General features: G+C 59.4%; 57 protein-coding genes, 1 tRNA gene and 1 pseudogene (1 of these 59 cut by a window edge). 35 read left to right on the top strand and 24 right to left on the bottom strand.

Annotated features, from left to right (window positions below):
• From AC2FNS_RS15150 to rpmH, 15 genes and pseudogenes are all read right to left on the bottom strand, one after another.
• A protein-coding gene (locus AC2FNS_RS15150) for a ferredoxin (protein ID WP_496797043.1) crosses the window boundary here: on the bottom strand, window positions 1–639 show its 5' portion. The gene continues 27 nt to the left of window position 1, outside the view; only the first 639 of its 666 coding nucleotides appear in the window; it begins with the start codon at window positions 637–639; its stop codon lies beyond the left edge, outside the window.
• Window positions 636–1,430 carry a sterol desaturase family protein gene (locus AC2FNS_RS15145; RefSeq protein ID WP_496679165.1) on the bottom strand — a complete coding sequence of 265 codons (795 nt, stop codon included), beginning with the start codon at window positions 1,428–1,430 and terminating at the stop codon, window positions 636–638. The genes AC2FNS_RS15150 and AC2FNS_RS15145 overlap by 4 nt, the downstream gene beginning before the upstream one ends.
• Before the next feature lie 57 nt (window positions 1,431–1,487).
• Entirely contained in the window at window positions 1,488–2,351 is an 864-nt protein-coding gene (argB, locus tag AC2FNS_RS15140) for an acetylglutamate kinase (RefSeq protein ID WP_496686689.1), read from the bottom strand.
• Window positions 2,352–2,506: 155 nt separating this feature from the next.
• Window positions 2,507–3,909, bottom strand: a pseudogene (locus tag AC2FNS_RS15135) (PepSY-associated TM helix domain-containing protein).
• A gap of 66 nt (window positions 3,910–3,975) precedes the next feature.
• Window positions 3,976–4,125 carry a hypothetical protein gene (locus AC2FNS_RS15130; RefSeq protein WP_496712279.1) on the bottom strand — a complete coding sequence of 50 codons (150 nt, stop codon included), beginning with the start codon at window positions 4,123–4,125 and terminating at the stop codon, window positions 3,976–3,978.
• Window positions 4,122–4,337 (bottom strand): hypothetical protein, encoded by a 216-nt coding sequence (locus AC2FNS_RS15125; RefSeq protein ID WP_496795346.1) that lies wholly within the window; start codon window positions 4,335–4,337, stop codon window positions 4,122–4,124. The genes AC2FNS_RS15130 and AC2FNS_RS15125 overlap by 4 nt, the downstream gene beginning before the upstream one ends.
• The gene (gene yihA, locus AC2FNS_RS15120; RefSeq protein WP_496712276.1) at window positions 4,337–4,990 is read right to left on the bottom strand and encodes a ribosome biogenesis GTP-binding protein YihA/YsxC; all 654 of its coding nucleotides are present in this window, start codon (window positions 4,988–4,990) and stop codon (window positions 4,337–4,339) included. The genes AC2FNS_RS15125 and yihA overlap by 1 nt, the downstream gene beginning before the upstream one ends.
• Entirely contained in the window at window positions 4,987–5,724 is a 738-nt protein-coding gene (locus tag AC2FNS_RS15115; protein WP_496712275.1) for an MOSC domain-containing protein, read from the bottom strand. The genes yihA and AC2FNS_RS15115 overlap by 4 nt, the downstream gene beginning before the upstream one ends.
• Window positions 5,721–7,550 (bottom strand): membrane protein insertase YidC, encoded by a 1,830-nt coding sequence (gene yidC, locus AC2FNS_RS15110; RefSeq protein ID WP_496679156.1) that lies wholly within the window; start codon window positions 7,548–7,550, stop codon window positions 5,721–5,723. The genes AC2FNS_RS15115 and yidC overlap by 4 nt, the downstream gene beginning before the upstream one ends.
• Before the next feature lie 116 nt (window positions 7,551–7,666).
• On the bottom strand, window positions 7,667–9,208 hold the full coding sequence (locus AC2FNS_RS15105; RefSeq protein ID WP_496712274.1) for a putative bifunctional diguanylate cyclase/phosphodiesterase: 1,542 nt from the start codon (window positions 9,206–9,208) through the stop codon (window positions 7,667–7,669).
• Between the two features lie 68 nt (window positions 9,209–9,276).
• A complete protein-coding gene (ttcA, locus tag AC2FNS_RS15100) occupies window positions 9,277–10,170 on the bottom strand; it encodes a tRNA 2-thiocytidine(32) synthetase TtcA (protein WP_496679153.1) in 894 nt (297 codons plus the stop codon).
• A 42-nt stretch (window positions 10,171–10,212) separates the two neighbouring features.
• Window positions 10,213–11,835 (bottom strand): acyl-CoA dehydrogenase family protein, encoded by a 1,623-nt coding sequence (locus AC2FNS_RS15095; RefSeq protein WP_496712272.1) that lies wholly within the window; start codon window positions 11,833–11,835, stop codon window positions 10,213–10,215.
• Between the two features lie 78 nt (window positions 11,836–11,913).
• Window positions 11,914–12,153, bottom strand: a complete 240-nt coding sequence (gene yidD / locus AC2FNS_RS15090; RefSeq protein ID WP_496712271.1) for a membrane protein insertion efficiency factor YidD — start codon at window positions 12,151–12,153, stop codon at window positions 11,914–11,916.
• Complete coding sequence (gene rnpA, locus AC2FNS_RS15085) at window positions 12,150–12,572, bottom strand: ribonuclease P protein component (RefSeq protein ID WP_496686700.1); 423 nt, start codon at window positions 12,570–12,572, stop codon at window positions 12,150–12,152. Before rnpA ends, yidD begins: the two co-directional genes overlap by 4 nt.
• 26 nt (window positions 12,573–12,598) lie before the next feature.
• Complete coding sequence (rpmH, locus tag AC2FNS_RS15080; protein ID WP_005980833.1) at window positions 12,599–12,733, bottom strand: 50S ribosomal protein L34; 135 nt, start codon at window positions 12,731–12,733, stop codon at window positions 12,599–12,601.
• 268 nt (window positions 12,734–13,001) lie between these two features.
• Here rpmH and AC2FNS_RS15075 point away from each other — a divergent pair, with 268 nt between their 5' ends.
• The 11 genes from AC2FNS_RS15075 (at window position 13,002) to AC2FNS_RS15025 (ending at window position 24,119) form a co-directional block, all read left to right on the top strand.
• Window positions 13,002–13,760, top strand: coding sequence for a TVP38/TMEM64 family protein (locus tag AC2FNS_RS15075; RefSeq protein WP_496797706.1), 759 nt, complete (start codon window positions 13,002–13,004; stop codon window positions 13,758–13,760).
• A gap of 3 nt (window positions 13,761–13,763) precedes the next feature.
• The gene (locus AC2FNS_RS15070; RefSeq protein ID WP_496712269.1) at window positions 13,764–15,182 is read left to right on the top strand and encodes a dihydrolipoyl dehydrogenase family protein; all 1,419 of its coding nucleotides are present in this window, start codon (window positions 13,764–13,766) and stop codon (window positions 15,180–15,182) included.
• A gap of 66 nt (window positions 15,183–15,248) precedes the next feature.
• Window positions 15,249–16,583 (top strand): sensor histidine kinase, encoded by a 1,335-nt coding sequence (locus AC2FNS_RS15065; RefSeq protein WP_496727649.1) that lies wholly within the window; start codon window positions 15,249–15,251, stop codon window positions 16,581–16,583.
• A gap of 64 nt (window positions 16,584–16,647) precedes the next feature.
• Window positions 16,648–16,724 (top strand) — tRNA-Arg (locus AC2FNS_RS15060).
• A gap of 148 nt (window positions 16,725–16,872) precedes the next feature.
• Window positions 16,873–18,039: a tyrosine-type recombinase/integrase gene (locus tag AC2FNS_RS15055; RefSeq protein WP_496803903.1), complete on the top strand. Its 1,167-nt coding sequence runs from the start codon at window positions 16,873–16,875 to the stop codon at window positions 18,037–18,039.
• Between the two features lie 26 nt (window positions 18,040–18,065).
• Window positions 18,066–19,166: a hypothetical protein gene (locus tag AC2FNS_RS15050; RefSeq protein WP_496713465.1), complete on the top strand. Its 1,101-nt coding sequence runs from the start codon at window positions 18,066–18,068 to the stop codon at window positions 19,164–19,166.
• A gap of 111 nt (window positions 19,167–19,277) precedes the next feature.
• Entirely contained in the window at window positions 19,278–19,487 is a 210-nt protein-coding gene (locus AC2FNS_RS15045) for a MerR family transcriptional regulator (RefSeq protein ID WP_496713463.1), read from the top strand.
• A gap of 586 nt (window positions 19,488–20,073) precedes the next feature.
• Window positions 20,074–20,532, top strand: a complete 459-nt coding sequence (locus tag AC2FNS_RS15040; RefSeq protein ID WP_496727647.1) for a helix-turn-helix domain-containing protein — start codon at window positions 20,074–20,076, stop codon at window positions 20,530–20,532.
• Window positions 20,533–20,563: 31 nt separating this feature from the next.
• Window positions 20,564–21,190 (top strand): hypothetical protein, encoded by a 627-nt coding sequence (locus AC2FNS_RS15035; RefSeq protein ID WP_496713459.1) that lies wholly within the window; start codon window positions 20,564–20,566, stop codon window positions 21,188–21,190.
• Window positions 21,191–21,756: 566 nt separating this feature from the next.
• Window positions 21,757–23,274, top strand: a complete 1,518-nt coding sequence (locus tag AC2FNS_RS15030; protein ID WP_496713457.1) for an amidohydrolase family protein — start codon at window positions 21,757–21,759, stop codon at window positions 23,272–23,274.
• A 212-nt stretch (window positions 23,275–23,486) separates the two neighbouring features.
• Window positions 23,487–24,119 carry a tyrosine-type recombinase/integrase gene (locus AC2FNS_RS15025; protein WP_496713455.1) on the top strand — a complete coding sequence of 211 codons (633 nt, stop codon included), beginning with the start codon at window positions 23,487–23,489 and terminating at the stop codon, window positions 24,117–24,119.
• 120 nt (window positions 24,120–24,239) lie between these two features.
• Here the strand turns inward: AC2FNS_RS15025 and AC2FNS_RS15020 are convergent, their stop codons facing one another.
• The 6 genes from AC2FNS_RS15020 to AC2FNS_RS14995 form a co-directional block, all read right to left on the bottom strand.
• A complete protein-coding gene (locus AC2FNS_RS15020; protein WP_496713468.1) occupies window positions 24,240–24,515 on the bottom strand; it encodes a DUF1330 domain-containing protein in 276 nt (91 codons plus the stop codon).
• A gap of 387 nt (window positions 24,516–24,902) precedes the next feature.
• Window positions 24,903–25,661 carry an SDR family NAD(P)-dependent oxidoreductase gene (locus tag AC2FNS_RS15015; protein WP_496713453.1) on the bottom strand — a complete coding sequence of 253 codons (759 nt, stop codon included), beginning with the start codon at window positions 25,659–25,661 and terminating at the stop codon, window positions 24,903–24,905.
• A gap of 18 nt (window positions 25,662–25,679) precedes the next feature.
• Window positions 25,680–26,501 (bottom strand): ABC transporter permease, encoded by an 822-nt coding sequence (locus AC2FNS_RS15010; protein ID WP_093962200.1) that lies wholly within the window; start codon window positions 26,499–26,501, stop codon window positions 25,680–25,682.
• A 7-nt stretch (window positions 26,502–26,508) separates the two neighbouring features.
• The gene (locus tag AC2FNS_RS15005) at window positions 26,509–27,360 is read right to left on the bottom strand and encodes an ABC transporter permease (RefSeq protein WP_093962199.1); all 852 of its coding nucleotides are present in this window, start codon (window positions 27,358–27,360) and stop codon (window positions 26,509–26,511) included.
• 38 nt (window positions 27,361–27,398) lie between these two features.
• Window positions 27,399–28,562 carry an ABC transporter substrate-binding protein gene (locus AC2FNS_RS15000; protein ID WP_093962198.1) on the bottom strand — a complete coding sequence of 388 codons (1,164 nt, stop codon included), beginning with the start codon at window positions 28,560–28,562 and terminating at the stop codon, window positions 27,399–27,401.
• A 34-nt stretch (window positions 28,563–28,596) separates the two neighbouring features.
• The gene (locus AC2FNS_RS14995) at window positions 28,597–29,697 is read right to left on the bottom strand and encodes an ABC transporter ATP-binding protein (RefSeq protein WP_496803902.1); all 1,101 of its coding nucleotides are present in this window, start codon (window positions 29,695–29,697) and stop codon (window positions 28,597–28,599) included.
• Between the two features lie 165 nt (window positions 29,698–29,862).
• Between AC2FNS_RS14995 and AC2FNS_RS14990 the strand changes: the two genes are divergently transcribed.
• Both AC2FNS_RS14990 and AC2FNS_RS14985 read left to right on the top strand, forming a co-directional pair.
• Window positions 29,863–30,618, top strand: a complete 756-nt coding sequence (locus AC2FNS_RS14990; protein WP_170343062.1) for a helix-turn-helix transcriptional regulator — start codon at window positions 29,863–29,865, stop codon at window positions 30,616–30,618.
• Between the two features lie 236 nt (window positions 30,619–30,854).
• On the top strand, window positions 30,855–31,058 hold the full coding sequence (locus AC2FNS_RS14985; protein WP_058283652.1) for a hypothetical protein: 204 nt from the start codon (window positions 30,855–30,857) through the stop codon (window positions 31,056–31,058).
• A gap of 550 nt (window positions 31,059–31,608) precedes the next feature.
• Here the strand turns inward: AC2FNS_RS14985 and AC2FNS_RS14980 are convergent.
• A complete protein-coding gene (locus tag AC2FNS_RS14980) occupies window positions 31,609–32,487 on the bottom strand; it encodes a LysR family transcriptional regulator (protein WP_496797833.1) in 879 nt (292 codons plus the stop codon).
• Between the two features lie 127 nt (window positions 32,488–32,614).
• Between AC2FNS_RS14980 and AC2FNS_RS14975 the strand changes: the two genes are divergently transcribed.
• The 13 genes from AC2FNS_RS14975 to AC2FNS_RS14915 all read left to right on the top strand — a co-directional run bounded on the left by AC2FNS_RS14975 (window position 32,615) and on the right by AC2FNS_RS14915 (window position 44,579).
• Complete coding sequence (locus tag AC2FNS_RS14975; protein WP_496797832.1) at window positions 32,615–33,514, top strand: alpha/beta hydrolase; 900 nt, start codon at window positions 32,615–32,617, stop codon at window positions 33,512–33,514.
• Between the two features lie 19 nt (window positions 33,515–33,533).
• A complete protein-coding gene (locus tag AC2FNS_RS14970) occupies window positions 33,534–34,424 on the top strand; it encodes an SDR family oxidoreductase (RefSeq protein WP_168610498.1) in 891 nt (296 codons plus the stop codon).
• A 21-nt stretch (window positions 34,425–34,445) separates the two neighbouring features.
• Window positions 34,446–34,892 (top strand): nuclear transport factor 2 family protein, encoded by a 447-nt coding sequence (locus tag AC2FNS_RS14965; RefSeq protein ID WP_496797831.1) that lies wholly within the window; start codon window positions 34,446–34,448, stop codon window positions 34,890–34,892.
• Window positions 34,893–34,919: 27 nt separating this feature from the next.
• Window positions 34,920–35,459, top strand: coding sequence for a nuclear transport factor 2 family protein (locus tag AC2FNS_RS14960; protein WP_168610496.1), 540 nt, complete (start codon window positions 34,920–34,922; stop codon window positions 35,457–35,459).
• 23 nt (window positions 35,460–35,482) lie between these two features.
• Window positions 35,483–35,854, top strand: a complete 372-nt coding sequence (locus AC2FNS_RS14955; RefSeq protein ID WP_496797830.1) for a hypothetical protein — start codon at window positions 35,483–35,485, stop codon at window positions 35,852–35,854.
• A 13-nt stretch (window positions 35,855–35,867) separates the two neighbouring features.
• Window positions 35,868–36,524 (top strand): SDR family NAD(P)-dependent oxidoreductase, encoded by a 657-nt coding sequence (locus tag AC2FNS_RS14950; protein ID WP_496797829.1) that lies wholly within the window; start codon window positions 35,868–35,870, stop codon window positions 36,522–36,524.
• Complete coding sequence (locus AC2FNS_RS14945) at window positions 36,475–36,903, top strand: nuclear transport factor 2 family protein (RefSeq protein WP_496797828.1); 429 nt, start codon at window positions 36,475–36,477, stop codon at window positions 36,901–36,903. Before AC2FNS_RS14950 ends, AC2FNS_RS14945 begins: the two co-directional genes overlap by 50 nt.
• A gap of 13 nt (window positions 36,904–36,916) precedes the next feature.
• The gene (locus AC2FNS_RS14940; protein WP_496797827.1) at window positions 36,917–37,519 is read left to right on the top strand and encodes an NAD(P)H-dependent oxidoreductase; all 603 of its coding nucleotides are present in this window, start codon (window positions 36,917–36,919) and stop codon (window positions 37,517–37,519) included.
• Window positions 37,520–37,602: 83 nt separating this feature from the next.
• Window positions 37,603–38,757: an adenylate/guanylate cyclase domain-containing protein gene (locus tag AC2FNS_RS14935; protein ID WP_496803901.1), complete on the top strand. Its 1,155-nt coding sequence runs from the start codon at window positions 37,603–37,605 to the stop codon at window positions 38,755–38,757.
• Window positions 38,758–39,806: 1,049 nt separating this feature from the next.
• A complete protein-coding gene (locus AC2FNS_RS14930; protein WP_496679139.1) occupies window positions 39,807–40,565 on the top strand; it encodes a porin family protein in 759 nt (252 codons plus the stop codon).
• Window positions 40,566–40,699: 134 nt separating this feature from the next.
• The gene (locus AC2FNS_RS14925) at window positions 40,700–42,622 is read left to right on the top strand and encodes a DUF3604 domain-containing protein (protein WP_496679138.1); all 1,923 of its coding nucleotides are present in this window, start codon (window positions 40,700–40,702) and stop codon (window positions 42,620–42,622) included.
• A gap of 86 nt (window positions 42,623–42,708) precedes the next feature.
• Complete coding sequence (locus AC2FNS_RS14920; protein WP_496711562.1) at window positions 42,709–43,581, top strand: peptidyl-prolyl cis-trans isomerase; 873 nt, start codon at window positions 42,709–42,711, stop codon at window positions 43,579–43,581.
• Window positions 43,578–44,579, top strand: coding sequence for a HupE/UreJ family protein (locus AC2FNS_RS14915; RefSeq protein ID WP_496711561.1), 1,002 nt, complete (start codon window positions 43,578–43,580; stop codon window positions 44,577–44,579). Before AC2FNS_RS14920 ends, AC2FNS_RS14915 begins: the two co-directional genes overlap by 4 nt.
• A gap of 10 nt (window positions 44,580–44,589) precedes the next feature.
• Here AC2FNS_RS14915 and AC2FNS_RS14910 read toward each other — a convergent pair whose 3' ends face one another.
• Window positions 44,590–45,459: an amidohydrolase family protein gene (locus AC2FNS_RS14910; protein ID WP_496711560.1), complete on the bottom strand. Its 870-nt coding sequence runs from the start codon at window positions 45,457–45,459 to the stop codon at window positions 44,590–44,592.
• Window positions 45,456–46,457, bottom strand: a complete 1,002-nt coding sequence (locus tag AC2FNS_RS14905; protein ID WP_496797705.1) for a nuclear transport factor 2 family protein — start codon at window positions 46,455–46,457, stop codon at window positions 45,456–45,458. The genes AC2FNS_RS14910 and AC2FNS_RS14905 overlap by 4 nt, the downstream gene beginning before the upstream one ends.
• 165 nt (window positions 46,458–46,622) lie before the next feature.
• Between AC2FNS_RS14905 and AC2FNS_RS14900 the strand changes: the two genes are divergently transcribed.
• The 9 genes from AC2FNS_RS14900 to AC2FNS_RS14860 form a co-directional block, all read left to right on the top strand.
• On the top strand, window positions 46,623–47,672 hold the full coding sequence (locus AC2FNS_RS14900) for an ABC transporter ATP-binding protein (protein WP_496679129.1): 1,050 nt from the start codon (window positions 46,623–46,625) through the stop codon (window positions 47,670–47,672).
• A gap of 74 nt (window positions 47,673–47,746) precedes the next feature.
• On the top strand, window positions 47,747–48,958 hold the full coding sequence (locus AC2FNS_RS14895) for an ABC transporter substrate-binding protein (RefSeq protein WP_496679128.1): 1,212 nt from the start codon (window positions 47,747–47,749) through the stop codon (window positions 48,956–48,958).
• A 118-nt stretch (window positions 48,959–49,076) separates the two neighbouring features.
• A complete protein-coding gene (locus tag AC2FNS_RS14890) occupies window positions 49,077–50,051 on the top strand; it encodes a carbohydrate ABC transporter permease (RefSeq protein ID WP_496742872.1) in 975 nt (324 codons plus the stop codon).
• A 1-nt stretch (window position 50,052) separates the two neighbouring features.
• Window positions 50,053–51,207 carry a carbohydrate ABC transporter permease gene (locus AC2FNS_RS14885; RefSeq protein ID WP_496679123.1) on the top strand — a complete coding sequence of 385 codons (1,155 nt, stop codon included), beginning with the start codon at window positions 50,053–50,055 and terminating at the stop codon, window positions 51,205–51,207.
• A gap of 130 nt (window positions 51,208–51,337) precedes the next feature.
• Window positions 51,338–51,868 (top strand): ester cyclase, encoded by a 531-nt coding sequence (locus AC2FNS_RS14880; RefSeq protein WP_496711558.1) that lies wholly within the window; start codon window positions 51,338–51,340, stop codon window positions 51,866–51,868.
• Between the two features lie 11 nt (window positions 51,869–51,879).
• Window positions 51,880–53,208 carry a histidinol dehydrogenase gene (gene hisD, locus AC2FNS_RS14875; RefSeq protein ID WP_170361379.1) on the top strand — a complete coding sequence of 443 codons (1,329 nt, stop codon included), beginning with the start codon at window positions 51,880–51,882 and terminating at the stop codon, window positions 53,206–53,208.
• Entirely contained in the window at window positions 53,205–54,257 is a 1,053-nt protein-coding gene (locus tag AC2FNS_RS14870; RefSeq protein WP_496711557.1) for an ester cyclase, read from the top strand. The genes hisD and AC2FNS_RS14870 overlap by 4 nt, the downstream gene beginning before the upstream one ends.
• Window positions 54,257–55,021 carry an SDR family NAD(P)-dependent oxidoreductase gene (locus tag AC2FNS_RS14865; protein WP_496711556.1) on the top strand — a complete coding sequence of 255 codons (765 nt, stop codon included), beginning with the start codon at window positions 54,257–54,259 and terminating at the stop codon, window positions 55,019–55,021. Before AC2FNS_RS14870 ends, AC2FNS_RS14865 begins: the two co-directional genes overlap by 1 nt.
• A partial coding sequence (locus AC2FNS_RS14860; RefSeq protein WP_496803900.1) for a LacI family DNA-binding transcriptional regulator occupies window positions 55,021–55,534 on the top strand: 514 nt, incomplete at its 3' end. The genes AC2FNS_RS14865 and AC2FNS_RS14860, both read left to right, overlap by 1 nt.

Below are 55,534 nucleotides of genomic sequence, written 5' to 3'. Positions count from 1 at the left end.
CGCCTGCATGTGGTGGGCCGATTGCTCGGGGTCTCTCCCGGCGCCTGCGCTGAGGGGGCAAGCCAGCCGGGCGGCGCAGCCTCCGGTCATGCAGGACCGCCCCTCGGCAGTGTCCAAATAACCGTGGCAGGCCTCAACATCATAGAACGTCGTGGCGTTCAGCGCCTTCACCGGGCAAGCGGTGGCGCAGGGGGCAGGACAGGTCAGGCAAGGCGAAGGGGCCGTCGCCTCGGGGATCGAAAATTCTTCTGCGAAATGCAGCGCGCCCCGATACGAGATCATCATGCCCACCGTATCATGCACCATTGCACCGACGGGGCTAAGAAAGGCGCGACCAGATTTCAGTGCCCAGTCGATGAATGGCATGTAGGGCGGTCCGCCGAACGGGAAATGCGCCTCTGCCCCGAGGCTCTCGGCCATCGCGCTGACAACGCGGGTTGACCAGCGATCGACCGGGTCAGGGTCGCCGTCGCGCCATTCGGGCGCGGCCTTGAGCGCAGGCCAGAACGCCCCGGCAGCGCCCAAAAGGATCAGGGTACCGCCGTCGAGCCCCTTGGCACCGCTCAGGCGCGGATGCTGGGCGCCCATCACGATCAGCCCGTGTTCGTGCGCCGCCTTTTCAACCTCGTCATAGATCATTTCTTGCGAAACGGCAGCGATAGGCTCCAGCCCAGTCTTGTCGGGCGGTCGTCCTGCCATTCGAGACCGATGGTCATGCCGTCATGCCCCTTTCCGGGCTGCGCCACATAGGTTCCCATCCAGCGGTCCCAGATCGACAGGGCAAACCCATAATTGCTGTCGTGTTCCTCCCTCAGCCGCGAATGGTGCACCCGGTGCATGTCGGGCGTTACCAGCAGCCTACGCAAGACCGCATCCAGAGCAAGAGGGAGTTTCAGGTTCGAGTGGTTGAACATTGCCGTGCCATTCAAAAGGACTTCGAACAGTACCACGGCCAGTGCACTGGGCCCCAGCAGGTAGACGAGGCCGATCTTGAGCAGCATCGACAGCGCGATTTCCACCGGATGGAACCGGACCGCCGTGGTCACGTCCATGTCGCGGTCCGCGTGGTGGACCCGGTGCAGGCGCCACAGGATCGGCACCTTGTGCGTGACCAGGTGCTGCGCCCAGATGGCAAAGTCGAGGATAAGAATGGACAGCGCCACCTCGACCCATGCAGGCCAAGAGAGATGGTTGAACAGGCCCCAGCCCTTTTGGCCCGCATCCAGCGCCGCACCGACCGCCAGCAGCGGCAAGCCGAACGCCATGAGCCGCAGCGCGACGGTGTTGAGGATCGTGATCGACAGGTTGGTGGCCCATCTTTTCGGTCGCCCGTATTGGCGCGGACGGCGCGGCAAAAGCGCCTCGGCACAGGCAAAGATGATAAACAGCCCCAGGAAAACGCCCAGGCGAATGGTGGCTTCGTGCTCCATACATTCACAATTGGGCATGCGATTGAGAATCACAAGCCCAGTTGCGCCAAGAAGCCGTCAGTCGGGACGGATCAGCGAGCCGGCGCCATGTTCGGTGAACAGCTCCAGCAGCACGGCGTTGGGCGCGCGGCCATCCAGGATCACCACGGCGCGGACCCCGCTGTGCAGCGCGTCCAGCGCGGTTTCTGTCTTGGGGATCATGCCGCCGGCGATTGTGCCTTCGCGGGTCATCTCACGGATCTGGCCCGCTTTCAACTCGGTCACGACCTCTCCTGCGGCGTTCTTGACGCCGGACACGTCCGTCAGTAGCAACAGGCGATCGGCCTTGAGCGCCGAGGCAATCGCCCCGGCGGCTGTATCGCCGTTCACGTTGAACGTCTCGCCATTGCGGCCCGCCCCCAGCGGGGCGATCACCGGGATCACGTCATGCGAGAACAGGTCGTGCAGGATCTTGGGATTCATCTCGGCGGGTGTGCCCACATATCCCAACGAGGCATCGGTCTGGTCGCAGATCATCAGGTTGGCATCCTTGCCGGAAAGGCCGACGGCCATGCCGCCCTGATCGTTGATCGCCTGCACGATGCGCTTGTTCACCACGCCGGACAGCACCATTTCGACCACTTCCACCGTGGCGGCATCGGTGACGCGCTTGCCGTTCACGAACTCGGACTGGATGTCGAGCTTGTCCAGCATCGCGTTGATCATCGGCCCGCCGCCATGCACGATCACCGGGTTCACGCCGACCTGACGCATCAGCACCACGTCGCGGGCAAAGCTTTCCATCGCTTCGTCGCTGCCCATGGCGTGCCCGCCCAGCTTGATCACGACGATTGCCCCGTCATAACGCTGCAGATAGGGCAGGGCGCTGTTGAGCGTGGCGGCGGTGGCTATCCAATCCCGGTTCATGTCCTGTTTCTTCATGGCTGTCGTCCCTCTGGCCTTCTCTGTTAGGGCCTTTGGCCGGACCTGCCAAGCCCGGAACGGGCAGGCCGCAGGTTTTGTTGCGTGGCGCGCCAATAGGGGGACGCTGTCGCGCCACGCAACCGGGCAACGCCACGCGGCGCCGCCTGAACCGGTCAGTTGAATGCGCGCCGTACCGCAGGTATGTTGTTGACGACCAGCAGGTCGACGGCCAGCGCCGCAAGCGGCGTCAGCCCAACCAGCGGGAAGGCCATGGCCGTGAACAGCCCGATCAACACCGCGCCCTTCCACACGGGCATCTCGGTCGGCATCGGCGGCGCCGCCAGACGACTGGCCCCGGAGGGCCGCCGCTTGATCCACAAGACCACGCCGGACACGCAGACAAAGATCACGGCAGGCAGACCACCACGTTCAGCACAAAATTCCACAGGCCCGCCAGACCCATATGCAGCGGAATGCCGAACGCCATGGCCTTGCCCATCAGCGGGTAGTCCCGGTACCGCACATCGGCCAGGATCTTGCCGGTGTACTGGTCGACATTTGCGGTGCGGTCCCTGGTGGCGTTGGTAGAATCGCCGCTCATGCTGGGGCGGTTCAGGGTCCACACGCCCATGTCGCCCTTGGGATAGGCGACGCGGAACCGGTTCTGCATGCCCACGGACTCACCCAGCGCGACCATCGCATCGATATTGAGCGGAACGCCCGTCGGTATCCCAGCCACGCCCGCTTCCGAGCCCGAGGCCGGCATCGGCGTCTGTTCCAGCGCCCGGGGCACGTCGTTCTGGCCGCCGTGGTTCATGCTGGCATGCGGATCGTCCGACAGTGGGACGTTGTCCCATTTCTCGGCCGGAAAGCTGCTCCAGGCCTGCACGAACTTGCCGCCCCAGATCCCGGCCCACGACATGCCCGAGATGAGGAACCCGACCAGCAGCAGCGACATTCAGAACCCGGCGACCGCGTGCAGCGATTTCCACAAGGCCCGGCCCCACGCCCGCAGGTCAGGCACCAGGGCCGCCACAACGTTTCCGCGGGGCCACCACCTGTAAAGGCCGGTGAACGCCAGCAGCAGCGCCATCCCGGCCGCGATTTCCAGAATCCGGTCGCCGGTATCGCCCATCAGTAGGGTCGAGTGGATGTTGCCGGCCGGATCGTACCACCCCGCGCGACGGTCCCAGACCTGGATCACCTCGCGGGAATACTGGTCGATGGCCACCATGCGCTGACCGGTCTCGGCCTTGACGCGAAACACGGTTGCCAGATCCGGCGCCTTGGGGCCGATCCATTCGACCACGCGGCCCGGCACGCGGGCCTGAACCATATCGGCCAGTTCGGATGCGGGCATCGCCTGGCCCTTGATCTCGAGTGCGATTTTTTCTCCGTCGCGACCATCGGCTTGGGTAATGAACATCATAATCAGGCCGGTCAGCGGCAGGATGATCAGGAAGGGGACAACAAAAAGCCCCGCATAGAAGTGCCACCGCCAGGCGGCCAGGTAGAATTTTTGCGCCTGTTCGCGCCGGCTCGCCTGAGCGCCACCGGTTTGGCCGTCTTGTACCATTTCAGTCTCCAGAAATTCGGAACATCGCCGGCCGGGCGGCTGAGGTTTCAAGTCTTGTTCTCGGTCTCAAGAGAGGTGGGGCGGACCCGGGGCATCGTACCGGGTGTGGAACCCGGCGCTGCGATGGGTGAAATCCACATGCGCCCAACGCGCGGCAATCGGCCAGTCGGCCGGCAGCACCGCTCCCACTTCGGGCAATTGGGTTGCCAGATTCACCCCGCCATAGGGCAGGCGCTGCGTTCGTCGGTTTCGTCGTGGTCCGGGGCGTCCTCGCCCGGGTTGATCCAGCGCTCGACCGGACCGTCGCCGGTGCAGATCACCATCAGAATTGCCCCGTCCGAGTTGCGCGTGGGCATCCAGCCCATCGGGATTGCACCGGGTACCATCACAGCAACCAGCGTCAGCACCGATATGACGCGCAGCAGCATCATTCCAGATTGGCGATGATCGAACGCAGCGTCGGGATGCCGTCGCCCTTCTCGGACGAGGTCAGCACGATCTCGGGATAGGCGGCGGGGTGTTTGGACAGGGTGCCGCGCACCTGGGCCAGAACCTTTTCGCGGTCCTTGGCCTTGACCTTGTCGGCCTTGGTCATCACGCATTGAAAGGTCACGGCGCTGGTGTCCAGCAGCTTCATGATCTCGTCATCCACGGGCTTCACTCCGTGGCGGGAATCAATCAGTACGAAGGCCCGGCGCAGGGTCTGCCGCCCGCTCAGATACTGTTTCAGAAGGCGCTGCCACTTCTCGACCACCTTGACCGGAGCGTTGGCATAGCCATAGCCGGGCAGGTCAACCAGATACAGGTCGGGGCCCTGGGTGAAGAAGTTGATCTCTTGCGTGCGGCCCGGCGTGTTCGAGGCGCGGGCCAACCCCTTGGTGCCGGTCAGGGCGTTGATCAGGCTGGACTTGCCCACGTTCGACCGGCCGGCGAAACAGACCTCGATCCGGTCGGGGGCGGGAAGGCCGTTCATCGCCACGACGCCCTTGACGAATTCGGACGGCCCGGCAAACAGCTTGCGGCCTTTTTCCAACGCGAATGCGTCGGGCTCGGGGGCCAAAGGGAAAGGCAATGTATTCATAGGACCTGCACCTCGTCTCCGCGCCGGATCGTGCCACCGCGGATCACAGTCGCATAGACGCCGAAATCCTGGTGGTCCCAACTGCGTAGCGCGCCCAGCGTGTCGGCGTCGCGCTGGCCGGTCTCGGGGTTGGCAGTGGTTGCCAGGCAGCGGGTGATCCGCTCCTTGACGTGAAAAACGGCATCACCGATCCGGACCTCGCGATCCAGCCAGTCGAATTCTTCCCACAGAGGAAGGCCGTCGAACCAGATATTGCCCCGCCAGCGGCAGATCGACAGCTTGCGGCCCAGTCTTTGCTCGACCGCGCGGTGCGAGGCCATGTTGCAAAGGCTGATCGACGGGTAGTCGCTGTCGGTCATGCCCCGCCCCGGAACTCGGACGATCCGGGCCGAGGCCGCGCGGTCGGCGGGCATGAGCGGGCGGACCCAATCTAGAAACAGATCCTGCTGGGTGTCTGGGTGGAAGGTCAGATCTGGCCGATCCGGGTGGCTGAGTGTCACGCGATCCCCGTCCAGAACGGCCGAGATCGCCATCAGGCGGGGTGCCTTCGAACCGCGGCTGAAATTTGCGCAGGGCGCCCATTCGGATCCGTCGGCCTCGGACATTTCATGCGCCACCGCCCAAACACGATCCCCGGGCATGGTCTGCCCGGGGATGAGGGTGACTTCGGGCAGGGTTTCCCTGCCGTGGCTCTTGATCGGGTGCCGCCAGATTTCGGTGACCGCCCCCGTCATTTGCCGTCCGTTTTCGGTGTTCGCTTGAAGCCGGACTTGATGTTGCCAAACACGTCAGGCTTGTAGCCCTGGCTGCGCATGATCAGGTACTGCTGGGTAAACGTGATCGTGTTGTTCGCGATCCAGTAAATCACCAGCCCGCTGGCGAAGCTGCCCAGCATGAACATGAAGACCCAAGGCATCCAGGCAAAGATCATGGCCTGGGTCGGATCGGTGGGCGCCGGGTTCAGCTTTTGCTGCAGCCACATCGAGATCCCCAGCAACAGCGGCAGGATCCCGATGAAGATGGTCGCCATCAGGGTTCCCGGCTCGGGACCGGCCCAGGGCAGCAGCCCAAACAGGTTCATGATCGAGGTCGGGTCCGGCGCGCTCAGATCGCGGAACGGGCCGAACCAGGGCGCGTGGCGCAATTCGATGGTGACGAAAATCACCTTGTACAGCGAGAAGAAGATCGGAATTTGCAGCAGTATCGGCAGACAGCCGGCAGCCGGGTTGACCTTTTCCTTCTTGTACAGCTCCATCATGCCCTGCTGCATCTTTTGGCGGTCGTCGCCAGCGGCCTCTTTGAGGGCTTCCATCTGCGGCTGAAGCTCTTTCATTTTGGCCATCGAGACATAGGACTTGAAGGCCAGCGGGAACAGAATCGCCTTGATGATCAGAGTAAGCCCGATGATCGACCAACCCATGTTGCCGATCAGGGCGTTGATGTTGTGCAGCAGCCAGAAGATCGGCTTGGTCAGGAAGAAGAACCAGCCCCAATCGATGCTGTCGATGAATTTCTGAACGCCCTGCGCCTGATATTCGCGGATGGTTTCCCATTCCTTCGCCCCCGCAAACAGCCGGGTGGTAACCTGGGAGGTTTCGCCGGGTGCGACCGTCAAGGTCGGCAGTACTGTTTCGGTCTGATAGATCTTGCGGCGGGCGTCGTATTTCGCGGCGGCCTTGAAGGCCGAGCCCGGCTCGGGGATCAGTGTGGTCATCCAGTAGTGATCGGTAAAGCCGATCCAGCCGTTTTCCTTCACCTGATAGACCTCAGCCTGGGCGCGTTCGTTCGGGTCGATGTCGAATTCTCGGACATCCCCATAATCGACTTCGGACAACGTCCCGTCGGCCATGCCAATGACGCCTTCGTGCAGGATGAAGAAATTCTTCAATCCCGGAAGATCGCCATCCTCGCCCATGCCATGCCGGGCAAGGATGCCATACGGCGCCATGCCGACCTCGGTCTGGCTCGCGTTCTCAACCGACTGGGTCACCGTGAACATATAGTCTTCGTCCACCGCGATCGTGCGACGGAAGGTCAGGCCCTTGCCGTTGTTCCAGACCAAAGTGACCGGGCTGTCCACGCCCAGCGTTTCGCCACTCTCAATTTCCCACAAGGTATTCGGGCCGGGCACGTCGGCCCCAGCAAGTCCGGCGCCGGGGGCCCAACCATACAGCGCGTAATATGCGGATTCCGATCCGACCGGCGACAGAAGTTCGACGATGGGCGCGTCTTCTTCGAGCGAGACCTTGTAATCCTTCAGAAACAGCTCATCGATCCGACCACCCGAAAGCGAAAGACTGCCCGTCAGGCGCGGGGTGTCGATCTCGAGCCGCGGCGCGTTGGACTCGGGGGCCGCTTCAGCGGCTTCCGAGGTGGTCTCGCCAATGGTCGAAGGCCCGGCGGCGCTCGGTGTTTGGAGCCCGTCACCATCGGTCGCACTGATCTCGGTTCGGTCAAGGTTCGTGGCGGGTTCCGGCGGAGGGAACAGCACGAACCACACGAGGATCACGAGAAAGCTGAGCGCGGTTGCGAGGATGAGATTCTTGTTCTGATCGTCCATCGGGGACAGCCACCTTGAGCAGTGAAAGACACCGCAGGGTTCAACAGAGTGCAGCCCGAAAGGTCAAGCGGAATCGCCGCTGTTTGCCCGTTGCAGCGGCAATGCAGGCGGCGATTTCAGGATTCTCCTCCCATTTTCCGTCCGATCGCGGGCGCTCCCTTGAGGCTGTTGCGGTGGTTGGTGATCCACCGCACGGTCTCTTCCCAGGGCATCGGTTTGGCAATTCCATAGCCCTGAACATGGTGGCAGCCCAACTGCGCCATCAGCGCATACTCGCCGGGGGTCTCGACGCCCTCGGCCAAAGTTTCCAGGTTCAGGCGTTCGGCCATCGTCAGTATCGCGCCGACGAGCTGTTGCTGTTCAGGGTCCTTGTCGGCGTTGGTGACAAAGGACCGGTCGATCTTGATGCGGTTCACGTTGAAACGTTTGATCGACGCGAAGGCCGCATGCCCGGTGCCAAAGTCATCCAGATCGATATGGCAGCCCATGGCGGACATCTGCGCCACGTTGCGCGCAATGATATCGTCGGGATGCCGAGCGAACACTGTCTCGAGAACTTCGACAGCCAGCCGCTCCGGGGTCAGGTCGTACTGGTCCAGTTCCCATTTGAGGCGGTCGATCAGCTTGGGGTCGCGCAGTTCCTCCGACGAAAAGTTGATGCCGATTCTGGGCACCACCGCCCCCGCGCGATCCCAATCGCGCATGGCCGAAAAGGCCTGGTGTCGAATGGCCTGGCCAAGCATTCCCATCAGGTTGGCCTGCTCTGCGAAAGGCAGGAAGACCTGCGGGCGCAGTACCCCTTTGGTGGGGTGATTCCAGCGCGCCAGAGCCTCGAAACCGGTTACGTCCCCCGTATCGGTCGAAACCTGTGGCTGGAAACAAGGCTGGATTTCGCCGTTGTCCAGCGCCGCCTCAAGCTCTTTGCGGAGATTGACATGGATCAGAGACCGGCGCCGGGTCTCGGTGGAAAAGGCCCGGATCGTCGACGGCCCGTTGCGCTGCGCTTCGGACAGCGCGGCCTGTGCGGCCTCGATCCAGTCGGATGCCGGTCCATCGGGAACCATTGACTGCAGGCAGAACCCGATCGAGCAGGACAGGTAGACGCTGACGCTGTTGAGCGGAACGGGTTCCTCGACAACGCTCTGAATGCGGCCCGATGCCTGAATGCAAGCCTCGAGCCCGAGCTGCGTGGAGGGGTGCATGCCAATCAGGAACGTATTTCGGGAAATGCGGGTCGCGACGTCCTGACTGCGTATGACCGATAGAACCCGGTCGCCGAATCGCTGTGCGATGAAATCGGCGGCGGCGGAACCGTGCAGGTCCTGAAGGTCGTCGAACTGATCCACGGCGACGACCAGACAGGCGGCATCGCACCCGGTCTCCCGCGCCGCCACGTGCATCTGCTCCAGCCGGGTTCGGAACGCGTCGTTGGAAACCAGGCCCGAGATATGCTGGCCGTTCGGCAAGGTATTGTCAGTCAGGCGCAGGGCGATCAGAAAGGCCAAGGGCAGGCCCAGGGCCGCGACGATCAGCGCGGTTTCTCCACCCAGCCAGAATGCGGCGAGGCTGAGTGCGGGAACGAATGCCAGCCCCTGCGGAATCGAGAGAACGGTCAGCAGCGCTTGCCGGATCTGTCTGAAGAAAGTATGGGTCCGCATCGGGTTTCGGCCCTCGTCCTTGGCGTTGTCGTGCAGGGCGAGGGTAGAAAACCAATCTGAGTCAGAAGTTAACGCAACCGCGGTATTTCGCCCTGATCATCCGGGTTTTTTCGGGGTTTCAGCGAAAGGCCGGCAAAGTCGAAGAGATCAGGGTCTAGCAAGTGGGACGGACGCGCATTGGTCAGCGCACGGAACATCACCTGCCGGCGGCCGGGACTGTTCTTTTCCCATTGGTCCAGAATCTGTTTGACCTGCTGGCGTTGTAGGCCGTCCTGGCTGCCGCACAGGTCGCAGGGAATAATCGGATAGTTCATCGCCTTGGCGAATTTCTCGCAATCGGCCTCGGCCACATGGGCCAGAGGGCGATAAACGAACAGGTCGCCATCCTCGTTCACCAGTTTCGGGGGCATGGTCGCCAGACGGCCGCCGTGGAACAGGTTCATGAAGAAGGTTTCCAGGATGTCATCGCGGTGATGACCCAGCACCACAGCCGAGCACCCTTCCTCGCGCGCGATCCGGTACAGGTTGCCGCGGCGCAAGCGCGAGCACAGCGCGCAATAGGTGCGGCCCTGCGGCACCTTGTCGACCACGATGGAATAGGTGTCCTGGTACTCGATCCGGTGCGGCACGCCCATGCGTTCCAGAAACTCGGGCAGCACGGTGGCCGGAAAGCCCGGCTGCCCCTGATCCAGATTGCAGGCCAGCAGGTCCACGGGCAGCAGGCCGCGCCACTTCAGCTCGTACAGAACGGCCAGCAGGGTATAGCTGTCCTTGCCGCCCGACAGGCAGACCAGCCAGCGCGGCGGCTTGCCATCCTTGTCATGGGCCGACGGGTCAACCATGCCGTATTGCTCGATCGCCTCGCGCGTCTGGCGCACGATGCGTTTGCGCAGCTTCTTGAACTCGGTGGTCGAGGGCGCACCGGCAAACAGCGGATGGATATCGTCGGCTTCGTCGAACATGCGCAGCCCCTACCGCAGATGCGCCGACCGAGCAAGGCCCGCCTAGCCGGACAGCCGGCCCAGCAGGGCGTCGGTGTCCAGCCCCGAGACCGATCCGGGTATGCGCCCGCTTTCGCCCAGAACCCGCGTGGCAATATATCCATCGGCCACCGCACCGGGCGCGTGGCGCAGCAGCAGTGCGGCGGTCAGCAGATGCGCGGTGGCCTCGGCGAACCAGCGGGCCTCGGCCTCGGGGGGCAGGGTGGGCCAACGGTCGCGATGCGCCTTCAGGGCGGCGTCATAGCGGCGGTCGGCTCCGGTTGCCGCGTCCAGTTCGGCATGTACTGTCTGGCCGGCCAGCGGGTCGCGCGCAAGGCTGCGTAGAATGTCCAGGCAGATCACGTTGCCGGACCCCTCCCAGATGCCGTTCAGCGGCGCTTCGCGATAGATCATCGGCATCGGCGTGTCCTCGACATAGCCCATGCCACCCAGCACCTCCATCGCCTCGACCGCAACGACGGGGCAGCGCTTGTTCGACAGGAACTTGGCCAGCGCCACCCCGATCCGGGCAAACGCGCGGTCTTCGGCGGTGTCCCCGTCAAAGGCGCGTGCCACGCGCAGGCCCAGGGTCAGGGCGCCTTCCCAGTCCAGCGCAAGGTCGGCCAGAACGGCACGCATCAGCGGCTGGTCGATCAAGCGGCGCTGAAAGGCGCTGCGGTGGCTAACCCAGTGATGCGCTTCGGACAAGGCCGCACGCATCAGGCCGGCGGGTGCCATCGCGGTGTCGAGCCGGGTGTGATGCACCATCTCGATGATCGTGCGTACGCCGGCCCCCTCGTCCCCCAGTTGATAGGCCAGCGCGTCGTGGAGCTCGACTTCGGACGAGGCGTTGGCGCGGTTGCCCAGCTTGTCCTTGAGGCGCATCAGGTGGATGGCGTTGCGCTCGCCCTCCAGCCAGCGGGGCAGCAGAAAACAGGTCAGCCCGCCCGGAGCCTGCGCCAGCGTGAGGAACCCGTCGGACATCGGGGCCGAGCAGAACCATTTGTGGCCGCGCAGCCGCCAGGCCTCGCCGTCACGGGTGGCAGTGGTGGTATTGCCACGCACGTCCGAGCCGCCCTGTTTCTCGGTCATCGCCATGCCCAAGGTCGCCGAGCGTTTTTCTCCGATCGGGCGGGGGGCTGGGTCATAGGTGTTGGCGGTCAGTTTCGGGCGCCAGATATCGGCCAGTTCGGGGTTGGCGGCCAGCGCCGGCACGGCGGCATAGGTCATGGTCAGCGGGCAGCAATGGCCCGGCTCGACCTGGCTGGCCAGATAGACCATCGCGGCATGAGTGGCGTGACCGCCCGGCGCTCCGTCCCAGGCCAGCGCGGCATAGCCTGCTGATTGGCTCAGCTGCATCATGTGATGATAGGCCGGGTGGAACCGCACCTCGTCCAGGCGGCGGCCGCCCCGGTCGAAGAGGCAGAGTTCGGGCGGGTGCAGGTTGGCGTCGCGCCCGGCGTCGCGCGTTTCGGCCCGGCCCAGAGCGGCCCCGTAGGCGGCCAGCGGGGCCGTCCGCGCCCCGGCGCGCGTGGCACAGTCCCTCAGAACCGGGTCCGAGGCCCACAGGTCAACGTCGCCGCGCTCGGGCGGTTGGTTCGTCACCTCATGCGTGGGCAGAGACTGGCGGGCGTTGGATCTGGACATGGGCGCCTCGGACGGTTGTTGATGAAACCGATGTTCAGCGGCGCACCCCCCTTGGGTCAAGCGTGACGGGGTGTCAGATCAGGGCGCGTCGGGTTTGTCGTCGGGCACCGGGTCATAGCCGTCACCCCCCCAGGGGTGGCAGCGCCCGATACGGCGCGCGGCCAGCCAAGCGCCCTTGATCGGACCGTGCTTTTCCAGCGCTTCCAGCGCATAGGCCGAGCAGGTCGGCTGATAGCGGCAGTTGAACCCCACCCAGGGACTGAAGATCAGCCGATAGACCCGGATTGGCAGCGCGAGGATATGGGCAAGAGGGGTCATTTGCGCGGGCTGTGGATCTTGCGCAGGGCCTGGCGCAGATCGTCCAGCAGAGCGCCGAAGGGGCGGGCGGCGGTCACCTCGACCCGACCGATCAAGACGTAATCCCACCCGTCCCGGCCATGGTCCGGAAGAACGGCGCGGGCCGCCTCGCGCAGCCGGCGCTTGGCCCGGTTGCGGGCTACGGCATTGCCGACCTTCTTCGAGCAGGTGAACCCGACACGGATGCCCTCGGCCTCATCTGGTGCGCGCTTGCGGGCTTGCACCATCATGGAAGGCGTGCCCTGTCGGCGCGCCCGTGCGGCCCTGAGGAAATCGCTGCGCTTGCGCAGTACCGACAAGGCAGGCGCGCAAACAGACACCGCCGGGGGCATATCCCCGGGGTGGTCAGTGCCATCCACAGGGGCCTCCGGCGGCGTCATGTTCTAAACCTGAAAGGTCGCGCGGTTTATGCGCTCAGCGACTTGCGGCCGCGGGCACGGCGAGCGTTCAGGATCTTGCGGCCGGCCTTGGTGGCCATGCGCGCGCGGAAACCGTGGCGGCGTTTGCGAACCAGGTTCGAAGGCTGATAGGTGCGTTTCATCGCTCCGTCTCCAATCTTTGGCGGTCGGGTGCGGCGCGGATTCGCCTGCCCGTAGTGTTCGAAGCCCGTCCTCTAATGGGAACCGGCGGGCAAGTCAAACCCCATCGCAACGGTTTTCGTGCCTTTTGCAACAATTCTGCCGGGCGACCAGCTAAAAGTTTCAGAATCAGCCCGTGGATGGCGGATTTCTCACATTGAACCGGTGCGTGTTCAACCCGGCGTGAGGACCCTGTTGCACAGAAGGGCAAGCGCGCATCTTGTGGGGCAGATGAAGCATTCGAACCCGGACGACGAAATGACCGAAACCACCCAGGTGCCGCGCAGTGGGCTGGCGCGACATATTCCCCTGATCGTGATCCTGACGGTTGCCGTCGTCGGGTTCTTTGCGCTGGGCGACTACCTGACTTTTGAAACCCTGCGCGACAATCGCGAGGCGCTGTTGGCCTGGCGTGATGCCAACTACTGGTCGTTGGCGGGGGTTTTCATCCTGGTCTATGTCCTGATCGTCACCTTTTCTTTGCCCGGTGCGGCCGTGGCCTCGATGACGGGCGGGTTCCTGTTCGGGCTGTTCGCGGGCACCGTGTTCAACGTATTTGCCGCAACCTTGGGTGCCTCGGCGATCTTTCTGGCGGCCCGCTGGGGTTTGGGCGAGGCGTTGACGGCGCGGCTGGAGGCCTCGGAAGGCACCGTCAGGCGAATCAAGGACGGGTTGCGCGAGAACGAGATCCCGGTGCTGTTCCTGATGCGGCTGGTGCCGGTGGTGCCGTTTTTCGTTGCCAATCTGATCCCGGCGCTGGTGGGGGTGAGGTTCCGGAACTTTCTGCTGACCACGGCGCTGGGCATCATTCCGGGCGGCATCGTCTATACTTGGATCGGCGTCGGCCTGGGCGGCGTGTTCGACCGGGGCGAGACGCCAGACCTGTCGCTGCTGACCGAGCCCTTCGTGATCGGCCCGATCCTGGGGCTGTGCGCGCTGGCGGCTCTGCCGATTTTCCTCAAAACCATTCGCGGCCGAAGGGGCCTTTGATCCATGCAAAACCTCAAGACCGACATCCTGGTGATCGGGGCCGGGTCGGGCGGCCTGTCGGTGGCCGCTGGGGCCAGCCAGATGGGCGCCGACGTGATCCTGCTGGAAGGGCACAAGATGGGTGGCGACTGCCTGAATTATGGCTGCGTCCCGTCCAAGGCCCTGCTGGCCAGCGCCAAGCTGGCCCATGCGCAGAGCCATACCGCGCCGTTCGGCGTTGCCGACCACGCGCCGCAAGTGGACTATGCCGCGGCCAATGACCATGTCCGGGACGTGATCGCGCAGATCGAACCTATGGACAGCCAGGAACGGTTCGAGGAATTCGGCGTGCGCGTCATTCGTGACTGGGGGAGCTTTCTGTCGCCCACGCAGGTTCAGGCCGGCCATTTCGTCATCACTCCCCGTCGCGTGGTGCTGGCCACGGGCTCGTCGCCGCTGGTGCCGCCGATCCCGGGGCTGGATGAGGTGCCGTATGAGACCAACGAGACCATCTTCGACCTGCGCGACAAGCCCGACCACCTACTGATCATCGGCGGGGGACCTATCGGCATGGAAATGGCGCAGGCGCATGCCCGGCTGGGCTGCAAGGTGACGGTGATCGAAGGCGCGCGGGCGCTGGGCAATGATGACCCCGAGGCGGCCGCAGTGGTATTGGAGGCTCTGCGCGCCGAAGGGGTCGAAATTCTGGAACACGCGATGGTGGCCCGGGTGCGCGGGAAGGCCGGCGCGGTCGAGGTCGTCACCGAGGATGGCGCGGTCCACGCGGGCTCACACCTGCTGCTGGCGGTGGGACGCAAGGCCAACATCGACCGCCTGAACCTGCAGGCTGCCGGCATCGACCAGACGCGCACGGGCATCAAGGTGGATGACAGCCTGCGCACCACCAACCGCAGGGTCTACGCGATCGGCGACGTCGCGGGCGGGCTGCAGTTCACCCATGTGGCGGGGTATCATGCCGGGGTCATCATCCGGTCGGCTCTGTTCGGGCTGCCGTCCAAGGCCAGGACGTCGCATATCCCCTGGGCGACCTATACCAACCCCGAACTGGCTCAGGTTGGTCTGACCGAGGCGCAGGCGCGCGACCGCCACGGCGACAAGGTCGAGATCGCCCGGTTCGACTATGCCCACAACGATCGTGCCGTGGCCGAACGCAAAACGACCGGGTTCATCAAGGTCATGGTCGTCAAGGGGCGCCCGGTGGGGGCCACAATCGTGGGGCATCAGGCGGGCGAATTGATCAACTTGTGGTCTCTGGCGCTGGCCAATAACCTGAAGATGAGCCAGATCGCGGCGATGGTGTCGCCCTATCCCACGATCGGAGAGCTTAACAAACGGGTGGCGGGCGCCTATTTCTCGCCAAGACTGTTTGAAAATCAGATGGTTGAACGGGTGGTCAGGCTGGTCCAGCGTTGGCTCCCCTGATCGGGAAAGGAGCGCCACTTGAACTCGCTGTCGGGTCGTTTCCTGATCTTGACGACGGTCTTCGTGATGTTGGCCGAGGTGCTGATCTTCGTGCCGTCGATCGCGCGCTTCCGCGAGGATTTCCTTCTGAACCGGCTAGAACGCGCCCAGATCGCCTCGCTGGCGCTGCTGGCCGACGACATGCTGGCCGAAGAGCTAGAGGCCGAGCTTCTAGCCAATGCCGGGGTCTACAACGTGGTGCTGCGCCGGGACGAGGTGCGCCAGCTGATGCTGTCCTCGCCCATTCCCGGCGACGTGTCCAAGACCTTTGATCTGCGCGAGGCGGGGCCGTGGGTTCTGATCCGCGATGCGATGCTGCGGCTGTTCACCCCCGAAAACGAGATCATCCGCGTGATCGGCCAGCCGGTCCGAGACGCCGGCCTGCTGATCGAGGTCACGATGGATACGGCGCCCCTGCGGATGGCGATGATCGATTACGGTCTGCGTATCCTCGGCCTGTCCTTCGTCATCTCGATCATCACCGCGTTTTTCCTGTTTCTGGCTGTGCGGGTGGTCCTTGTTCGCCCGATCAAGGGCGTGGTGGGCTACATGCAGCGCTATGCGCGTGCGCCCGAAGACGCGCGCGGGATCATTTCGCCCCAGTCAAAGGTGACCGAACTGCGCGAGGCCGAGGAAGCCCTGCAGATGTTGCAGACCGACCTGACCCAGGCCCTGAAACAGCGCGAGAGGCTTGCGCAACTTGGTGGTGCGGTGGCCAAGGTCAGCCACGATCTTCGCAACATCCTGACCTCGGCCCAGCTGTTTACCGACCGGCTCGAGTCCAGCGAAGACCCGTTGGTGCGTCGCATGGCGCCCAAGCTGGTCAACTCGATCACCCGCGCCGTTTCCTTGTGTGAAAGCACGCTGGCCTTCGGCCGCGCCGAAGAGCCGGCGCCGACGCTGACCATGGTGCGCCTGCGCAACGTGGCGGCGGATGTGGTCGGCAGCGAGGCGCTGGCCGTAGACGACGCGCGTATCGAGATTCGTAACGAAGTTCCCGAAGACATGGTCATTCGCGCCGACCCCGAACAGATGTTCCGGGTTCTGATGAACCTCGTACGCAACGCCCGACAGGCGCTGGTGGCGTCGGGGCAGCCGGGCCGGATCACCGTGTCCGCGCGCGAGGACGACGACGCCTGGCTCATCGACATCGAAGACACCGGTCCGGGACTGCCGCCCCGCGCGCAGGAGAATCTGTTCACGCCATTTCAGGGCGGCGTGCGCAAAGGCGGGTCAGGGCTGGGGCTGGCGATTTCGCAGGAATTGGTGCGCGGACATGGCGGCGAACTGGTGCTGAGCCGCACCGGACCCGATGGCACGGCCTTTGAAATAAGGCTTCCGCGCGGCGATGCGGGTTTTTGAAATATTTTTGAAGAATCGGGTTGCACGTCTCGGGCGGCGGGTCTAAATAGCGCCTCACCAACGCGGACCGATAGCTCAGCTGGATAGAGTACTTGACTACGAATCAAGGGGTCGGGGGTTCGAATCCTCCTCGGTCCGCCACTTGGTAATTCTCCCTGATTTCGACGAGATACACTAAGTCGCCTGAGACTGTGTGTTTTATGACTATAGTCGTGCTTCTGGGTTTTGTTGGATTTTATCCAGTCATACTCGTATACTTCCATTGAGTGGTATATTTTGTGGTATTTTCATGTCTGCGCTCAGCGGGAAGCTGACAAAGAAGCTGGTAGAGAATCTGGGCCCGGGCCGGCATGGCGACGGTTCTGGCTTGTACCTTGTTGTTGATCCATCAGGTGCACGGCGTTGGATCGTACGCGTAACGGTCAAAGGACAGAAGAATCGCAAGGGCGCTCCGCTGAGAACGGACTTCGGTTTGGGCGGCGCCGACGTCGTCACATTGAACCAGGCCCGAGAAAGAGCGCTCGAATACAGGCGAATGGCGAAAGCTGGGTTGAACCCTCGTTTTAATGCCCAGCGTGAAATTCCTACTTTCGAAGAACTCAGCCGTCAGGTTCACATCGACCGGTTGCCGACGTGGAAGAATGCCAAACACGGTCAGCAGTGGCTCAACACTTTGCGCGACTATGCGTTCCCCAAGATCGGACGAATGCCTGTGGATAGCGTCGATCAGCCCGAAGTGCTGATGTGCCTATCGCCCATCTGGAATGAGAAACACGAAACCGCAAAGCGGCTGTCGCAGCGGATTAAAACGGTGCTCGACGTGGCAAAGTCCAAGGGCTTCCGCTCGGGCGAGAACCCGGTGACCGCGATCCGCGAAGGCAAGGTGCTGCCCACCGTCAAAGCCAAGGTCCAGCACCACGACGCAATGCCTTGGCAAGAGGTGCCCGCGTTCTATGCCGAGTTGCAGACCCGCTCGGCCATGGCCGCCAAAGCGCTGCAGTTCACCATTCTGACCGCCTGTCGGACTTCAGAGGTCCTAGAGATGAAATGGCCGGAGGTCGATGTCGACGCACGTCTGTGGACCATACCAGCGGAGCGCATGAAGGGCGGGCAGGTCCATCGTGTCCCCCTCACCAACGAAATGCTGGCCATTCTGGAACCGCTGCGCGCGTTGGCCTCTGACTATGTGTTCGAGGGGCAAAAGCGGCATCAGCCCCTGTCAAACATGTCAATGCTAATGTTGCTGCGCCGGATGCGGCAGGATGGCGTTACTGTGCATGGCTTCCGCAGTTCGTTTCGGGATTGGGCGGCGGAGGCTGCAAACGCACCGCGCGAGCTGGCAGAGGCGGCCTTGGCTCATCAGATCGGGTCGGATGTGGAGCGGGCCTATGCACGGTCGGATTTGTTGGAAAGGCGGCGCGAATTGATTGAGCGCTGGTGCAGGTTCATTTGCTAACGACATGATCGGAGGAAACGAGTTTATTGGAACGTTTTTCGGAAGAAGAAATTGAACGGTTAAACAGAGTTCTTTCCTATGAACTAAACCCATTCGTTCATGGCGAGGGCAAAAAGAAACCAGTTCCAATTGGCAGGAAATCGAAGGACTGGTTATTCGAAACTCGAATGAATTTACCTTCCGATGCGAATGCCGAGCTCGACCGGATTGGTTTTGACGAGCTGCCAGATCAAGTTCGTATCCAAATTTTGAACGAGATTTTGGAAGAAAGACAGGTTAGTTCAGCGCCCAAATGGTGGGAGATGAATTTCTTTCAGTTTTCCATAGATGACCTCTGGGATTTTTTCGTGGAGCAATGTCGAAAAAACTATGAAATCGACCACATGAGAGAGTATTTTGACTTTCTCATTGCATCGCTAGATGAGTTGGAAGAGGCTCGGCATATCCTTCGAGTTAGTAAACTAAACAAAACCAAATACTCCCAAGAGCAGATAGATGCCGCGCTCGCAGTTTTTGATAGAAGCTACCCTCTTGACTTCAGCGACTACGAAGAAGTTCCACAGCGTTCGAGGAGTCCGCTAGACAAACTAAGAGAAGCGTTGGCATTCGAGCTCAAGAAGCTCGATTCAGTATTCAGCAAGCGCTGGTTTGAGTTCAAAATACTAGACGAGTTAGCGGGGTTTAAAAGTTACGTTCATGATGGTTCAAGGGATAGCGAGCTGAGCAAAACCTTAGCTGGGCAATTGCGACACTATATGTACGGCGAACTCATGGCATTGGGTCGGATGGTTGAACATTACCGCTGGAAGTTCAGCTACGAGGATGCAGCAATAGCAGGAATGCAGTCGGCCAATATTCGAAAAAGGGCAGGTGACGCAGGTGCGCGTGCGTCCCGGGAACGCAGGTTGGCCAACCTGGAAGTGCTGTTGCAAGAGATCGAGAAACTGGGAAGTGCCGCTGGTCTCATTAGCGAAGATCGCATTGTGGCCGAGGCTTTTGAACGTGCGCGCAAACAAAACCCTCAAATGCCTCAGTCCAATAAAACGGCGGAAAACTACCTCACTACTCTGAGATCTGAAGAGCCTTTCAAATCAAGGTACGAAGCGGTGTTCAGGAAAAACGCTTAAGCATTTTCTCACTTCGGGAAGACGCTTAAGCGCTGGAAAAAGTCTGGTGACACTTCGGCAAAGCTGCCCATAATCGGGAGCCATCGCAACTGATCCAAGAGGATTCTAACGATGGCAAACGTCTTCAATGACGATCGGGTCTATTTCCCAGGAGACCCTGAAATGCAATTGCTGGGAAACCGCGAGAAGCTCGCTCAATGGCGCCACCGCATGTGTGGTCCGGCTTTTATCCGCATCGGTCGGCGGATCGCCTATCACGGCGCCGATCTGAACGCCTGGCTGGCGGCGCAGCGCACCGATCCCAACAACGAGGCTGCATAATGAAAAACCCCAACTCCAAGCGCGGAGATGGGGCTTTTCCAGTGACATCGACTGCCACCCTAGCAAATACAGTTGATGCCACAGGATGCCCCGCGCCGACAAGTCAAAACGAGCGCCGGTACTACTGGTCGCCCCTGAGCCACTCGGTCGAACGGGTGATCGTACGGAAAGGACGGATCGAGCATGGCTGATATGTCCTTTTCCAAATCGACCAATGCCAGTCACGCAAGAGGGGCCGAAACAGGCCCTCTTCCACAAATTGATCATCGGGAAACCGCCGAGAACTATAGCGGCGAGCTTTTTCGCGTCAGCATTTACCGAGTTGCCGTATGCCGAGATGGCGTCCAATGGCTGTTTCAGCGTCAAAGACCCCATTTTCCGGCCGGGGGAGCGGCCTGGGACACGCTCGGCTACTGTGTGTCCAAATCCGGCCTAACTAGGCTCGTCCGGGCACATGTCGGCTGTGACATACCCGAACTGGATGCTTTGCCCGAGCATTTCCCGCGGAGGTCTCGCGATGAGTAGGCGGAGATCTCCGGCGGGTAAACGATCAGATGAGGGTCAATACGTCCCTCTGCCCTACGCAATGATCAAGTCCCCGGCGTGGCGGGCTCTGTCCGGACCTGCGGTGAAGCTCTGGCTGGAGCTTCACACCCGCTTCAATGGCGGCAACAACGGCAAGGTGTTTCTGTCGATGAACGAGGCGGCAGAAACCTTGGGGTTGGGCAAGGCCACCGTTCAACGCGCTTTCGAGGATCTGCAGGACAAAGGCTTCCTTGTGCTGGAGCAGGAAGGCAACTGGTATCATCGGCGAGCGCATGAATGGCGGTTGACGACCAAGGCGACGCAGGCCCGGTCCGGCAAGAAAGCCGCCACAAACGACTGGCGCTTTTGGCAGCCCGAAAAAACAAAACGCGGTTCTGGGACGGACCCGTCACCATCCTCTGTGGTTCCGTTTGAGAACCCAAAGACCTCCCATGGTTCCAAATCAGAACCCGTCAGGCCGGTATCTATCAGGTCCCTCGGTTCCGAAACGGAACACTAATACTAACCACTCCCTGCTATGCGAGGCGGAAATGACCAAGGCACCGAAAGACGAAGGCAACGATCTGCAGACAAAGAACTCCGAGCTTACCGAAGCGGAGACCATTGCTGTTGCCGATTTGAGGGACCGGAAGAGATCACGCGTCCGGGCACCGGACATCAAGTTGGACTTCGATGAAGATACACGCCGGCTCACGGTTGGGCACAAAGGAAAAGATCCGACGGCGGCCTCTGCTTTGGCAATGCATGAGCTTGGCACAGCAGACTACCGGTTCTTCGAAGGCGTCATGGATCAAGTCGCGACTCTTGGGCAACAGGACAGCTCTGTCTCCGAGACGGCATCGAACTTTGTGATGTCGGTTGTCGCTGGGGTTAAGCCGCAAGACGAGATCGAAGCCATGCTTGCGATCCAGATGGGCGCGATCCATCAGGCCACGATGATGATGGCACGGCGCCTGAACCATGTAAGAACTCTCCCGCAGCAAGATTCTGCGGAACGAGCGCTCAACAAACTTGCGCGGACCTTCACCAGCCAGGTTGAAACCCTGAAACGATATCGATCCAAGGCAGATCAAACCGTCCGGGTCGAACGCGTGGAAGTCAATGAAGGTGGGCAGGCAATCGTTGGCAACGTCCAAAACAGGGGGCGGGGTGAATGAAAAAAAACAACGACAACCTCATAAGCCCCACCAAACGGCTCAATGATGCGCCCAGATGCACCGCTACGGCGAAATCCACTGGCAAGCGGTGCCGCGCACCCGCCGTTCAAGGCTGGAGTGTCTGTCGCATGCATGGGGCTAGAGGTGGGCACGTTGCTGGGCCAAGCCATCCGTCCTGGAGGCACGGAGAAAGATCGAGTGAATCCGAGCGCGCGCGAAAGGCCATCTCTGAATTGATCCGAACAAACAAGACGCTGCAGAAGCTGATCCATTGATTGGGCAGGGGCTGGTAACCGACACAAAGTAGTCATTCGACAGAACTAGTCGGATGTCTGCACCGAGCCCTTTCCGGAACTGACCCAGCCGAAGCCCTCGCAAATACAGCATAAACGCATCCGGTCCTGACCACTGCGGCGCAGAAGGAAGAGCTGCCATTCGTGACCGGTGCGGCGAGATCTCAGCCCCCATTGTCCGGGTTGCGGACGAACCCGACATTACATTCTTTCATCCACATTTTTGGCGGAAGCAGATAAACAGACCTTAGTTCGATTTAGGGAGTGCTCTGCATGCGTTATTTTATTGCCACCGCTTTACTGTTGTGGTCCGTCGCTCAGGCCCATGCGCAAACGTATGATCTCGTCATCGAGGGCGCGCGCGTTGTCGATCCCGAGACAGCGCTCGATCAGGTCAGAAATATTGGCATCACCGGCGATGAAATTTCGATTGTGACACCAGAGCCGATTACCGGCGCTTCGGTGATCGATGCAACGGGCCTCATCGCAGCGCCGGGTTTCATAGACCTGCATGCACATGGGCAAGACCGGTACAGCGAGAAAGTCTCGATTTTCGACGGCCGCACAACACAAATGGACCTCGAAGCGGGGGCGTTGCCGGTGTCTGACTACTTCGCCGCAAAGGCAGGTGTGTCCCTGTCCAACTACGGTGTTTCGGTGTCCCATGCCGCGGCACGCCTGATGGTGATGGACGGTATCGATGCTGAGGGCAGCCCGATGATGACCCACGCACTCCAGAAAGCAGGCGCGACGGGGAACTTGTGGGCCGTTCAACGGGCCAGCGACGCGCAACTGGACCAGATTGACGATCTGGTGAGACAGGGCGTGGAAGAAGGGGGGATCGGCATCGGCGTGATGGTGGGGTACTACCCGAATGCACAAAGCGAGGGTGTCACCCGCATGGCACAACTTGCCGCTGCGGAGGGCAGCTTCCTCACGACGCATCCCAGATATCTGAGCATCATCTCGCCTAGCGGCGTGCTTGGTCAGGAAGAGTTTGTGGCACTCGGCATGGCCTATGACGTGCCGATTTTGCTGCACCATGTTCCCACAAATGCATTGTCCGCTACAGAGCAGGCACTGGACATCATCGAAGCGGCCAACCGGAACGGCGGCAATATTCTCGGAGAGGCGTTTCCTTATGTAAGAGGATCGAGCTTCATCGCGGCGGAAATACTCGCCGAAGGCTGGCAGGAACGCACAGGTATGGATTACGACGATCTGATCTGGGTCGAGACCGGCGAAACGCTGACAGAAGAGACTTTTGAGAAGTATCGCCGAGAACGGCCCGATGGGTTCTTTCTGATGGAGCACATCATGCAAAAGGACATGCTGGCTGCAGTGCTTCACCCTGATATCATCATCGCAAGCGACGGCATGCCACTGGTCGATGACGCCGGAGCATCTCTACCTTTTGCAGCCCCTTTCGGCGTCGGGAATGGCCATCCGCGCAGCGCTGGGACTTTCGGTGCTTATTTGCGGATAGCAATTGACGATGGCCGTCTCACGATGCCGCAAATCATCGCCAAGACCGGCTTCATACAAGCGAAGTTTCTGGAGCCATTCGCCCCGGAGATGAGCAGACGCGGGCGACTGCAAGCCGGTGCATTTGCCGATATCACGATCTTCGACCCGGACACCGTCAAGGGCGTTGCAGGCTACACACCCGGAACCAACAGCCTGCCATCCGAAGGGTTTGTGCATGTCATCGTCAACGGGCAACCTGTCGTGACTGGTGGACAACTTGTCGAGGATGTTTTTCCGGGCGTTGCCATCAGAGCGAGCCGATAGCAGTCCGCCGGACCCGAGAATGCCGATCAATAATTTCTGGCCAAGAGACTTCCGGAACGGACTTCCGCCTTGGGCTCGAAGCGGACTACGCGCCGCAGAAATGCTGGTCGAGCCTTTGGTTCCCAAAGCGGTCCTTGGTCGAGAGACAGTAGATTGTCGACGTCGGCGCGGTGCTGACGCCAGGAGCGGGAGGGCCGGATGGAGACCCCATCATGTCCAGAATCCAGCTCCCGGCAACGCGACCCGTACGCCCGGCATGGAACAAGGGCCGACTTATCGGCCAGAAGCGACCGCTCCTGCCCAAGCAGGTTTGGGCCATTCGAGCCAGGCTTGAACTTGCCAATAACCTACGGGACCTGGCGCTGTTCAACCTTGCAATCGACAGCAAGCTCCGCGGGTGTGACCTCGTTCGTCTGCGCGTCAGTGACCTCGTCGTTGGCGGCTCAGTCCGAGACCGCGTGTCGGTCATACAGAGTAAGACGGGCAGGCCCGTTCAGTTCGAAGTCTCCGGGAATACGCGAAGCTCGGTTCTTGAATGGGTCATGTCGCCCCCGATGATCGGTTGCGGCGTCCTGTTTCCGAGCAGGTTCCACGGCTCGCCCCATCTCTCCACTCGACAGTACACCCGTCTTGTGAGGGACTGGGTGTCTGCGATCGGTCTCGATCCAAATGCCCATGGGACGCATTCCCTGCGGAGGACAAAGGCCGCGTTGATCTACCGGAAGACAGGCAACTTGCGCGCGGTCCAGCTTCTGCTCGGTCACACCAAGGTGGACAGCACGGTCAGGTACCTCGGCGTCGAACTCGACGACGCGCTGAGCATCGCAGAGAAGATCGAAATCTGAGAAAGTGGCGGGCGGCAGCGGTCGTCCGCCATTTCAAACCGGACTGCGATCACCTCTAGCGGGAGCGGCGGCTCCGAGCCCGAAGCCGACAAAGAGCGGTGGAAAAGGGGTACCCCGCTACTACGCGTCGTCGCCTTCGATAACGCGCATATCACGCAAAACGCCCAGGCGAGGTAGGATGGCCTGATACGTTGGGTCCTCGTAGGCAGCTATTGCTGCATCCGTGCTTTCGAACTCGATGATTATGGCGCGTTCATACTGACCGGCCTCGAATGTCTTTACAGGCATACCTCTGGCGATAAATCGCCCGCCCAAGGCCTCGATTGCTCGCCTCGCGTCGGCTGCATAGGACGCGAGATTTTTCTCGGTCGGCGGGGTTCTGTAGCAAACTACCAAGTATCCTTTGGGCAAGTTTCATCCTTTCAGCGTGTGGTTTCGCTGATTTTTCCTACACAGGTGAACTTGCGATCGCAATCGGCAGATCCGTCCCGCATGTGAGACATCAATCAGCCGCGCGGCAAACGACCGGTTCGGATCTGCTCTATCCATGCTTGCTCGAACGACCGCTTTCGGGAGATCGAGCTGCGCCGCAGCGACGAAAAAGATGATAGGCAGTAATCTGGGTGACTGGCCATGCCGCGGGCGCATCGGTCCGGATTGTCCCGCACACCAGTCATCTGATAAAAAGCCTCAGATGACTGAGACGAGCCCAAAGCGGACTGAAATGTGCTCGCCAAAATGAATTGCGGCGATAGACATACTCTTGAGCGGTCTAACCCATCACTAAATGCATTCACCGCCATCGATAACCAGGGCTTGCCCCGTCATAAAAGCGGATTCATCTGAAGCTAAATAGACAATCCCATGGCCAATCTCTTCAACTGTCGCCCATCGACTCATGGGGATCGCCTGCTCGATGTAGCTTTCCAGTTTGGCACGGCCTCCCATCTGCTTTTCGAAGCCTGCATTGAAAGGGGTGTCTACAAATCCTGGACATAGGGCATTGAAACGGATTGCATGGACAGCGTAGTCGGCTGCCATCTGCCGAACCATCGCAACAGCAGCGTGCTTTGTAGTCGCATAGGCGATCATACCCCGGTCATATTGAACCCCAGAATTGGAGGCCGTGACGATCACGCTGCCTCCACCTTGTGATTTCATATGGGCGACGGCTGCACGCGCGGCAATGAAGTGAGCGCGGACATTCAATGCCCAAGAAGCATCCATTCCATCTGGTTCCACTTCTTCCAGCGTTCCTTCGATCTGCAACCCAGCGTGAGAGTGCAACACGTCAAGCCGACCGAAGTTTTTAACTGCTTCGTCTATGGTTCTGGTAAGGGCATCGTCATCGGTCACATCAAGCTGTATGGCAGATGCTTGATTTCCCCGCGCTACGATCGCGGCCACAGTGGCTTCAGCAAGTGTTGCATCGCGATCGGTTACCACAACATGCGCACCCTCTTGTGCCATTGCCATTGAACCCGCCCGACCAATTCCTGATCCCGCGCCCGTCACGAGCGCGACCTTACCTGCAAGCCGCATGTCACTTGGCTCCTTTATTTAATTATTCGATTTTGAGGCGCCTCGGCGCAAAAGCAGCTGCGCTGCTACGAGCAACAAGAGCGACGCGCCCATAACCATAGTGCCGATGGCATTGATCTCGGGTGTTACGCCGCGCCGGATGGATGAGAATATGTAGATTGGCAGGGTTGTTTCTGAGCCAGCTACGAAGAACGCGATGATGAAATCATCAAATGAGAAAGTGAAGCTGAGCAGGAAGCCTGCCAAAATTGCCGGTGCTATCAACGGCAGGGTCACCTGTCGAAAGGTGCCCCAGGGCGTCGCAAAGAGGTCAGCCGAAGCTTCCATGAGCGCGCGGTCCATACCCGATAGCCTTGCACGTACGATGATTATGACCAGCGCCATTGTGAACATGGTGTGGGCGGCGACAAGCGTGGGCATCCCCATGGAAAGTTGCGGGGGATTTGCTCCATCGGGCCATAGGCTTGCAAGAAGCGGGTTTAGCCAGCCGAATACGGTGACCAGGGCAATGAGTGTCGCGATGCCGATGACGATACCGGGTATCATTATCGCAATATAAATCATCGCATCAAACAAAGTTCGGAGCCATCCCTTAACCCCTTGTAAAGCGATGGCCGCCATGGTTCCGAGAGTGGATGCGAGGCAAGCAGTTATTAATGCCGCAAGCAGACTGGTCTCGAGCGCGTCCATTACAAATGGGTTGTTCAGCGCTCTACCATACCATTGGGTCGAGAACCCCATGAACTGGCTTGCGTGTCGTCCGGCATTAAAGCTGAAAAGCGCGATGATGCCGATTGGAATATAGAGAAAAAGGTAGACGCAAATCGCGTATAAGCGCATCGGACCCTCACATCAGCGAGACATCTTCGCGCTGGCCACCCAGGCGCGAGATGAATTTCATGTAAATTGAGACAGTGACAAGCATTACGACAACCAGAGTCATTGCGACCGCCGATCCGTACGCCCAGTTCCGAGACTGCAGGAACAGGTCCACCAGCGCATTTCCGACGAAAAAGACCTTTCCGCCGCCCAAGATCGCTGGGATCAGAAACTCGCCCATCAGCAAGATGAAGACCAGCATGCAGCCAGTTGCGATACCAGGTACCGACAAAGGAAGTGTCACCTGACGGAACGTACGCCATGGGGTAGAGCCGAGATCAGCCGATGCTTCCAGAAGGCGTTTATCCAGTTTGTCTAAGCTTACAAAAATCGGGAAAACCATCAGAGGTAGATACCCATAGACAATCCCGACAAGCACAGCGAACGGCGTATTTATCAGGCGGATATCATCGATGCCGATCGACTCCAGTAAAGCGGGCAAGCCACGCCCCCCAAGGATGAAAATCCAAGCGTATGACCGGATCAGGATCGATGTCCAGAACGGCACGATCACTAGGATCAACAGCGAAGTTCTCCACTTTGGTGAACAACGCACTGCAAGAAAGTAGGCGAGCGGGTAGGCAATTACCAACGCAGCGATAGTCCCCAGAGGTGCAAGGATCAAAGTGTTCTTAAACGCCGTCCATCGCGCAGGAAGGTTGGCATATTGTTCCAACGTGAACGCTGGAACGTAGCCTCCGGCGGCACCCCGTTCGCCAAAGGAAAAGACGAAGACGACCAGCAGAGGAAGGGCTAGCATTACCAAAAGCCATATTCCTGCTGGAGCCAGCAACAGTGCTTTTCTGCCTCGTTCGGTCATTTTGTCCTCGTCTTTTCCGATATTGGCGGCCTTGCCGCTTAGGCCGACTTGAAGCGGGCGAGCAACTCGGCACGGTTTGGATCGGTTAGTGTAGCCGCCGCGCCGAACTCGAGTGCATTCAGAAGGTCAGCTGCCGGATAAAGGATCGGATCTTCCAGTAGTTCCTTCGGCAGCAACGCATTGGTGCGAGCATCAGCCGATGGATAGCCGTGGGCGAGGACTTCTTTCGCATTAACTTCCGGGTTCAGCAGGAAGTCGATCAAGGCATAAGCGGCATCCATATGGGGTGCGCCCTTAGGAATAGCGTAGTAGTCGGACCAGAGTTCACCGCCCTCAGTTCCCAGAACGTAGGCGATTTCAGGCATGTCGACATTCATCTGCTTGCCGTCACCTGTCCAGCACATCGTCATCCAGGCGTCACCGTTACGCATCGGTGGCTGATAATCCGACGAGATTGCAAACAGATGCGGTTTGGCATCCAGTAACAATTTCTCGGCATCCGCCAGTTCCTTCTCATCGACCGAGTTGAAGGAGTAGCCGAAGTATTTCAGGGCATTACCGATGGTGGTGAGTTGGTAATCATGCACCATTGTCCGGCCTGAGTAACCTTCCATAGTAAGGTCCCAGAACTCTTTCCATGTGGTTGGAGTCGGAGCGCCGTCAAGCTTGCTGGTGTTCACTGCAAAGCCAGTCGTGCCCCAGTTTTTTGGGACCGCGTAAAGCTGGCCATCGACAGAACCGGCATCGGAAAAGCGCTGTTCGAATGAACCTGCGTCGTAGTTTGGCAGTTTGGACGTATCGAGCGGGATGATCAGATCTTCACCCACATACGTAGTGATCGTGTAGTTGGTTGGAACGAAAACGTCCCAGCCAGACCCTCCAGCCTGTAGTTTTGCCAACATCTCTTCATTCGAGCCAAAAACATTGACCTGAACATGGGCGCCAGTGGCTTCCGTGAAGGCTTCGAAGTTCATCTCGTCATGGTAGTTCGGCCATGTGGCGAGGATCACTCGGTCGCCAATGTCCCCGGCAGCAAATGCCGGGCGTGGACGCAACCCAGGAATGGCCGTGCCCAGAACGGCCGTTGCCATCCCAAGACCTGTCACGCCTAAGAAATGTCGCCGTGTAACCGAACCCTTTTGGTACCGGCGAAGCTCTTCCATGAACTTTTGCTTGGAAATAGTCCCATTATCCTTGGTCATTGTGAACCTCTCTGTTGCTGGATTGCGGGATTTGTTATTTTTCCAGGATCAGCAGTGCGCCTTCGCCCCATGAAACAAAGGCCTGCTCTCCTGCATTGAACGTCCCCTCGTTCAATTCCGCTTGCCTTGGCACAAGTACATGGAAATCACCCAGTGCTTCGTTGCGCGCAAGGTATTCTGTGTGCTCCCCAAGGAAGATCCGATTTTGAATGGTAACTGGCAGAGCGATTTCAGCTGTGGGTAGCGCGCGGGTCAGCGTGATCTGTTCAGGACGGATACTAACGCACACTTCCTGCCCTGCATCTATTGGAATCTCCGGAGTTCCGTGCACCTTTTGGCCACTCGCTAAACGCACAGTGATTTGGTCGGCTGCTGAGTCAGTCACAGTTGCATCAAAGAAATTTGAGGTGCCTACAAATCCAGCCACGTAGCGGCTGCGGGGCATGTCATAGAGTTCGCGTGGGCTGCCAACCTGCACAATACTGCCGCCTTCCATCACACAAATTCGGTCGGACATTGAAAGCGCTTCTTCTTGGTCGTGCGTGACGAGGACAAAAGTTATCCCTAGTTGTCGTTGCAGGTTCTGCAGTTCAAACTGCATTTCTTTTCGAAGCTTTCGATCCAGAGCAGCCATTGGTTCATCAAGCAGCAAAAGCTTGGGCTCGTTTACGATCGCACGCGCCAAAGCGACGCGTTGCTGCTGACCACCAGACATCTCCCAGATGCGACGTGGGCCAAACCCACCAAGACGGACAGTTTCCAGCGCTTGCTCAACCTTTGTCGCGATTGTTTGTTTGTCTACGCGTGGTAGTTGTTGGCGCAGGCCGTACGCGATGTTGTCGAACACGCTTAGGTGAGGAAAAAGAGCATAGTGCTGAAACACCATGTTGACTGGGCGATGGTGCGCATCCAAGTCGTTGACGACTTCTCCATCGAGCAACACCTGACCTTCGGTTGGCTTCTCGAAACCTGCCAACATTCTAAGCGCAGTGGTTTTGCCGCAACCAGATGGGCCTAAGAACGACAGAAACTCTCCTTTCCCAATGGAAAGATTCAGGTCTTTGGCGGCGACCACATTCCCGAAGGTCTTGGTCACTCCTCGGAGTTCCGCAATCGTCTGCATGGTGACGCTCATGTCAAAGCTCATATACTGCCGTTTTCCTTTTGCTTGATTTTTTGGCATTTGTTGGCATACCACTCAAACAAGGAAAAAGTAACAATAACTCGGAATAACTGTATATACCACAATTGGGGTATAGAGGTGCTTTTCGAAAATCTGGAGCGGCGTGTGTACGATTGGATGGAAGAGGCCGGCAGGGTTGTGGAGAAGATCGGAACGCCAGAATTTCCATGTGCTTTGGCAGATGGCTTACGGCAGGTCGCACCATTTGATTTTACGGTGGTGTTTGGCCATGTTGGAACCGAAGCACCAATAGACCTTCACGACGATTTCCCCAAAAGCAAACGGCGTATTTTTGTTGAGGATTACCAAGCCGGGCCCTACGTACTTGATCCATTTTTTTTGGCCGCGACAAAACCAATAACACCGGGTCTGTACCGCATGCGCGATATCGCACCGGACAGGTTCTATCAGGGCGAATACTATCGCAGCTATTACAAAAGGACTGGGTTAGCAGAGGAGATTGGCTACTTTATCGATATCCCAGGCGCTGGGATGGTTGTGGTCTCGCTCATGCGAGCAGAGAAGCCTTTTTCCGCCAAGGAAATTCGTCATTTGCACGCTCTATGGCCGCTCGTTCGGGCAGCCTGTTGCAAACATTGGAGTGACTTTCCAACGATGGCCCGCGGCGCCGCAGCGAATGGCGTTAGTCGTCGCGTTGATCTAGCATTCCAGGCATTTGGCGATGGCGTTCTGACGCCACGAGAACGAGAAGTCGTTGAGTTCACATTGAAGGGCCATTCGGCAGAAGCTGTTGGCACAATTCTCGGCATCTCTCCAGGCACAGTCCGCATCCACAGACGCAACATTTACGCGAAACTTAGGATCAACTCGCAGGGCGAGCTTTTTTCAAAGTTCATTGAAAAGGCGCTTTAAAAGGTTCCTTGAACACCCACTTTATCCGTTTTGCCGACCTTGCTACCTTGTGACCCGGAAAACACCAAACATTTGGACGGCACTGTCTGATAGCCAAGGAACGCAAAGGGAGAGGGTTGGGACGCCTGGGACCCATGTTGGGCTAAATTAATACCCGAAAACGCTTTCGGGCCATTGTCTATCTAACCGGATCAGCCGTTTTAAAAATGGCGTCAAGATACGAAAGGCAAAATTTCATGGACGCACCAGTTATCCAGTTGATTTTTATGCTCATCTTGCTGGTTGTCGTGATCTGGCTTTATATCCTGCCGATCACGATGGCAGGGCGGCGCAACCGATCCGGTTTGATCTGGTTCCTGATCGGTCTGGTTGGATCACCTCTTTTGGCTATTCTTTTGCTGCTGGCTCTAGGTGACGCACCCGAACAACCAACAACCTAATTTTGGGACGATACCATCTGACACTCAAAAGGGCTTAACCGGAAGGTATCTGGACGCTCGTGAGCCATAACGTCCTGCTCAGCATGCAATAAGGGTGCCAATTGAGACACTATACTTCCGGAAGTGAAGACAACAAATCCTTCTCACTCTCCACAACCGTGTACTGTAAACTTAAGGTCGGCCGATTTGATTGGAGAACCACAGACCGCTTCGTCCGCAATTCGGACATCGATCGGTTTTCCCCGAACAACCGCTAAGCGGACTCTGCCGACATTCGATTTTTGCGCTTCGCTGACGCAGCATTCGTTCGCGTTCGCGGCGCAGATTTTGTTACGATGCAGCGTATGTCACCGAAGCAGTCGTTAAATGTCGCCATCCCGGCCGGGACAGAGACCACACATTCGCTGCCGCTTGATCCGACAACTTGGACACGGAAAAAGAGGATATTCCTGCCGCGCGTGTAAATGACTGAATGCAGTCCTCACACGACGATATGCTGCGCAGAAAATCGATTTGTTTCCGGCTTGCGTCCACATTCTGGATATATCAGTCACCTATCGGACACGACTGACTTCAAATGATCAACAAATAGTCGGAGTGGCACCATGTTACGGTACTCGCGTGGAAAATAAATAAAAGTGCCAGGTGTTTTGCCGACATGGGATTCAAGAACAGTGACCAAATTTCCAGATGCGATTTCTTCTGCACAATAGTCACGGAAGGTGAAGATAAACCCGTGACCAGCTTTGGCCAGATCGACCACTGACGGCAGTGTGTTGACGATTATTTTGCCGCCAACATCCACGGTGTAGTCGTTGCTATCTTGCGAAAACGTCCAGGGCGCTATCTGTCTCGACGTGGGGAAACGGTAGCGGATGCACTCGTGATCAAGCAGGTCAGCAGGCGTGTGGGGGACGCCATGACGCTCCAAATAATCCGGGCTGGCCAGAACCGCCAAGGGCTCGGACCGGGTGAGGCGCACAGCCACCATGTCCGGCGCGATGCGGTCCCCAAGCCGGAAGCCAGCATGGAGCTCTTCTCCGAGCAAATCCGTCAATGCATCCGTGAAGAGCATCTCGATTTCGATCTCGGGATACGCTGTGCGAAAGCTAGGCAAGGCAGCCCCAACATGCATTGAATAGGCGAAATCGGTCATTGCTAGACGCAGTGATCCGCGTGGGGCGTGCCCAACAGACCGCGCGGTTTCCACCGCATCTGAGAGCTGATCAAAAGCAGGGGCTGCACCACGCAGAAGAGCACGGCCCGCGTCGGTCAGACTGATCGAGCGTGTTGTCCTGATGAACAGGGCGGTCCCAAGCTGCGCTTCCAGTGTTTTCAACTGATGGCTGACTGTTGATGGCTGCAAATTCAGACGGGTCGCCGCGCCTTTGAACGATCCTTCTCGGGCGATGGCGTCAAAAATTTCCAAGGTCGAGAGCGGTAGACGCATTATTCGATTTCATACACTTTAATGTTGGATAATAGCTATATTATCGAAGCCCATTCTCCAAGCTATTTCTTTTCTAAGCGAAACGAACATAGATGGAGAGCCCCCCATGGCGACGATCAATCTGCAAAACAAACCAGAGATTAAGGGTGTCATCACAGAAGCGGTCAGTTTTGACAGCCATGGCGCAACACTGAAAGGCACGCTCTACAAACCGGCAAATGCACATGGCGCAATACCGGGCGTCATCGTGACCGGGGCGTGGACCACGGTGAAAGAACAGATGCCCGGCACCTATGCGCGTGAACTGGCGGCGCGGGGCTTTGCCGCTCTGGCCTTCGATTTCACAGGCTGGGGTGAAAGCGAGGGTGCGCCCCGTTATGTAGAAGACCCAGTTACCAAGACAGCCGACATCAAGGCCGCAACAGACTTCATGGCGGGGCGCGATGATATCCAAACCATTTCCGGCCTCGGCGTCTGCGCCTCTTCCGGTTATATGGCTGAGGCTGTTGCAGACGATGCCCGCCTGAACAAGCTCGCCCTTGTGGCCCCATGGCTGCATGATGCACCGATGGCTGAGGGCATCTATGGGGGTGCAGAGGCTGTTGCAGGCATGATCGCGGCAAGCGAGGCTGACGACGCTGCGGACACTGTACTGCTTGGAGCAAGTGCGACTGACGCAAACTCCGTAATGTATCAGGCTCCTTACTATACCGAAGAAGATCGTGGTCTGATCCCTGCCTATGACAACAAGTTCTCGGTGGCGTCGTGGAAACCCTGGTTGACCTATGACGCACAAGCTTCGGCGGACCGACTGATAAAACCAGTCCTGATGGTCGGCTCTCCTTCGATTGCCCTGCTGGCTGGCGCTGAAGCCTATGAGGCACGCACCAAAGCGCCGCTGGAAAAGCTGTGGCTTGGTGACGATGTGACCCAATTCGATTTCTACGACCGTGTGGATGCTGTGAAGGCCGCGTCTGATGCCGTCGCTGACTTTCTGAACGCATAACCCAGAGGAGACCCAGAACATGTCTGATCAAGAATTCACCAATCGTCGCGCATTTCTGACTGGCGGGGGGATTGTCCTCGCCGGGGCCGCGATGGCCGGAGCCGCCGCGGCCAACACACTCACCCCGTCTGACCCCGCGACCACCGCAAATCTAGAAGGCCGCTTTGCTGGCAAAGTCGTGGCCATCACCGGCGGCAATTCTGGCATCGGCAAAGCCACAGCGGATGCCTTCGCAATGGAAGGGGCCAAAGTCTATATCACCGCCCGGCGCGACGCCTTGGGCAAAGAGGTAGAAGCCGAGATCCGCGCCAAAGGTGGTGACGTGACTTGGATGGTGACGGATGTGCGCGATCCAGCGCAGGTAGAACGCTTCATCTCAACCATCGTTGCTGACGCCGGCCGTCTGGACGTGCTGTTCAACAATGCGGGCATCTTCATGACCCCGGCGCTGATCGAGGACATCCCCGTGGAAGAGTTCCAAGATCATATGGCCACCAATGTCGAGGGCGTCTTCTATGGCATGAAATTTGCGATCCCGCAGATGAAAGCTCAGGGCGGCGGCTCCATCATCAATATGGCATCGGTCGCTGGGCATCGTGGCTTCGGCTTCACGGGTCATTACAGCGCCTCCAAACACGCCGTACGCGGCCTGACCAAGGCTGGGGCAAATGTGTCTGCCAAAGATAACATCCGCATCAATTCCATCTCACCTTTGGCCGTGGACACGCCGATGCTTCAAGAGAGCTTTGAGTATCAAGGCGTGACCTACGAGGGCATGGCCCCCAACTTTGTCACCCCTCGCATCATGACAGCCCACGAAATGGCAGTCGGTGTGATGTTCCTCGCCTCTGACGAAGCCAGCTCGATCAACGGCACGGATTTGGACGCGACGGGCGGTCAGCTCGCCTGATCTGCCACAAGGGAAAAACCAATGTCTGTAGAAATCACAAACGTCGTTCAGGGCTTCTTTGAGGCCGTGGACACCAGAAACTGGGATGCAGCGGAAGCCTTGATGACCAATCCGTTTCATCTGGATTACTCCAGCTATGGTGCTGGCCCTGCGGCAGACCTTGCTCCCACCGACATTCTGTCCGGGTGGCAATCTGTCTTGCCCGGCTTTGATGCAACGCATCATCAGCTTGGCCGGCTGATTATCGAGGAAACCGGCGATCGGGCGCAGGTTCGTGCCTATGTCACGGCGGACCATCAGATCGCAGGTGCTGAAAATGGTGAGGTTTGGACAGTCTACGGCAGCTATGTGCTGACACTGACCAAAGAAGGCTCTGACTGGAGACTGCGCGGCAACACGTTCCAGTTCAAATTCCAGACCGGCAACACGGACCTCCCCGCATTGGCGCAATCCCGCGCCGCAGCTTGACCCCCCAGACGATAAGGAAATCAAAACATGAAAACGCTCATTTCAACCGCACTCTTCGTGGCTACCGCATCTGTTGCATTGGCCGAGATGTCCGATGAGCAGCAGGTTCTGAACGCTATCAACAATGTCGGCTATTACGCTGATCAAGGTGATTGGGATCAAGTCGCTGCCCAGTTTCATCCAGAAGGCGCTGTGCTGGACTACACCTCTTATGCCAACGCGTCTGCTGGCACCTCTGCTGAACTCCCCACACTTCTGCCCGCAGAAATCGTTGGTGCATGGCAGACGGTTCTGCCCGGCTATGACCGGACTCACCACCTGATGGGCACTGAAAGCGTGCAGATCGACGGCGATACCGCCACCACCACAGCGAACATCTACGCCACACATATCCTTGAAAATGACGGCGAGGATACATGGGTGTTCATTGGTGACTACCAGCATGAACTGGCGAAGACCGACGACGGCTGGAAGATCACTTTCATGCGCGCAAACCTACGGGCGCAACTGGGCAACGAAAATCTGCCTGCCCTAGCCACCGCACGTGTCGCTGCTGGCAACAACTGATCGTCAAAACAGGAGCAAGTCCAATGCTGAAGCACATAACAGTCTCTCTTGCACTGATTGCCGTCCCTGCGTTGGCAGAGGATTTGCCCCAAGCCATCTCCTGCTATCAGGACAGCGCAAACGCAAAAGACATTGATGCCTATATGGGGTGTTTCACATCTGATGCCGAAATGATCGACGTCTCTCGCTCCTTCAATGGAGCGGAGGCCATCCGTGCTTGGGCATTGCGAGAGGTCATCCCCGGTGGGGACACTTTCGCACATCGCGAAATTCTGGAGCAACAAGAGGGCTACGCCAAGACCGAGGTGAACTGGCTGAGTTGGATCGTCCACTATTCCTATTGGTGGAACGAAGAGGGCCAGATCACCCGCATGTCCCTTCAATACGCAGATTAAGGGAGGCGACACCATGGCACGCGCACTTGTAACAGGCGGCAATAGAGGGATCGGCCTCGCTATCGCAGAGGGTTTGGTCTCTAAGGGTCATGATGTTGTGATCGGTTGTCGTGACCTGTCCAATGGGGAAAAGGTTGCACGCAAGATCGGCGCAACAGCCGTCAGCCTAGATGTTGCAGAAACTGCCAGCATCGTCAGGGCGGTGGAGGAGACCTCCGACATAGACATTCTGGTGAACAACGCCGGGGTGCTGGGGGCCGATTCGGTTCTGAGCGACCCTTCTGATTTTGATGAAGCAATGAAGGTGATGGTGCATGGTCCCATGTTGCTCATGCACTTACTGACACCGGTCATGAAGGATCGGAACTACGGGCGCGTCGTCAATGTCTCATCGGGTTGGGGCGCTTTCTCTGATGGTGTGTCTGGCCCCGGCGCTTATGGCGTTGCCAAGGCAGCACTCAATGCTTTGACGGCAGCGTCGGCACGCAGCTTGCCTAACACAGTAAAGGTCAATGCGATGTGTCCCGGTTGGGTTCGTACTCGGATGGGAGGAATGGGGGCGACCCGTTCTCCTGCTGAAGGAGCGGACACTGCCATTTGGTTGGCCACGTTGGACACTGATGGACCAACAGGCGGCTTTTTCCGTGATCGCAAGAAAATCGAATGGTGAGAATATGGAACGCTACCCTGAAATACAGGCATTCATTGCGGATTGGTTTCAGCGGTTTGACCGCCTTGATCCCGTTGATGCCTTTTTGCCCAATTTGCATCCAGATGTCGTTTGGGACATGCCGGATGTTAACGAAGCACTTCATGGCCACGCGCGTTTTAAGGATTGGTATGCAAACATCCTGAATACGTTCGCCCGTCCAACGGAACACGATCTCAGCGACATCCAAGTCACGGATAAAGAGGTGAGCTTCTCTGTTGAGCTACGGGCAAAGCTGCTCGACGGGTCCGCACTCAACGTCACCGCGCATGAGCAGTGGCGCTACGAAATTGACAGGGATGGCCAGCCCATAATCACACACTACGCCGTTCAAATATAAACCAGGATCCACGATGAAAATCCTTGTACTCACTGCACACCCCAATCTTGAAAACTCCCAAATCAACAAGGTTTGGTTTGATGCGCTATCATCAGCAGCAGGCGTAACGGCCCGGAATCTGACCGAGATCGGAGGTCCGACAATGACCTTTGATATTGAAGCGGAGCAGGCAGAGCTCCTGTCTCATGACAGGATCATCTTTCAGTTTCCGTTCTACTGGTATTCTGCGCCGCCGGTGCTGAAGGCGTGGATGGACCAAGTATTGAGCTATGGCTTCGCCTACGGACCCGGTGGCGACAAGCTGAGTGGTCGTGAATTTCTGCTGCTTGTTTCCACAGGCGGGCCTGCGGATAGCTATCATGCTGGAGGCTATAACAATTTTTCCATGGATGAGTTTTTGAAGCCATTCCAGCAAACAGCGCTGCTCGCACACATGCGCTATCTTCGTCCTTTTGTATTTCACGGCATGGCACGAGCGGCCGCCGATGAAATCGAGGCAAGTGTTCTCCCCATGTTGCAGCACATCTCTGATCCGGAGCTTGATCCTGCGGCGCGGCAAGCGCGTTTGCTGAAGGAATTGGAAGCTGATCCTGAGAAAGCGGCAGCCGTCAGTTAGATCTTGAACACGGTGACCGCACGGCCTGTCATTTAACTTGCAGCAAAGGCAGTATTGCAATCGTTACACAAGGACCGTCACCTATGCGCGACATGCACGATTTGAACCAATGGCTGGTGGCGGACGGCCGACTGACGGGCGACGCCACAAAAATCGTGGGTACTTATTGCTCGGTCCTTGTGTCGCTTGGTGTCCCGTTAACGCGGGTACGTATTGCTCAAAGTTATTTGAATCCGCTTCTGAGTGCTTGGGGTATTATTTGGACGCCAGAGAAGACTGAACGCTATACCGTACGAGCAACCGTTTTAGACACAAGTGCTTGGCGTGGCAGTCCATTCGAGTACGTCATCAACACCGGAAAAACACTGCGACAAAGGCTTAAAGGTCAGGATCTAAGCAAGGCTCATTCGGTTTATGCTGACCTGGCAGCAACAGGTGCGACGGATTTTCTATCGGTTCCTCTGGCTTACGGCGACGGCTCGATCCAAGGGACAAGCTTCACCACCCATGCAGAGGCCGGGTTTTCGAATGAGCATATTGGTCTAATCGAAGGGTCAAGACATGCGCTTGCGGCGGCATTGGAGCCGGTAGCAATGCGTGAGTCTCAAACCAGTCTGCTGTCAACTTACTTGGGGGGTGAACCTGCCAGAGAAATTGGCTTGGGCAAAATCAAACGCGGTGAACACAAGACCATGTCGGCTGCGATTATCTTTGCAGATATGCGTGGGTTTACTCGCAAGTCAGGGGTGTTGTCAGAAGAGCGGTTGTTGACGGTAATGGGCAACTACTTCGAGATGGTTGTTTCGGCGATCCAAGACAATGGTGGAGTTGTTTTGAAGTTCATGGGAGACGGGATTCTGGCTTATTTTAATGGGGACCACGATGCTGATTCCGCCTGCGCAGCAGCGGCGGCATCTGCTTTACAATCCCTGTCGAAACTAAAACAGCATAATACCGATGAGGTGAAACAAGGACGCGAGCCGATCGACTTCGTGATTGGCGTGGACTTTGGAGAAGTGACGTTTGGAAATATCGGAAGCCCTGACAGATTAGACTTCACCGTCGTTGGCCAAGCGGTGAACGTCGCAAGCCGCATTCAAGACATGTGCAAGACATTGGGTCGAAGTACGCTTCTCACCAAACGAGTTGCGGACCGGGCCGACATCAATGCCAAATCTATTGGCTTGCATTCTGTTAGAGGCATACCTGTTGACATCGAACTGTTCACGCTCGCCTAGCGGTTTGTTTCGACAGTTCAGAACCCGCATCAGCAGACTTGCCCTGAGATCTGTGAATTGGCAGCGATTGCGTTCGCTGCGCCAGGCATCAATGGCTGGTTTGTCCGCCGCAAAGCGGCGTCTGGGATCGAATAACTGCAGCTATTTTCCTGCTACGAGCGCACGCAGCACAAAATACGAATTCACAGGTTGGGCTCGAAGAAGACGTTCGCTGCACTTTGTATGAGTGTCTGCTATTCTTAGCTACCGGTCGTTCCGTCATGCCCGAACCTGAGACTTTGAAGCGCCAGTTCCAATGATTGGTGTGGTATATTTAGTGGTATGTATCTTAATTTCTGAGATTTTATAAAATATTAACAAATAGTTATATAAAAAGTATTGTTGCTCCTCGGTCCGCCACTTGGTAAAATCCAGCCGGTGACTTCCAAGAGAAACTTTTCAAGTCGGCGACTGTCTTTCTCCCCCAAGACAATCTGGAAGGTGCCGACACTCCCGGCCGCAATGCACTTTAAATGCGCGGTGTGACCCTGTCGTTCGGCGGAAGCAATACAAAGAGTGATGGACTGGCATCGGATTTCTTTGCGGCATCCAAAACGCCGGTCGGTGCGGCCTTCTGGCAGACGGGAGGCGGCCCTTTCGGGTTCTGGAAGAACCGGCCTGCCCCGCGGCGTTGCATCTGGACTGGGGCAGGTGAATAGCCGTTTGATTTGACCCGTCACTTTGCAAGAGCTCACATCCTCGTGGGGGGCACTTCTGCTGCAAGTCGTTCGGGCTGAGCGGCGCAGACTCCGGTTCGCAGTACATGGAACTGGCGCCGAAGCGCCGCGAATTCGACGGGTAACGTGGCTGTAAACCGGCCGAAGATTTCCTTCCGGTGGCCTGCATGACGGCGCGTACCGTTTAGCAGCGTTTACGAGATCTAATCAGGGCGAGCGGCAATTCGGGCGGCGACATCAAGATGTTTTTATGTTGAACTGGGCAACCAGTGCTGCTTGCCCCTCTTTCTGGGCGAAAGAGAAAAAGTTCTCTGTGTTTGCGGGAGGAAAATGATGTTTGGAACAACACGAAATTTGATCGCAGCGACCGCCACGTGTGCGGTTGCGTTTGTCATCGGGGCAGATTCGGCCCGGGCCCAGCAAGGCGATTGGTCCTATCAGGCGACGATCTACCTGTTCATGCCGGAAACCAAGACCGGCCTCGACACGCCCGCAGGAGGCGTAGAGGGCACGTTGAGCTTCTCGGACGCGCTGAGCAACTTGGATCTGGCCTTCATGGGTACATTTTCCGCGACCAACGGGCGCTGGACCCTGTTGGCGGACTACAACTACACGGACCTGTCGTTCGGAACCGATACGCCCGGACCGATTTTCTCGGGTCTCGACACCTCGGCAACAACACAATTCCTCAGCGCCTATCTGGGCTATCGGGTCTACGAGGATCCGACCGTTCAACTGGATCTGGCGGGTGGTCTGCGCTGGTTCAGTACTGAAACTACCTTCACGCTTCGGCCCGGTTCCGCGCCGGGTGGTACAAGTTCGGTCGACAATAGTTGGACCGATGCGGTGATTGCAGCGCGGGCGCGTTTCGTCCTGTCCGAACGGTGGACCGGCACCGCCTTTTTCGATTATGGCGGCTTTCAGAGTGACAGCGAAACCTGGCAGGTGCTGCTGACGGCGGATTATGCTTTGAACGAAAGGTGGCTGATCCGGGGTGGCTATCGCTACATCTCCTTTGATCACGTCCTGAACGGCAACGACTTCACGTTCAGCCAATCTGGGCCAGTGATCGGGGCGACTTACCGTTTCTGACGACTTTTCAGGGTCTTTAGGTGGTCATCTGGCCCCAAGGCAAGTTTCTCAGACTTGCGCTGCCTCACTGTGATACTCTGTGAGTCGAGCCTGCGGCAAAGACCGGTCGCACAAAACGGAAATGGGGGGACCAGATGTTTAGAGTGACCGCGATACTCGCCGGATTGATAGCCTTGCCAACCTCGGGTTTTGCGGATGCCGTTCCCAGCAAGGAGGCTGCCGAAGGCACTTTCGCCGAAGCACCGTTTTCGCCTTATGCAAATCGTACTTTTCCCGAACGTCCGTTGTGGGGCGATACACATCTGCACACGTCCTTGTCATTGGACGCCGGCGCTTTCGGCAATACGCTCGGTCCGGATGAGGCGTGGCGATTTGCGAAGGGCGAGCAGGTAATCTCTTCGACAGGTCAGCCGGTGCGCCTTGCGCGGCCTCTCGACTGGATGGTTCTGACCGATCACACCGACTTGATGGGGTTTGCGCCTGACCTGCAGGCGGGCAAGCCGGGTGTGCTGGCTGATCCGAAGGGGTTGCAATGGTACCAGGGCTACAAGGCTGGCGGGGAAGAGGCCGCCAAGGCCGCCTTTGATATCATCACCAATTTTTCGCAAATGACCCTGCCCGAGGTGCTGCTGGAATCCTACAGCCCCGGCGCCGATGCATTTGCCTTTACATGGGAGCAGATCGTTCTGGCCGCCGAACGGCACAACGATCCGGGCAATTTCACCGCTTTCATTGGGTTCGAATGGACTTCGGTACCCAAGGGGTTCAACCTGCACCGCAACGTCATGCTGCGGGACGGGCCGATCCGAGCGCTGCAGGTGGTGCCACCGGTCACACAACCGCCCTACGGGGATACGGATCCCAAGGCGCTCTATGCTTGGTTGGAAGACTATCAGGCCCGGACCGGCGGACGGGCTTTGGCCTTTGCGCATAATGGCAATCTGTCCAACGGCTGGATGTTTCCGACCGAAGACACCTATCACGGTGGCAAGGTCGACGAAGAATACGTCAAGAACCGTGCCAAGTGGGAGCCGCACTACGAGGTGACGCAGATTAAGGGCGACGGAGAGGCGCATCCCTTTCTCAGCCCGGATGATGAATTCGCCGACTACGAGAATTGGGATGTGGGCAATCTGGATATTACGCAACTGAAAACCGACGACATGTTGGCCGGCGAATACGCGCGCGAGGCGCTGAAACGCGGATTGATGCTCGAAGAGAAATTCGGCGTAAACCCCTACAAGTTCGGAATGGGCGGCGCCACCGACAGCCATACTTCGTTGACCACAGCGGAGGAGGAAAACTATTTCGGAAAATCCGTCAGTGCGGAACCATCGCCGACCCGTGTGCTGCACCCCTTCGTCGAAAGCGAGTTGGGCGCGTTCGAAGGGCACACGCTGGTGGCCTCGGGCTACACGGCGGTCTGGGCGTCGGACAACACGCGCTCGGCCATTTTCGACGCGTTCAAGCGGCGCGAAACCTATGCCACGACCGGGCCTCGGATCGGGCTGCGGTTCTTTGGCGGATGGGATTTTGTTGAGGACGATTTGCTGACGCGTCTGGTGGCCGATGTAGGCTATACCAAGGGCGTACCCATGGGCAGTGATCTCCGCCCGCGCGAGGGTGAGGGTGCACCGACCTTCCTGATCGGGGCATTGCGCGATCCGATCGGCGCCAACCTGGACCGTGTCCAGGTGGTCAAGGGCTGGTTGGACGCCGAGGGTGAGATGCAGGAAAAGGTGTTCGACGTTGTTTGGTCAGGGGATCGAGAGCCGGACGCAAATGGCAAACTGCCCCCGGTCGGAAATACGGTCGATCTGGACACCGCAAGCTGGACCAACACGATCGGCGCGTCCGAGCTGGTGACCGTCTGGACCGATCCCGAATTCGATCCGGCAGCCCGGGCTTTCTACTATGTCCGGGTATTGGAAATCCCGACCCCACGCTGGGTTCTGTACGACAAGCTGCGCTTTGACCTTGAGCTTCCCGAGGAGGCGCAGCTAGTGCATCAGGAGCGCGCCTATTCGTCGCCGATCTGGTACACACCGGAGGGATGACCGGTTGTCGAAAGTGTTTCAGCCGGGCGGATGACAACGCCCGGTTTTTTTTGTCATGATGGGCGAGTGGGCTTTGCCCCGGTGTCGTGGCCACTTTTCTGCGAAAGCTTTTCGAGAGTACAGGTAATTTTATGCGTTTTCTGAAAGAACCACTGGCACATTTCCTGCTGATTGGAGTGGCAATCTTCGCGTGGTTCAACTGGATATCCCCACCGTCTGAGGAGCAGGCTCAGCAGCAAGCAATCGTTGTTGACGACAATGATGTATCGATGTTGGCAAGCCGGTTCAGCGCCAGTTGGAATCGTGCGCCCACCCCAGAAGAATTGCGGCGGCTGGTGGATGGCTTGGTACGCGAAGAAATATTGGTGCGCGAGGCTCGCGATCTTGGTCTGGACCGGGGCGATCCAGTCATTCGGGCGCGGCTTGCTCAGAAGATGGAATTCCTGACTCGCTCGATTGCGTCGTCTGTCGTGCCCGAAGATGCGGAACTTGCGGCGTATCTGCAAGACAATCCAGATAGATTCCGAACGCCCCCGAAATTCGCCTTTGAACAAATCTTCTTGGGCGAGACCCCCGGCAGCGCCGATGTTGAGGCGGCTCAATCGGCTCTTGCGGCGGGCAATGACCCTATGCAGGTAGGGTTGCCCACGCTGTTGCCAAAGACGGTGCCGCTGTCGTCGGCGCGCGCAATCGACAGCACGTTTGGGCGCGGCTTTTCCGAGATCCTGGCGTCGTTGCCCAGCGGAGCATGGGCCGGACCGGTGGTGTCGGGCTATGGCCAGCACTTGGTGAGGGTCAACGCAGTGGAGCCGGGCATACTGCCGCCGCTGGATGACGTTCGTGACATGGTGATTCAAGATTGGCGCAGACAAACCTCCGAGGAACTGGCCGAAGCACAATACCAGAGCCTGGCTGACAGGTATGAGATCTCGCTGCCCGCGTGGGAGCCGCAAGAATGACGCGGATCCTCGCAGCGCTTTCCGCCTTTTGGTTGATGCTGGCGGCCGGGCAAAGCCAAGCCCATGCCTTGGATCCCGGTTTCCTCGATCTGCGGCAGTTGACGGAAAACACGTGGCAGGTTCTGTGGAGGCTGCCGGATGTGAACGGGCGGCCGATGGCAATCGAGGCGGTCTTGCCAAAGATTTGTACGCCGCAATCAGGACCCGCGCCGCAGAACGATGGGGCTGCGTGGGTTTCGGTTTGGGTGGCGCAATGCCAAGGACCAATCGCGGATCAACCGATCGCGATTGATGGGCTTGAGTTGCAACGCAACGACGTATTGCTGCGGATGCAGCCATTGGCTGCAGAAGCGGTAACGCTGCGTTTCACCCCAGACAATACCAAGCTGACGATCCCGGCAGATCCGTCAACCTGGGCGGTTTTCGCCAGCTATTTTCAATTGGGGTTCGAACACATTCTCGAAGGTTGGGATCACCTGTTGTTCGTGTTTGCCCTGATCGTTCTGGTGCGCGATCCTTGGCGGCTTGTCGGGGCGATTACGGCGTTTACGATCGCACATTCAATCACCTTGGCCTTGGCCACACTTGGCTTGCTGCAAGTGCCGGGTCCTCCGGTCGAAGCGGTGATCGCCCTGTCCATCGTGTTTCTTGCCCTTGAGATATTGCGGCACAAGGACGGGCAGTTGCGACTGTCCGAGCAATATCCGTGGATTGTCTGCTTCAGTTTCGGTTTGTTGCACGGTTTGGGGTTTGCCGGGGCCCTGTCCGAGATCGGTTTGCCTGCAGGTGACATTCCAGCCGCGTTGCTAGCCTTCAATATCGGGGTCGAAGCCGGCCAATTGGCATTTGTCGCCGTCGTCGCGCTTGGCTTGGCGGTGCTGCGTGTTCTGGGTGCTTTCCAATCCCGTGGCGCACTCGACTGGGCGACGACGGTAACCGGATATGGAATTGGAACCGTTTCGATGTATTGGCTGATCGAGCGGGTCAGTGGTTTCTGACCCCGGCCCGTCAAAACCGATAGAAACGTCGGGCCGTGCGCCCGAACACATCCGCCTGCATCCCAGCCGGAATCAGCGAACGGTGGCGAGACACCAGTTCCGCATAGTCCGAGGACAGGCTGTCCACAGGGAAGTTGGACCCGAACATGCAGCGGGCGGGGCCGAACTGGTTCAGGCACTCCTGAACGATCGGGCGGACGGAGTCTGCCGTCCAACCGTGGTCGAACATGCCCAGACCGGACAGTTTGCACGACACATGCGGCAGCGCGGACAGCGACCGAAGGGATCTGGACCAGGATTTGATCCCGCCCTCTGTTCTATCATGTGGCGAGCCGGCATGACACAGGGCAACCGACGTTTCGGGCGCGCGCTCCAGAACGCGGGCGGCTTGCTCCATCAGCTCGGGCAGCAGTTGCAGATCAAATGAAAGACCGCGCGCGCCCAGTTCCTGCAGGCCGGCCAGAAAACGTGGGTCGTCCAGCAGGGCATTGGTGCCGGATGCCATGTCCTCTTCGGGTGCGCGGCCGACGATCTGGCGCACGCCCCGCAACGAGGGCAGGGTTTGCAGCCTGTCCAGCCGGTGCCCCAGGTCCGGGGCAGTCAGATCGCAGAAAGCCACTTGGACCAACGGCCAGTCGGGTGTCTGATCGGCAACCGACTGCACCCAAGCGGCCTCGGCCCAAGGGTCCGCCGCGCCCACCTGAATGTGGACGGACGCAGAAAACCCCTGCGCCGCGGCGTCTGCGCGGAATTCGTCCAGAAGATAGTCGCGTTGGATCGCTGATGGGTCACCGAAAAACCGCACACCGCCGGTCTCCATCAGCCAAGGATAGTGCACCGCCTTCAGGTTCCACAAATGGTGATGTGCGTCGATCATCATGGCGTGGCAGTCCTTAGCGTGCGCGACAGGATGTCGACCCCTTGCTGGTTCCAGAAATGCAGCAGGTCGATGAAAATCCAGTTTTCGGCCAGCTTGTCGCCCGCGCGCCGATAGATGTCGATGACCCGAAACTCACCCGGCTTGCCGGTTGCGGGCATGCTCATGAAGCCGCCTGTCGGAACGGCAGTGAAGTTGGGCCATCCGAAGAACCCGCCATAATGCCCCTCGGCCATGCGGCAGATGTGTCGCGTTTTGGACCGCTCGGCGAAACCGGCGCGGAACGGGCCCGAGTGCTGCTTGGCATAGCGCGGGATGGTGTAGGTGGCTCCGATCCCCTCGGGACCCCACCACAGCATGTCGTCATGCCAGGTGCGTGCCAGTTCCTCCTCCAGCGTCAGGCCGCTGTTCCACTGGCCCAGGTCCGAAATCATCGCGTTGATCAGCGCCAGTGTCTTTTGGCCTTCGGCTGCGGGCTGGTCGTCGATCAAAAGCCCGTCATGGGTTCTGGGGCCGGGCTGCACGAGGTGTGCCGCGGTTTGTGGAGGAAAGGGGTTCAGCCCGGCCTGCACCATGAGGTGGGGAATGTCGAAATACATGGCCGTTTCGGTGATTTTTCCATCTGCGACCCTGTAAAAGGCGCAGTACCGCAGAAAGGCCAGCTTGCCGGTGGGCGGAATGCCCAGCCACGGCGCGTCGAACAGGCCCATCAGATGCCCCATCGACACGACCCAGACATCATCGGATTGGGTCAGCGAGTTTCGGCCGGCAAAGAAGATGTCCATCCGGTTCTGCATGCGCTTCAGGCCGTGCTTGATCGGTTGCCAGAACGTCTCGGCCAGGGCCTTTGCGCCAACGATTTCATGGAAGGGGTGAAAGCCGCGCCACAGCAGATCGGGTGCGCAGAATTGTTCGATGACCTGGCCGACACCGGCGGCATCCGTGTCATCCAGCGCGTCGTGGAATGCCAAAATCAGTTTTTTCTGGTCCTGAAAACTCACGGTTTTTCCGTTTCCTGGCAGAGGGTTGCGATTTAGGTCAGGAGTGTGTGAATCACCTGCTTCGGACAGTTTTGCATACGTTTGCAAAATTGTCTTGCCAGAATTGATGTGGCTGGATTACTCTTTTGCAAACGTATGCAAAACGATTCCTTCCCGGGAGGCACCATGGCGGAAATTCAACTGCGCAATGTCGGCAAGCGCTGGGGGTCGTTCGTGGGGGTCCACAATTTCGACCTGACCATCGCCGACCGCGAATTCCTTGTGCTGTTGGGGCCGTCCGGATGCGGCAAGACCACCACGATGCGCATGATCGCGGGGCTCGAGGACGTGACCGAGGGCGAGATCCTGATCGACGGCAAGGTGGTCAACGATCTGGAACCCAAGGACCGCGACGTGGCGATGGTGTTCCAGAGCTATGCCCTGTACCCCAACATGAACGTCTATGAAAACATCCGCTTTCCGCTGAAGGTTCGCGGCATCGACCCCGCGACCCATGACGAGAAAGTGCGCCGCGCCAGCGCGATGGTCGAATTGGACGACTTTCTGCATCGCAAACCGGCCGAGCTGTCGGGCGGTCAGCGCCAGCGGGTCGCTCTGGCCCGCGCGATCGTGCGCGAACCGAACGTGTTCCTGATGGATGAGCCGCTGTCGAACCTGGATGCCAAGCTGCGGGTATCGACGCGGGCGCAGATCAAGAACCTCAGCCACGAACTGGCCGTTACCACGATCTACGTCACCCACGATCAGATCGAGGCGATGACCCTGGCCGACCGTGTCGTGGTGATGAAGAAGGGGATCGTGCAACAGGTCGGCAGCCCGACCGACATCTATGACCGCCCCGCCAACACCTTCGTGGCCAGCTTCATCGGCTCACCCGCCATGAACCTGATCGAGGGCCGCGTCGAAGATGGCGTGTTCCGCGCGCAGCACGTGGACATCCCCGGAATAGATGCCCCCGACGGGCCGCTGACGCTGGGGTTCCGGGCCGAGGACGCCGCTCTTGCTTCAGAGCAGGGTCAGATCACGGCCCCGATCTATACGCTCGAGCTTTTGGGCGACGCCACGATGATCTCGGTCCGGGTCGGCGGCGCGCTGGTCTCGGTCAAGGCCGACAAGTCTTTCCGCGCCGAGATCGGCGATTCCGTCTCGTTTTCGGTGCCAAGCGAAATCTGTCATCTCTTCGAAGCTGGAAGCGGTGCGCGGATCGGGGATTGACCCCGCAACAGCCCGCAAGGGCAAACCACCGGTCCGGACGTCGACGACGGACCGATCCTGACAGGGAGAAACGCATGAAACTCAAGACACTCATACTGGCCGGCGCGATGTCGGTGGCCTCGGGCGCCGCTTGGGCCGCCTGTTCGTTCGAAAACACCGTTCCGCTTAAATCGCTTTCGGCCGGGTTCGAGGCCTGGAAGGCCGCCACCGACGCCATGGCCGAATGCGGCAATTTCAGCGCCTCGCTGGATCAGGAATTCCGCGAGAAGCAACCCGAAGCCTTTGCGGCCAACCCGGCGCTGTACCAGATCGGCGGCGTGTCGAACGCCACGCTGGTGCCGCTGCTGAACGCGGGCACCATTCGTCCGCTGGATGATCTGGTCGCCAAATACGGCCAGGACCTGCTGCCGAACCAGCTGATCAAGGTGGACGGCCAGACCATGGCCATCGCCATGATGGTGAACGCCCAGCACCTGATGTACCGCAGCGACATTCTGGCCGATCTGGGCATTGCCGAGCCCAAGACCTATGCCGACGTGCTGGCCGCGGCGGAAAAGATCAAGGAAGCCGGCGTGGTCGAGTATCCGCTGGGCGGCACGTTCAAGACCGGCTGGAACCTGGGTCAGGAATTCGTGAACATGTATCTGGGCGAGGGCGGCGAGTTCTTTGCCGAAGGCAACATGCCCGCGATCAACAACGAACAGGGGGTTCGCGCGCTGGAAACGCTCAAGGCGATGACGGCATATATGGACCCGGAATACCTGGTCTCGGATTCGACATACGTTCAGCAGCAGTTCCAGCAGGGCAAGATCGCCATGGCCAACCTGTGGGCCAGCCGCGCGGCCGCAATGAACGACGAGGCCGAAAGCCAAGTGGTCGGCAAGGTGACGATGGCGGCGGCTCCGTTGGGGTCGGCGGCTCCGGCGACCACGATCTGGTGGGACGGCATGGTTCTGGCCAAGAACATGAGCGACGAGGAAGCCGACGCCGCCTTCCGCGTGATGATGGAAGGCATCGACGCGGAAATGGTGCAGGCCAACAATGACGTCGCAGTCTGGCTGAACCCGGCCTACACGCCCGGTGAACTGGCCGCGGGTGCTGCCGCCTCGGCCGAAGCAGGCGCCAAGCCCTACCCGGCGTCGGGGCCGATGGGCATCATGCACACCGCGCTGGGCAATGGACTGGCCGACTATCTGACCGGTGCCAAGGACGCCCAGACCACCCTGGCCGACATCGAAGCCGACTATCTGACCGCCGCAAAAGAAGCAGGTCTGGTCGGCAACTGATCCGCACGCGGGAGGGGGCCGACCTCCTCCCGCATCTTCCACCACCGAGAACCATGAGAAAGGCAGAGCCATGAATTTCCGGACATTTGCCGCCTTTGTCGGCCCCTCTGTCTTTATGATGCTTCTCTTCATCGCGTTCCCGCTGGTCAGCGTGTTCAAGCAGAGTTTCTATGTCACCCAGCCCATCTACGAGACGGTCGAGGTCGAGACCTGCACGCCCGGCTTCCTGACGCAGACCTGCGTGACCGAAGAAAAGTCTATTCCGAAACTTGATGAACACGGCGAGATCATCACGCAGACCCAGTTTGTCGGGCTGGAAAGCTATCGCAACGTGCTGGAGCCCGAACGGGCCTGGCGCGCGATCAGCGAAGGCAGCTGGAGCGTGCTGTCCACCATCAATTTCTGGAAGGCGCTGCGCTTTACGCTGACCTTCACGTTGATCACCCTGCCGCTGGTGATCGGGTTCGGTTTGGCCATCGCCATCGTTATCAACAACGCCGCGCAGGCGATCCGGGGGCCGGTGATCTTCGTGTCGCTCCTGCCCTTTATCATCACGCCGGTCATCGGTGCCTTGTCGATCAACTGGCTGTTTCGCGGTGACGGCATCCTGACGGCCATGCTGGAATGGTGGCTGAACCGCGACATCGCCCTGTTCGCGCAGGCCTGGACGATCGAGTTGCTGATGATGCTGTACCGCGTCTGGCATGTCGCGCCCTTTGCCGCGATCGTGTTCTATGCCGGTCTTCAGACCGTGAACCAGGACAGCCTTGAAAGCGCAGTTATCGACGGCGCAAGCCGCTGGCAGCGCCTGAAATACATCGTCATTCCGCACCTGATGCCGCTGATCATCTTCGTGTCGATGATTCATCTGATGGACGCGTACCGGGTGTTCGAAGAAATCGTCGGCTTCTCGAGCCAAGGCTACGTCATCTCGCTGCAATGGCTGACCTATGACTTCCTCGTGCCGGATCAGGCGGGCAACCGTTCGATCAGCCGGGCCTCGGCCAGCGCCATGCTGACCATGGTCGGAATCGTCATCCTTCTCATCGCACCGCTGCGCCGGACATGGCGCGACCATAAGGGAGGCCACTGACATGTCCTCAAGCGCGCTTCGCCAACCGCTCGGTCTGCGGCTGACATCGAATTTCTTCCTGGCCTTCTGGTGCCTGGTGGCGGCCTTCCCGATCTTCTGGATCACGGTGATGAGCTTCAAGTCGCCGGTGGACGCATTCGACGGCAATGCGCTGAACGTGATCTTCGGTCCGGCCACGCTCGAGACCGGAAAGGGGATCTCGATCCTCGATATCCTGATGGGCATCGCCGTGCTGTGGGCCACCGCGCGCCTGGCCACCAAGACCCTGCCCGAAATGGTGAAGTCCTACACGCGGCCAGGGCAGGCCTGGTTCGGCTGGATCATCGGCGGGCTGGTTTTGGTGCTGGGTTTTCTGCTGGTGTTCTTCATTGTTCTGCCGGCCATTCTGAACGTGCTGAACCCACTGTTCGGCCCGCTGGGGCGCGACGTGTTGGGCCTGACGACAGAGCACTACAAGACCGTCTGGATCGACCGCGGCTTTTCCAACAACTTCAAGAACTCGCTGATCGTTACCGCGGGCGTCGTGACCGTGTCGCTGACAGTGGGCACGCTGGCGGGCTATGGGCTGGCGCGGTCCGGCTCGACGCTTGCGTTCTGGATCCTGATCGTCGCGTTGGTGTTCCGCGCGCTGCCGCACTCGGTTCTGGTGGCGGGCTATTTGCCGGTCTTCATCAACTCGGCCGAATGGCTGCGCCCGATCCTGGGGGAAAACGCGCCCACGCTATATGGCAAGCCCTTTGCCGTGATCGCGGTTCTGGTGGCGATCAACCAGCCCTTTACCATCTGGATGCTGCGGTCGTTCTTCCAGAACATCCCGGCCGAGCTGGACGAAGCCGCGCGCGTGGATGGCTGCAACCATTTCCAGGCCTTCCGTCGGGTGATCATGCCTGTGATGTGGCCGGGCGTCATCACTACCGGGCTGTTCAGCTTCCTGCTGGCCTACAACGACTTTCTGGTGACCTCGCTGCTGCTGGACGCGCAGAACCAGACCATGGTTCCTGCCATCGCCGGCATGTTCAACCGCGAAACCACCACCACCGACCAGGTCGTCGCCGTGGCGGCTGCCGTGTCGATCACCGCGCCGCTCTTCTTCCTGGTCATGATCTTCCAGCGCCAGATCGTCAGCGGACTGACCGCCGGCGCGGTCAAGGGCTGATGAGCCGCCGGTTCCGCCATAACGCCCTGACGCGCCACCCGGCGCTGAACAGGTTGCCCAGGGTTTTTCCCGGGTTTGGGGGCATGTCCCCCCGATCCCCAATCCCTGACAATCTGACAAGGACAAGACGATGAAAGGTTCCCGACCTGAACAAGCGGTTCTGACCCGCGACACCGACCTGACCAAGACCGAAGACACGCGCCGCGTGATCGAAGCCATGGTCGACGGCCTGAATGACCACCGCATCAACGACATTGGCGAGTTCTTCGCCGAAGGGTTCCGCTGGATGGGCAACCAAGGCTGCGGCACGAAGAACGGTCTGCAAGAGTTTCAGGACAACTGGCAGCGCCCCTTCCAGGCCGCGTTTTCCGACAAGGTCTGCATCGACGAGGCGCGGCTCTACATGGGCGAATGGGCCGCGGCCTTTGGCCGGCAGGAGGCGACCCATTCGGGTGAATTTCTGGGCATTCCGCCCACCGGCAAGCGGGTCGAGATCCGCTACATGGATTTCTGGAAAGTGGTCAACGGCAAGATCGTCGACAATTGGGTGAACGTCGACTTCGCCCATGTCGCCGCGCAGCTAGGCGTCGACCTCTTCCAGGGCCACGGCTGGGAAGCATATGACCGGGGCGAGAAAATTCCGCCCCGTCCCGACAACTGAGGATCAAGACAATGGCAATCGAGTATCTCAAACGCGGCAAGTCCGACGCAGACCGGGCCGAGGATGACGCCAAGACCCGCGCCGTGGTCGAGGCAACCCTGAAGGATATCGAAACCCGTGGCGACGCCGCCGTACGCGAGCTGAGCGAGAAGTTCGACAACTATTCGCCCGCCTCGTTCCGCCTGTCGCAACAGGAGATCGACGACCTGATCGCTCAGCTGTCAGACCGTGAGCTGGCCGACATCAAGTTCGCGCAGGAGCAGGTGATGAACTTTGCCCGCGCGCAACGCGCCTCGATGACCGATATCGAGGTCGAGACCCTGCCAGGCGTGATCCTGGGCCACAAGAACATCCCCGTGCAGTCGGTCGGGTGCTATGTGCCCGGCGGCAAGTTCCCGATGGTGGCTTCGGCTCATATGTCAGTGGCCACGGCCAGCGTTGCGGGTGTGCCGCGCATCATCGCCTGCACCCCTCCGTTCCAGGGCAAGCCGAATCCGGCGGTGATCGCCGCCATGCATCTGGGCGGCGCGCACGAGATCTATGTCATGGGTGGTATTCAGGCGATCGGCGCGATGGCGCTGGGTACCGAAACGATCGACCCGGTGCACATGCTGGTCGGCCCCGGCAACGCCTTCGTGGCCGAGGCCAAGCGCCAGCTGTTCGGCCGCGTCGGCATCGACCTGTTCGCCGGCCCGACCGAGACCATGGTGATCGCCGACGAAACCGTCGATGCCGAGATCTGCGCCACTGACCTGCTGGGGCAGGCCGAACACGGCTACAACTCGCCCGCGGTTTTGGTCACCAACTCGCGCAAGCTGGCCGAGGAGACGCTGTCCGAGATCGACCGCCTGCTGGGCATCCTGCCGACGGCTGACACCGCGCGGGTCAGCTGGCAGGATTATGGCGAGGTGATCCTGTGCGACAGCTATGACGAGATGCTGCAGGTCGCCGACGAGATCGCCTCGGAGCATGTTCAGGTGATGACCGATCGCGATGACTGGTTCCTGGACAACATGACCTGCTATGGCGCGCTGTTCCTGGGGCCGCGTACCAACGTGTCGAACGGTGACAAGGTGATCGGCACCAACCACACTCTGCCGACCAAGAAGGCCGGGCGTTATACCGGCGGCTTGTGGGTTGGCAAATTCCTGAAGACCCACAGCTATCAGAAAATCCTGACCGACGAGGCGGCAACCCTGATCGGCGAGTACGGCTCGCGTCTGTGTCTGCTGGAAGGGTTCGTGGGCCATGCCGAACAATGTAACGTACGGGTGCGCCGCTATGGCGGCATCAACGTGCCGTATGGCGCACCGGCCCCATACCGGGATGCCGCCGAATGAGTGACAAGCATACGCAGCACAAGGCGCTGATCGCGCCGCTTCGGGCGGCGATGTATGATTTCGACGAAGCCGGCGTGCGGGACGCGCTGGCGCAGGTGACCGCGCCTGACGCTCTGTTCCGCCTGTGCCATCCTTTCGGTGACAGCACCGGCAGCGAGGCGTTCTACGATCTGGCCTTCAAGGGCCTGCTGGATGCCTGGCCGGACCTCGAACGGCGCGACTATATCGTGATGGCCGGACCGGACGAGTTCGGCGCCGACTGGGTCGGCTGCGGCGGCTACTATACCGGAACCTTCACCGGTCCGTGGCTGGACATCCCGCCCACCGGCCATCAGGTGACCATGCGGTTTCACGAGTTCTACCGGTTCGAGAACGGCCGGATCGTAGAAATGCAGGCCCTGTGGGACATCCCCGAGGTAATGATGCAGGCCCGCGCATGGCCGATGGCGCCCAGCCTGGGACGCGAATGGCATGTGCCCGGCCCGGCCACGCAGGACGGTCTGGTGCCGGGGCCCTACGACGCCGACAAGGGCCGCGCCACCTGCCAGCACATCATCGACATGCTGGAACATCTGAAAAAGCACCCCTCGCAGGGCGGGCCCGAGGTGATGGAGATGGAGCGGTTCTGGCATCCGCGCATGAACTGGTACGGGCCTTCGGGCATCGGCACCGGGCGCGGCTATGCCGGGTTCCGTAATTGGCACCAGATCCCGTTCCTGAACGGAATGCCGGATCGCGGGCAATATGTCGACGACATCACCTATCATTTCTTCGGCGATGGCGACTATGCGGCAGTGACGGGCTGGCCCAACATGATCCAGACCGTCACCCATGACGGGTGGATGGGCATCGCGCCTTCGGGCAAGCGGATCACCATGCGCAGCCTCGATTTCTGGCGGCTGGAGAACGGACGGATCCGCGAAAACTGGGTTCTGGTCGATCTTCTGGACGCCTATGCGCAGCTTGGCGTTGACGTCTTTGCCCGCCTGCGGGAATTCAACAAGGCCCGGAACCTGGGCCGCATTGAAACCCCGGATGGAATGAGCTGATGACCCAACTGCCCCGCACCCCTTCGTTCTCGCTGAGCGGCAAGACCGCGTTGGTCACCGGCGCATCTTCGGGCATCGGATTGGGGTGCGCTGTCGCCCTGGCCGAGGCCGGCGCGCATGTGGTCTGCGCCGCGCGCGGGGCCGAGCGGCTGAACGAAGCGGTGTCCGCCCTGCAGGCGCAGGGCTGGTCGGCCGAGGGGCGGGTGCTGGATCAGAGCGACCTGACCGCGTTGCAGGCGCTGTTCGCCGCGCAAGCCTTTGACGTGGTGGTGAACTCGGCCGGGACCGCGCGGCACGGGCCAGCCGTCGAAACCACGCCCGAGGATTTCGACGCGGTCACGAGTGTCAATCTGCGCTCGGCCTATTTCCTTTCGGCCTATGCCGCCAAGGCTTTGATGGCGGCCGGGCGGCCTGGTTCGATCATCCATATCTCCAGTCAGATGGGCCATGTCGGCGGCATCGACCGGGCGCTGTATTGCGCGACCAAGCACGGGCTGGAAGGCATGGTCAAGGCGATGGCGAACGAATGGGGCAAGCAGGGCGTCCGCATCAACACGGTCTGCCCGACCTTCATCCGAACCCCGCTGACGCAATCGACCTTCGACAACCCCGAACGCGCGGCCTGGATCATGGACAAGATCAAGCTGAACCGCGTAGGCGAGGTCGAGGACATCATGGGCGCGGTTCTCTATCTTGCGTCCGACGCCTCGGGGCTGGTCACCGGCACGTCGATGCTGATCGACGGCGGATGGACGGCAGACTGATGGCTGACAAGGTCACATCGCTTCAGGTCGCGCAACTGGCCGGCGTCAGCCAGTCGGCGGTCAGCCGGGTGTTCACGCCCGGCGCTTCGGTCAGCAAGAAGACCGAGGAAAAGGTGCGCAAGGCGGCGGCCGAACTGGGCTATCGTCCCAACGTGCTGGCCCGGGCGATGGTGTCGGGCAAAAGCCGGATCATCGGCCTGGTGGTCGGCTACCTGGACAACTACTTCTATCCCGAGGCGTTGGAGAAACTGTCGAACCGCCTGCAAGAGCATGGCTATCACGTGCTGATCTTCATGGCCTCGCGCTCGGCCGGAAACATCGACGACGTGATGGAAGAGATCCTCGATTATCAGGTGGACGGGGTCATTCTGGCCTCGGTGCCGATGTCGTCGGATATCGCCACCCGCTGCCAGCAGGCGGGCGTTCCGGTGGTGCTGTTCAACCGCAGCCAGGATATCGAGGGCATCACCACCGTGACCTCGGACAACTATGCCGGCGGCCGCAAGGTGGCCG

Source organism: Ruegeria sp. BHSA191 (genome assembly GCF_059613325.1).
This window is presented reverse-complemented; position numbering and strand designations above follow the sequence as displayed.

What these genes read in the sequence shown, in the direction of transcription:
- AC2FNS_RS15145 (WP_496679165.1), bottom strand. Translation starts at nt 1,430, where the DNA reads ATGGAGCACGAAGCCACCATTCGCCTGGGCGTTTTCCTGGGGCTGTTT.
- argB (WP_496686689.1), bottom strand. Translation starts at nt 2,351, where the DNA reads ATGAAGAAACAGGACATGAACCGGGATTGGATAGCCACCGCCGCCACG.
- AC2FNS_RS15125 (WP_496795346.1), bottom strand. Translation starts at nt 4,337, where the DNA reads ATGCTGCTGCGCGTCATATCGGTGCTGACGCTGGTTGCTGTGATGGTA.
- yihA (WP_496712276.1), bottom strand. Translation starts at nt 4,990, where the DNA reads ATGAATACATTGCCTTTCCCTTTGGCCCCCGAGCCCGACGCATTCGCG.
- AC2FNS_RS15115 (WP_496712275.1), bottom strand. Translation starts at nt 5,724, where the DNA reads ATGACGGGGGCGGTCACCGAAATCTGGCGGCACCCGATCAAGAGCCAC.
- yidC (WP_496679156.1), bottom strand. Translation starts at nt 7,550, where the DNA reads ATGGACGATCAGAACAAGAATCTCATCCTCGCAACCGCGCTCAGCTTT.
- AC2FNS_RS15105 (WP_496712274.1), bottom strand. Translation starts at nt 9,208, where the DNA reads ATGCGGACCCATACTTTCTTCAGACAGATCCGGCAAGCGCTGCTGACC.
- ttcA (WP_496679153.1), bottom strand. Translation starts at nt 10,170, where the DNA reads ATGTTCGACGAAGCCGACGATATCCATCCGCTGTTTGCCGGTGCGCCC.
- AC2FNS_RS15095 (WP_496712272.1), bottom strand. Translation starts at nt 11,835, where the DNA reads ATGTCCAGATCCAACGCCCGCCAGTCTCTGCCCACGCATGAGGTGACG.
- yidD (WP_496712271.1), bottom strand. Translation starts at nt 12,153, where the DNA reads ATGACCCCTCTTGCCCATATCCTCGCGCTGCCAATCCGGGTCTATCGG.
- rnpA (WP_496686700.1), bottom strand. Translation starts at nt 12,572, where the DNA reads ATGACGCCGCCGGAGGCCCCTGTGGATGGCACTGACCACCCCGGGGAT.
- rpmH (WP_005980833.1), bottom strand. Translation starts at nt 12,733, where the DNA reads ATGAAACGCACCTATCAGCCTTCGAACCTGGTTCGCAAACGCCGCCAC.
- AC2FNS_RS15075 (WP_496797706.1), top strand. Translation starts at nt 13,002, where the DNA reads ATGAAGCATTCGAACCCGGACGACGAAATGACCGAAACCACCCAGGTG.
- AC2FNS_RS15070 (WP_496712269.1), top strand. Translation starts at nt 13,764, where the DNA reads ATGCAAAACCTCAAGACCGACATCCTGGTGATCGGGGCCGGGTCGGGC.
- AC2FNS_RS15065 (WP_496727649.1), top strand. Translation starts at nt 15,249, where the DNA reads ATGTTGGCCGAGGTGCTGATCTTCGTGCCGTCGATCGCGCGCTTCCGC.
- AC2FNS_RS15055 (WP_496803903.1), top strand. Translation starts at nt 16,873, where the DNA reads ATGTCTGCGCTCAGCGGGAAGCTGACAAAGAAGCTGGTAGAGAATCTG.
- AC2FNS_RS15045 (WP_496713463.1), top strand. Translation starts at nt 19,278, where the DNA reads ATGGCAAACGTCTTCAATGACGATCGGGTCTATTTCCCAGGAGACCCT.
- AC2FNS_RS15040 (WP_496727647.1), top strand. Translation starts at nt 20,074, where the DNA reads ATGATCAAGTCCCCGGCGTGGCGGGCTCTGTCCGGACCTGCGGTGAAG.
- AC2FNS_RS15035 (WP_496713459.1), top strand. Translation starts at nt 20,564, where the DNA reads ATGACCAAGGCACCGAAAGACGAAGGCAACGATCTGCAGACAAAGAAC.
- AC2FNS_RS15030 (WP_496713457.1), top strand. Translation starts at nt 21,757, where the DNA reads ATGCGTTATTTTATTGCCACCGCTTTACTGTTGTGGTCCGTCGCTCAG.
- AC2FNS_RS15025 (WP_496713455.1), top strand. Translation starts at nt 23,487, where the DNA reads ATGTCCAGAATCCAGCTCCCGGCAACGCGACCCGTACGCCCGGCATGG.
- AC2FNS_RS15015 (WP_496713453.1), bottom strand. Translation starts at nt 25,661, where the DNA reads ATGCGGCTTGCAGGTAAGGTCGCGCTCGTGACGGGCGCGGGATCAGGA.
- AC2FNS_RS15010 (WP_093962200.1), bottom strand. Translation starts at nt 26,501, where the DNA reads ATGCGCTTATACGCGATTTGCGTCTACCTTTTTCTCTATATTCCAATC.
- AC2FNS_RS15005 (WP_093962199.1), bottom strand. Translation starts at nt 27,360, where the DNA reads ATGACCGAACGAGGCAGAAAAGCACTGTTGCTGGCTCCAGCAGGAATA.
- AC2FNS_RS15000 (WP_093962198.1), bottom strand. Translation starts at nt 28,562, where the DNA reads ATGACCAAGGATAATGGGACTATTTCCAAGCAAAAGTTCATGGAAGAG.
- AC2FNS_RS14995 (WP_496803902.1), bottom strand. Translation starts at nt 29,697, where the DNA reads ATGAGCGTCACCATGCAGACGATTGCGGAACTCCGAGGAGTGACCAAG.
- AC2FNS_RS14990 (WP_170343062.1), top strand. Translation starts at nt 29,863, where the DNA reads ATGGAAGAGGCCGGCAGGGTTGTGGAGAAGATCGGAACGCCAGAATTT.
- AC2FNS_RS14985 (WP_058283652.1), top strand. Translation starts at nt 30,855, where the DNA reads ATGGACGCACCAGTTATCCAGTTGATTTTTATGCTCATCTTGCTGGTT.
- AC2FNS_RS14975 (WP_496797832.1), top strand. Translation starts at nt 32,615, where the DNA reads ATGGCGACGATCAATCTGCAAAACAAACCAGAGATTAAGGGTGTCATC.
- AC2FNS_RS14970 (WP_168610498.1), top strand. Translation starts at nt 33,534, where the DNA reads ATGTCTGATCAAGAATTCACCAATCGTCGCGCATTTCTGACTGGCGGG.
- AC2FNS_RS14965 (WP_496797831.1), top strand. Translation starts at nt 34,446, where the DNA reads ATGTCTGTAGAAATCACAAACGTCGTTCAGGGCTTCTTTGAGGCCGTG.
- AC2FNS_RS14960 (WP_168610496.1), top strand. Translation starts at nt 34,920, where the DNA reads ATGAAAACGCTCATTTCAACCGCACTCTTCGTGGCTACCGCATCTGTT.
- AC2FNS_RS14955 (WP_496797830.1), top strand. Translation starts at nt 35,483, where the DNA reads ATGCTGAAGCACATAACAGTCTCTCTTGCACTGATTGCCGTCCCTGCG.
- AC2FNS_RS14950 (WP_496797829.1), top strand. Translation starts at nt 35,868, where the DNA reads ATGGCACGCGCACTTGTAACAGGCGGCAATAGAGGGATCGGCCTCGCT.
- AC2FNS_RS14945 (WP_496797828.1), top strand. Translation starts at nt 36,475, where the DNA reads ATGGACCAACAGGCGGCTTTTTCCGTGATCGCAAGAAAATCGAATGGT.
- AC2FNS_RS14940 (WP_496797827.1), top strand. Translation starts at nt 36,917, where the DNA reads ATGAAAATCCTTGTACTCACTGCACACCCCAATCTTGAAAACTCCCAA.
- AC2FNS_RS14935 (WP_496803901.1), top strand. Translation starts at nt 37,603, where the DNA reads ATGCGCGACATGCACGATTTGAACCAATGGCTGGTGGCGGACGGCCGA.
- AC2FNS_RS14930 (WP_496679139.1), top strand. Translation starts at nt 39,807, where the DNA reads ATGTTTGGAACAACACGAAATTTGATCGCAGCGACCGCCACGTGTGCG.
- AC2FNS_RS14925 (WP_496679138.1), top strand. Translation starts at nt 40,700, where the DNA reads ATGTTTAGAGTGACCGCGATACTCGCCGGATTGATAGCCTTGCCAACC.
- AC2FNS_RS14915 (WP_496711561.1), top strand. Translation starts at nt 43,578, where the DNA reads ATGACGCGGATCCTCGCAGCGCTTTCCGCCTTTTGGTTGATGCTGGCG.
- AC2FNS_RS14910 (WP_496711560.1), bottom strand. Translation starts at nt 45,459, where the DNA reads ATGATGATCGACGCACATCACCATTTGTGGAACCTGAAGGCGGTGCAC.
- AC2FNS_RS14900 (WP_496679129.1), top strand. Translation starts at nt 46,623, where the DNA reads ATGGCGGAAATTCAACTGCGCAATGTCGGCAAGCGCTGGGGGTCGTTC.
- AC2FNS_RS14895 (WP_496679128.1), top strand. Translation starts at nt 47,747, where the DNA reads ATGAAACTCAAGACACTCATACTGGCCGGCGCGATGTCGGTGGCCTCG.
- AC2FNS_RS14890 (WP_496742872.1), top strand. Translation starts at nt 49,077, where the DNA reads ATGCTTCTCTTCATCGCGTTCCCGCTGGTCAGCGTGTTCAAGCAGAGT.
- AC2FNS_RS14885 (WP_496679123.1), top strand. Translation starts at nt 50,053, where the DNA reads ATGTCCTCAAGCGCGCTTCGCCAACCGCTCGGTCTGCGGCTGACATCG.
- AC2FNS_RS14880 (WP_496711558.1), top strand. Translation starts at nt 51,338, where the DNA reads ATGAAAGGTTCCCGACCTGAACAAGCGGTTCTGACCCGCGACACCGAC.
- hisD (WP_170361379.1), top strand. Translation starts at nt 51,880, where the DNA reads ATGGCAATCGAGTATCTCAAACGCGGCAAGTCCGACGCAGACCGGGCC.
- AC2FNS_RS14870 (WP_496711557.1), top strand. Translation starts at nt 53,205, where the DNA reads ATGAGTGACAAGCATACGCAGCACAAGGCGCTGATCGCGCCGCTTCGG.
- AC2FNS_RS14865 (WP_496711556.1), top strand. Translation starts at nt 54,257, where the DNA reads ATGACCCAACTGCCCCGCACCCCTTCGTTCTCGCTGAGCGGCAAGACC.